A 57671-nucleotide genomic window follows, 5' to 3' on the forward strand; every position below is an offset into this window, starting at 1 on the left:
TCATGAAGTAAAACCTAATTTAAAAACAATTTCAGAAAGACACATTTCAAGATTTAATTTAGTAGAAGAGATTTTGAGTAATTACAACATTAAATTTAGGATTTATGACCAAAACAATCTTCTTTCAAAACAAGATAGTCTTTTTTTAAAAATAAGTTATCAACGGGCTAACTATCAAAATATAAATAAATCTGATTTAGATGAAGCTAAAAAATCATTAAAAATAATAAATTTAAGAATAGAGAAGATTTATATTATTTAATGAAGAATAATAATTTAGATCCAATCATTGCTGATTATTTTATTTTTTATAAAAAGATTTTAGGAGTTTAATTATGAAAAATAAATTTAACATAAATATTGGTGACCGAATTTTATACTTAAATGAGCAATTTGAAATATGTCATATAGATAATGATGTAATTCGCTATGCGAATTTCATTAATGGGAATATGTATATGATTACAAGAGAGGATTTAACCCAAAAAATCTTAAATGGAGATGTAAAATTAACAAGCTTGAGTATCCCACACGTTCACAAAAATAAAGCTCTGACAATAGAGGAAATTTTTAAGTATCTCAACTACGTTTTTTCTAACAAAATTCCATGTTCAATCAATCATTTAAATACTGCGATTATAAATTTAATCAATGAAAATCCCAATCTTAGAAAAATATCTGCAAGCACTTTGGCAAGGTATATAAAGACCTATCGAAATAACTCAGATTCATTTCATGGTTTTTATAACGTCACTGGTGGAAACAAAAGTTTAAGATTTCCGATTGAAGTAGAAAAAATTATTAACGAGGTCATTTCAGATTTCATCAAAGAAAGAGAAAGTTTCAGTCCAAAAGATGCACATTTAATTATTAAAAGTCGAATATTATCCATTAATCCAAATGCTAAAATACCAAGTGAACGAACGATATATCGGCGTTTTGAGAGAATCGACCCTTATATTTTAGCTAAGAATAAAAATGGATCAAAAGAAGCAAACAAACAATTCAAGGCATCAGGCCAGAGCTTAATATCTCCGGGTTTACTCGCAATTGTTGAAATTGATACGCATGAGATTGATTGCATCATCTTAGATCAAAATGGAAATGTACTTGGCAGACCAGAGCTATGCATTGCGATAGATGTCTATACACGAGCTATAGTAGGTTGGCACTTGTGTATGCTACCTCCATCAGCTACAAAAACATTGCTAACGCTTAAAAATATGTTGATGAGACCACATCTCGGAAAAACAGGAGGTCTTCCAACAGTAATAATTCCTGATAATGGTTGTGAGTTTAATAATAATGCTTTGGCTAATTTCTGTAATAACTTCAATATTACAAAATCAGAATCCCAGCCATACTGTCCTGATAATAAAGCTCATATTGAAAGTTTTTTTAGATCATTAAATCAAAGCATTATCCATAAACTTAAAGGTACTACGTACTCGTCACCAATCCATCGGGGAGATTATGATTCTGTAGGAAATGCCTGTTATACACTAGCTACAATAAGAGAATTAGTGAATGAATGGATCGAGAATATTTATCACAAAAGAGTTCACTCTGGCACACAACAGCGTCCGGAAAAAATGTGGGAAGATGCCTCAAGAATTTTTCCAGTACTAACAGTTCCTGAGCTAGAAATTGAAAGAAAATGTCGGACAGTATTTCGTTATAAAATAAACAAGGGGCAAATAAATTTAAAAGGTCTACGTTATAAATCTCATGCTCTTGCAACTTTAAATGATCGGTTTAAGGACAAAGTTACCATCTATGTTAACCAACTGGACCTAAGCTCAATTTATGTACAAGATCCATTTAATCAATATAATTTAATCCAAGCTGATTCAATATTTCCAAATGCAACTAAAGATTTAACTTTAGCCGAATGGCTAGAAGCAAAGGAAATATTACGGGAAAAGTATAAGTCTAATCCTGAGGAGATTAAAAATGAGGAGACATTATATCTTGCACGTTTAAATTTTTTACTAAAAATACAATCAGTTAACAGAAAAATAAAACGTTTTAGTCAAGTGAAAAATGACTTACCAACAATGATTGAAAGCTTTGAGAATCATTTAAATTTAGCAAGATTAAGAAATGAAGAAAAAGCTATCGGAGCGCAAAATAATTCAGAAATAACTTCTAATCTTACTTATGACAATTTACCTCCAGATTTAACAGAATTTTTTTATGAGGAGGTTAATTTCGATGAATAAAAATATTAAAACTCTCTCTAAATTACGAAAATTCGTTTGTCATCATTCTGATTTCTCAAATGCTTTAACTGGTATTAATGAATGTATGCAAATGAGTTACATGGATAATCAGCCAATTGGCTCCTTATTACTCGGTGCTGGAGGGGTAGGTAAATCTACAATATGTAAGCTTATTAAAAGCCGATACAAACCCTATAAATGTATTGAAGATAACTTTGAAAAGTTAATAGTACCTGCTTTTTACTTTCCTATACCGTCACCAATCACTATTAAAAGTCTAACAATTCGAATGCTTGAAGAGCTTGGATGTAAAGATCATAGAGGTACAAGTGAGCAGCTAAATTATCGATTACGTATTCTCTTAAAAGAATGCAAGACACAACTTATTATGCTTGATGAGTTTCATCATATTTATAGCTCTAGTGCCCAAAAGAATAAATCATCTGAAAATGTAGCTAACTGGATTAAGACATTAGCTGATGAAACAAAAATATCTATATGTTTAGTAGGGTTGCCTACTATTCAAGATAATTTGTTTATTGACAGTCAACTAGCACGTAGATTCTCTTGTGTTTTACAGCTCAACCCTTTGACTTTAAATATAAACGATCAATCTGGGACACTTATTCCCTTTTTGAAACAAACCTCTTTATATATATCAAAGAACTTTAACCTTACGTTTGATCCAGAAATTTTCTCAAGAGATATAGCCAAGCGCATATTTTTAGCTACTAGTGGATATCAAGCCTATGTTATGCAGCTTATACATCAAAGTTGCCTAAGTGCGATGAACAACAACCGTATAGTTGTTTCAATGAGCGACTTTCATACAGCTTATGCTTTAAAAAGTATCTTGTATAAACCTCAGACTAAGAAAGATATTTTCCGACTTAGCTCTTCTCAAATTACTGAAATCCTAATTTAAAATTATGAAAAAACTATCTCTTTCCCATACTCCAATTCAATTCTCTGATGAATTCATAGGTAGCTTTTTACTAAGAGCATCTTACGCTAATGGTTATGAATCACCTAAAAAAATGTTGAATAGTGCCGGCATTCCTGTTTATACGTCATCTTATGAATCAATATTTACGGATGAAACTAAATTTAAAAAAGTCATTGTGCATCTAGGGCTTTCAAATGACTTAGTAGATCTTGTATTAAGAAAGTCGCCTCCAACATTTCAAAATTTTTTCTGGACTAACACTCAAGTAATCCAAACTAGATTAGTTAAGATTAGTCTTAATAAATTTTGCTCGTCATGCTTAAAAGATAACGGCTATTGGAAGAAAAATTGGTTATTGAACCCCTTAACAGTATGTCTAGAACACAATATAGATTTGACAACTAATTGTCCGAAGTGCCTTGATCAACTAACCATTGATCGCAGATCATTATATGAATGTCCTAATTGCAATTTCGATCTTCGAACTCACACAAGTACTCCTGCTACCATTAATGATGTTAAAACTAATAATTGGTTTTTAGAAAATCTCACTTTGAATGATGAGGATTTTTTAACAATATTTTTTGATATATGGATTGCACTGCTAGAATATTTTTCAAATTTAGGTATTCAGATGAATAAATCTTATATTTTAAATTTATGCTATATTTTCTTCAATAATGAAGATTTTTTTATAACATCGCTTATTAAGGAAATAGAAAAAAATTTAGTTTATGCTCACCCCCGCATACAACTCCTCCCATTTCTTAAAAAAGCATCTAGATTTAAAGTCATATTAGATATAATTCTACCTAAATTTTATAAATATAAAAAAAGTTCATCAATTAAAATTAGTAAAATTTTTAATAAAAATGAAGTTATTAAAATATTAGATATTAGCTTCATATCATTTAACAAGAGACTAAAATCTGGAATTTTATTTAAAAATGAATTAATAAGAAATGATCAAGTTAATTTTAAATATGAAATCATAGAGGACTGGATAATAAATGATAAAAGCAACATAAATGAAACTTACAAATATTATCATCCACAATATCTCAAGGATGAATCAGAAAATTATTATGATGTTAATAAAATTTCTCAAATACTAGGTATTAATATCGCTACAACTCGCCAATTCCTAAAAATCCCAGATATTCCTACAACAAAAAAATATCTGAATTATCATACTAAATTATGTCTTGATAAAAATTTTTTGATTGACTTTAATAATAAGTATATTTTTTTAAGTGTACTAGCCTCAAACTTAGATGTTCCTTTAACCACACTTAAAGATAAACTTTCTAGCATAAAAATAAATCCTATTTTTAACGAAAAAATTTACCCTGCCTACTATTTAAGAAATGATATTGCTCATTTAAATAAATCAATGATTAACAATATAGTAAAATTCAAAAACAATCGTGGAAGAAAAAAGAAAGGAGAAAAATCATCTATCGTAAATAGTTTATTTTTAGGAATAAATGAAGCATCTAAAATTTTAAAAATATCACCACAGCAAGTTGCTCAATTAATTCTACATCAGTGGCTTAAAGTAAAAGATCAAAATGAACGCCCACACCAAATATATAAAAAAAGTATTGATAGTTTAATACAACAAATACTAGACCCTACATTTGTGGATCTAGACGAAGTGCTTCAAACCCTCAACTGCACATTCGATCAACTACAGAAAAATTGGATAATGACTGGTTATCTAGATGAAAGACATATTGGATATTGGCGTTCATTTCAGAGGAAGCAGTTCAACTACGTAATTGAAATTCGTAAAGAATTTTTTACTGCTGCTGAGGCTAATGATTTCCTTGGGATGCATCGCACACATATTACTAATTTAGTAACTCAAGGATTAATAAAGGCTTATTTATACGGTAATAAAAATTATTTCATTAGATTATTCAAAAAGTGTGATGTTGAAAAATTATTACAAGCAGGTTATGGTAATCAACATATTAATGACTTATAAGTAGTGCCAATAAACAGTTAACTTGTATTTCAAAGAAGCTGACTTAATTTTTTTAAAATCATAATTATGAATGTCATCGATCAACTATTTTTTTTCTTATCTTTACGAGGCTTTGTAAAGTCTCGTAAAGAATCACATCATCCTTCACCAATTTGGTCAAATAAAAATAATATTAGTTATGATGATGCTTTACGCTTAGATATCTTAAGTGATTTATCGACTAATAAAGATCCTAGAAACTTCTATCAATCTAACAACTTAAAAAGTGAAGATTTTATTACCCTACGACAGTCTTTAAAAGATTTATTTTTGTTTAAAACTATAAATGAATTTCTCGAAATTCAAGATATTACAGGTCTTTGTGCTAGTCGAAGCGACATCAAAAATCGTATTTCGATGGAAGATCTTGTTGAACAAGACTGTCTTGAATATTTCAAAATAGATGAAGAACATTTCCGGAAAAATTTAAACCACTCTGATATTAATATAATTCATGATCCTAATACTCTTGATCATTTTTTCTTATGCGGCTGGAATCCCACCCTCTACTTAGTGAATGGTCAAGGTGGATCTCATCATTTTGCATCAATGCGTTATATCGCTGCTAAGTTAAATATCCTATTCTATTTAACAGGTACTCTTAAGCTGATTTATCTTAATAAGTATGCTGTATCAAACTTTAATAATCACTACAAAGCTTACCTATTGAGTCCCAACGATCAATCTAAAATACGGGAAATTGTTGATATTTATAATCTTCCCTGCCTTTTTTTCTTTAATTCAAAAAATCTTCCTCAAAATTACTGCCTATTATTTTTCAAAAAAGTACATTGGAAATTATTCAGTTTTCAAGAAAATGCCCTAAATACTGTATTGAATAGTTTTAATACTGAGCTAGAAATGCATTTAGCTGCACAACAAAAAAATTATGTATTTCAAAATATTATAAAAGATAAACTAATTCAGGAGATTAATGATGCTCACGAAAATATTTGTACCAATTAATAATCACTATGGATACTTAAAGAAGCTTGAATGTTTCAAGTTGGAAACGCAATTTTCCCAAAACTATATCTCACCTCGTCCCTCAGAAATGGTATCAATTAATCACAAAAGAGCAGTCTGGAATATTAATTTGGGCAATACTAAAACATGTCGTATGCGTAATGAATTCGGATGTATTGATGATAAATTTTATATAGTTCATGTAGATGCATTGAAATTTTACTACTACTGGTTAGTTTCATCTATTTATCTAGATGATCAACATCGGTCCAATCATTGTATTTTAAGAAAGGATATGCCAAATGATTATAAATTCAAACATGCTATTGATGGTTTTTCTATAAGTGAACACAATCCTGTTCCTCTTGCATTTGTTTCGGCTCGATTCGAATGCGGTAATCCTTATATTGGTTTTATAAATGGGGTTACACGTACAATGTGGTTGTTAGCGAATGCTGCAAAGTCATTCCCTATTGAAGTTCATGATAAAGAATCTGCAACACATCTGTATGAATTTGCAGGAGTTGGAGAACCTCCAATAACTTATCAAGAATTAAGAAATAAATTCAATGTAAACGTACCTTATTAGGAAAGTAGTGGGTTTTTAAAGAACCTCTATCATGAAACTTGAATAGCTTTTTAGATTAATGTATCAAAAGATCTTAACTTATATCGCGAGGATTTAAGAATAGTCTTAACTTATGCGACAAAGTAAAGCTGAGATCTTGTGTCAATAAAATTTATAAACTATTGGTTTTATTTAATAATTAAATCTTAAATTATCCGTCATTTAACGTTAAAAAATCCCGCTCCTGTAGCGGGATTTTTTTATATACAATTCAGTGTAATTCAATGCATAAAAAAATCTGACCAATCATAGTAATAATCATATAAAAACAGGCATGCAAATATGCTATTATCCATATGAAATTAAAAATAATTTAAAAATTAAACACAAAGAAAGAGGACAAAAATGAAAGGGGTTATTTTAGATTATTCTATCCAGCATAATGCTGGTGTGATTAGTGGGGATGATCAAAATCGCTATAACTTTAAAGGTTCTGACTGGCGTGGTCAGCGTCCCCCGGCAAGCGGAGACAAAGTAGATTTTGCAATTGATACTGAAGGACAAGCGATTGATGTATATCTAGCAATTGGGAATGCAAACAGTACTATTCAAAATTTATCAGTTCACTTAGACAAGATTTCCAATCAAAATCAGTATGAAGAAAATTTCAATATAGTTGATTGGTTTGTAAAATGTCTAAAAAACTATGCAAATTTCACGGGTCGTGCACGTCGTAAAGAGTTTTGGTTCTTTGCCCTCACCCAATTTATTATATTAATTATTGCTCAAATTCTTGATGCAATACTTGGTTCTGAATTCTTATTTTATGTGCTAACTGTTCTTGCTTTATTTATACCAGCCCTTGCCGTATCTATACGCCGATTACATGATATTGGTAAATCTGGTTGGTGGTATTTAATTGGCTTAGTACCCTTAATTGGATTTATTCTACTGATTATTTGGTTTGCCACTGAAACAAAACAGAATAATAATGAATGGGGACAACCTGCTAAATAAAGCAGACAAAAAAAGGGCGATATCGCCCTTTTTCAATCATCATTTAGCCATATTTTCGGGCAAAATCTTCTTCTGAAGTACATAAATAAATAATAAACTCAATAAATGCGACAATCGCTGGGATAAATGTCCAGCAGAAAATCAGATAGACAATTCCCCAGCCTATACGACCTAAATAAAATTTATGAACACCAAATCCACCTAAGAAAAGTGCAAGCAGTGCCGCAACAATTCGATTTTTTTGCCCGACTTGATTGGTAAAGGGATTAGGAGCCGATACTAAATAAACGTCTTTGGCTTGTCCCTGCCCTAACACCTCAAAATCTACACGTTGTCCACGTGCTGGTAGCGCTTGGCCTCTCCATTCACTACCAGTAAATTGATAACGATTCTGATCATCCCCACTAATAATACCGGTATTATGCTGCACTGAATAATCTAAAATAGATCCTTGCATTATTATCTCTTTTTACGTGTTATTTACATGTTAAATTATAAGCATTCCACTATAGAAAAAATACTATATTTCAAATGACTATTGAAATAAAAAGATTTTCTACTTACTTCTTCTCTACTTTAATTAAATATTATGAATAAAAAAACCGCCATTAATGGCGGTTTTTTTATTGAATGATTATTAAATTATTTCATCTTTTCAACGATTTGTTCAGCTTTCTTCAAATGTGCAGCAACCGCAGTACGGGTTTGCGTCAGCATATTCTTTAACTCTATATTTTTAGCATTTGGAATCAACTGCTTGTCGAGCATTGTCACCACTTTACGATGGACTTCAACTTGACTCATCATATAGTCCTTATCTGTTACGGATGACTGACTCAGTTTGGCCACCACCTTATCACTATCATTTTGCAATCCAGTACTGAGAGTGCTGGTTTGTGGCGTTAAATTTAAACGATTTGCCAAGGCTTGAGCTTTTTTCTCATTTGCTGAATGATCATTAATCATCATTTGGGCATACTTGCGGGCTTCATCTGTCTTCAGTTTAGGCAGGGCTGTTTTTGCCTGCTTAATCTCACCGTTGTTCGCTGTACTTAATACCTTAATCACCTGACTGTCAGTTAAAGTCACACGACTGTCATTCGACACTTGGGAATGCTGTTGAGCAGTATTCTTAGATTGTTGATTCATTGCCATAGTTTGGCCTGCAGCAAAAACCAATACACCACTGACTGCAGCACACTGAATCATCTTCTTCATTAAAATAGCTTTCATAATGGCATCCTTTTAAGGTTTTATTGATTAATTTTGCCTTTATAAAATAGGTGAATTAGATTAAAAACAGTGTAATGTTTGAGTTGTTTTTTTAAGCAATATATAAAGCGTTTATTAAGTTAAGCAAAGACTGTTAGTGATTAGTTTATTTATTTCAGGTCAGTAAAAAATGGACTTATTAAAATAATCAATATGCGAATGGCAAGTTTTATATATTTTGACCCAGATTTCAAAATATACCAATCACCTGTCGTTTTTTTATTTTCTAGACACATAAAAATAAAGTAACTTTTAATGCTTTGAATTAAAATACTTTTGTCATACTCACCCCCGCACTCCAATGACGCCCTTCTGCCGGTTCATAGAAACGACCATTACTTTCATTGACGATGACTGAACCCGAATAGTCTTTATCCAACAGATTGTCCACCCGTGCAAAAGTATTCACTGCCCAATCCTGCATTTTCCAGTGATAGCCAACATTCGCACCTGTAACGCTATAGCTTGGCGCGTATCCGGCATTGGTATCATTGACATAAATCCGGTCTGAATAACGCACATCAAGGCCAGCCCTTAAACCATTTTCAGGCTTCCAGCCCAGACTTAAAAATGCCTGATTTTTGGCAATACCCGGAATATAATTTCCTTCCGCAATCGCAGCAACCGTACCAATAGCTGGAATATCTGCATCAAAAGTGGCATCAATATAGCTGTAGCTGGCTTGTGCAGTCAGATCTTGCCACAGGTTTTTGTTCCAGGAGAGCTCTACACCTTCTCTTAAGGTTTTATCTGCATTACGGAAGGTAGCGCGCCCACCCTCATTTCCCGCAGAAACAATATCATTTTCGGTTCTGGTCTGAAAGGCGGCTACGGTGAAATCCCCCCAAGCATTGGCAGATTTCAAACCCACTTCATAGCTTTCACTTTCTGCTGCTTTTAAACTCAAGCTGCGGTTCTCAGCAGTATTTGCCGGATAAGACATTTCGGTAAATGTGGGGGTTTCAAAACCTTGGGCATAACTAGCATAAGCCATCAATTCGGGTAAGAGCTGCCAGCTTAAAGCTAAAGAGGGCAATAACTTTTGATAATCGGTTTTACCGGAATTATCGCCATTGGAAAGGAATTTATCTTTAGATTTAAAATGCACATTGCTATAACGCAAACCAGCATCGAATGTCCCGTTTGGCAAGAATGTATAAGATGTTTGTAAATAAGGATCAAGATTCCACAAGCGATTGTCTTCATCTCGGCGTAGTTCACCTTTTACCCCCAAGGTATCACCGACAAAGTTTTGGTAGCCTTTGCGCTCTTCGCTCATGGCATCCACGGCAATACCAGCAATCAATTTAGTATTTGGCAAAATATCTTTACCTGTCCAGCGCAGGTCAGTGCCGTAGAAATGACGGTCAAAATCAATCACGCCACCGGCATGATTGACTCCACCTTGCGCTGTACGAGGAATCGACTGGTACTGGGTCACTGCCCGTTGTCCCCAATAGGCCATCCCGTAGAGTTCATGCTGATCATTGATCAGTTTATTCCAGGTTATCCCGGTTTGCAGCTGTTCAGTTTCCTTACGTGCATTATATAAAAGGACATTCTCAGCGACCTGTTTAGGATTGGCTTGCCACTGTTCGCGAGTTAAACCACCGGGATCATCCGCAGCAATTTTAACGTAATTATTAATCCAGTTAATTTTAGAGCCGTCCTCCAGATCCCAAGTCAGCTTGGCATTACTCAGGACTTTATGCGCACCGCTATGATCCCGAAAACCGTCAGTATCAAAATAGGATGAACTGATCATATAGCTCGGCTCATTGGCATTTTCTGAACCGCCCTGCAAAACCAGCTTGGTCTGACCTTTATGTTGACTGCCGGCAGAATGACCCAGTTCGATCGAATCAGCACCTTGCCCTTCCCGTGTGGTGGTTAAAATTGTCCCTCCGGAAGAATTACCATATAGCGATGAAAATGCACCGCCTAAAACTTCAATATGCTCCAGACTGTTCAAGTCAATATTCGAGGTTTGCCCCTGCCCATCCGGCATGGTCGCCGGAATTCCATCGACATATAAACGCACGCCGCGTACCCCAAAACTGGAACGTGCGCCAAAGCCACGCATTGAAATTTGCAAATCTTGGGCATAGTTTTCACGATTATTGAGCTGTAGCCCTGGAACACCCTTTAAGGTTTCCGAAAGATTCACATTCAGGCTGTTCTGTTGTTCCTGATTGAGATAATACACTGAAGCGGGTGTGCTTAAACGCTCCCGGTCAGTACGGGTCGCCTGCACAATAATCGGTGCAAGTTTTTGTACTTCTGTTACCGCATTTTCGGCATAAAGCATCTGAGTCAGACAAGCGATTAGACAGGATAATGCGATTTTTATAGGAAAATATTGAAGTCGATGCTGCATAATTTTTGGTTCCTGTTTTTCGATATGACTCAGAAAAATCTATATACTGCTGGAGCAAATCAGGTTATTTATTCTTTAAACCGGATTGATCTTTAATGACCCGTAAATTCAAATTTTCTTTATCAGAATATGAATAGAAATTTTCTTCTTAAGCCGCGTGATCAGGTGTTTTTTGACATCAAAGCAATTTATAAAAGTCTTTCTTTGAATTTTTCAATATTGTGCTGTATACATATTTCTCTAGCATTCTAGAGAGTTATAAAGATATTTATAAGCTTAGGAAACAAATCAACAGCATTTCTACAGAACCTTGTTCTGCTGTATTTTCTGAACAAACATAAATAACTTAGAATCTCAAATGAAGTGCAACAGAGATTAAATCATTGAAAGATGCAAGATGAGCTAGCATGCTGTTTCCGACTGACCAAAGTCAAAATTGCATCATGAATTACACTCATCTTACCAAAGAAGAAAAATATCAGATTTATATATTAGATCAGTTTATGTCTGCACCCTCGGGCAAATTCTTCGGTAAATGAAAAAGACAGGACTGAATCAGACAGTCTTCAGCATAACGTACAATTCCTGAGGCTCTGGGCTCTAAAATCCTATCATTCGTAGCAACGTGAAATAAAGTTTGGTATTCGCGCCAATAGTCAGACAAAAAATGACTTTATCTGAGTAGTCTACATCGAGTTAGAATGCGTTCCTTGCTGCTTAACCACTCGATGAAATCTCGCTAGCATTTACACTTTGGTTCCGAAAGCTTCTTGGAGTCGAGGTACTTCATCCGCAGATAATGCATGAATGCCAAGAAAATTAGAGTACAAATATCAATCAAAAAAGTAGTCGTTTTCTGGTTTATGAAAGCGATCTAGTTATTAACAAATTCAATTAAAAAACCCCTCAAAAAATAATTTTTTAAGGGGTTTAAAATAAATTTAACCACAAAAATAAATATTTATTTTAAATAATCTAACAAGTCATCAAAGTTTTCTATTTTATATTCAGGTTGTGCACGTTGTAATTCATTTGCACTGCCATAGCCATATGTAACTGCAATAGATTTGATTCCATTGCGGCGTGCACCCAAAATATCGTATTCACGGTCACCGACCATGATGCAGCCTTCGGCCTTTAAATGTTGCTGTTCTAAAATATACTGAATCAGCTCACCTTTATTGGTTCTATCACCATTGAGTTCGCTGCCATAAATTTCAGTAAAATACTGAGCCAGATCAAAATGCTCTAAAATCTGTTTGGCATAAACCGTCGGTTTTGCCGTAGCGACAAACAAACGATAACCACGGCGTTTCAGTTCTGCCAACGTTTCTGCCACACCCTCGAAAACGTGATTTTCATATAGGCCTTTCACTGCAAAACGTTCGCGATAAGCCATCAACGCCTGCTCAGCCAGAATATGATCGGTCTCGATATTTAAAAGTTTGGCCAGCGAGGCTTTTAAGGGAGGACCGATAATCCAGTCGATATTGATCTCATCGCTAATCGGATGACCCACCTTTTCCAGACCGTAACGCGCAGACGTGGTGATCCCCACTTTAGGATCAGTTAATGTCCCATCCAGATCAATTAAAATATTCTTAATCACAGCCCATCCCCTCTCATCAGCACCGATATAAATTAATATCGAGAGTTCATTCAAATTTGCCTATACTAATGTAATTTTAGTGAATGAAGGACATCATTTTGCGCCCTACCGTACTTTGCTTTTCCGGTTTAGACCCTTCAGGTGGAGCCGGTCTTCAGGCAGATATTGAAGCCATTGGTCAAAGTGGTGCACATGCAGCAATTGCCTGCACAGCCCTCACCATTCAAAATTCACAGCAGGTTTTTGGTTTTGAAGCGACATCTAAAGAGCTGCTGCTGGCTCAGGCCAATGCCGTGGTGAATGACCTGCCAATTCGCTGTATTAAATCTGGCATGTTAGGCACCACAGAGAATATCGCAGCACTGGCGGAGTTTTTGACTGCACATCCGGACTATCTGTATGTACTCGATCCGGTTCTGGTGGCAAATAGTGGCGGTTCATTGGGCAATCAGGCGACACTGGTCAAAGCATTTACCCAACTAATTCCATTGGCTACCCTTCTAACTCCGAATACGGTTGAACTGCGTGCTTTAACAGGTGAAGAAGACCTACAGCTGGCCACTCAAAAACTATTTGATATGGGTGCACAAGCAGTTCTGGTTAAAGGCGGTCATGAAGATACGCCGGATTATATTCAGAACAGTCTGTATATCGCGGGCAAGTTGATTAATGAGACCCGCTGTCCACGTCTGGAGGGTGAATATCATGGTTCGGGTTGTTCACTGGCCAGCTTTATCGCCGGGCGTCTGGCCATGGGTGATCAACTCAAAACGGCGGTACAGCATGCAGAAACCTGGTTGTTTGGGGTATTAAAAATTGCCGACATCCCTGTTCCGAATGGTCAGAGAATTCCAAAGCGCTTCTAAGATAATATTTTTTTAAATTAAAAAGCCTGAATGATTCAGGCTTTTTTTATAGCGTTTATTTTTATGCAGGATATGACTATTTAAGGGGAATGACTTTGCTCACATAAGTCGGCAAATTCCAGGCACCGCCAGCAAAGCCCTTGCATTGTACGGTTAGGCTACTGAAACTTTTGACAAATGCTTTATCATCCCATGCCCATTCGTCCTGACTCAGACAATCACCCAAACCACGTACTTTATGCCCGGAAAATATCTGGCCTTGGCTAAAGGTTTCTCCGGAGGTGGTCACCAGTTGTCTCGGTTGCTTGTTTTGATCTATCAGCCAAAAACCGCTGCCCATATTATAGGCTCCACGCCAGCAAGGGATCTGAATCAGCTGATTTTGAGCATTGATGGGATAAATCGTCATGACATCATCCGACATAAAATGTTGGCTAAACAGCAAATCACATTGATCTTCGTTAGTGGTTGCTTGCAGTTTCCGAATCATCTGCTGACCCGCCGCCGTATTCAGTTTCGCTTGAGTGATCTTGCCTGACTGATATTTGGGTATCACAATTTGCGGGATCGCTGCGGCTTTAAGCACCGCTTGACTGGATTTTTTTCTAGGCTTGATCAAGGCTGAGGGCGTAGAGAGGCGGCGCTGAAATTCATCCATCTTGAGCAAAACGGCACTGGCTCCGGCTGTTGACAAAGTCCAGCGTGATTGTGCATTCTTAAATATCACTGGATCCGTGCCTTGAACTGCTTTTAATAAGGCTTGTGTTTGTGTACGACTCAGTTGACCTATCCCTTGCTGATCTAAACGAATAACACCATAGGGCTTGCCCGCGATTTGTAACTGAAGCTGAGCTGTCGATGCTGCAGCTTGCAGGGGTAAAATTTGGACTTTTGCTTGTACCGCACTGGTCGTTCCTGCTGCGCGTGTTAATAAAACCGAAACTGGTCGATCAATCTCCTGATCCGACTGATAACCAGAAGCGCGGCAGGTACCGGTATTGTCGCAGGCCATTTCCCAATCTTTATGTGAAAAATGCAGCCCCTGAATAGCAGCAAGACTTAATGAGCTGATACTGGCCAGACCAAATGCGACACTCATTATTTTGATGCTGTATCTCCATTGTTGTTTCATCATTTAGTCCTTATTTAAAATGCTTGCCGAGGTGGCTGACTGCATCTCTTTACCATTCAGCAAAATCAGCACCATGAACAAAAACACAATCCCGATCATGGCCAGTGGATTCAGAATTGTATTCAGCTAATCCAGTGCGGCTTCTTCACTCGAAGGTTCCAGCCGACCACTTTGACATTCTGCACATTTGGATTCCTCGCTTCCTGCTTCGGGGTATCGATCGAATTTTCTAGCCTGTCAAAGGTCTGAATTGCACCGTCCCACATCCCGGCTCCCTGACGATAGTCTTTGAGTATATTCAGTTTTTGCTGAATGGTGTCCTGATAAAGCATGCCTGTAATCATTTACCAAGATATTGCACTTAATTTTTTAAGCTTATGACTTAACTGACGCTTTTGATCCTGCGCATCTTACGGGTTTCTAGCTGTACCGGTACTGAGGTATGTTGATGCAACAATTGCCATCGTCCCTGCTGCTTGCTGAGACACATACTGACCCGGCACCAACCCAACTGGAAAATTGGCTCAATTACCGCATAATTCACCCGAACATAGCCATCGACCAAGGCTAAATCAGTGCTCACATGAATATTGACATCTTGACGCTCTATCCGGATTCCTTCAGGGATAAAAGGCCGATATTGCAACCAGAGTGCCTGATAGGCATCTATGCCTTTTATTTCAGTACTGACATCGACCAGACGGATATCTGGCCGGCATAATTGAATAATATCCTGGATCTCCAGACTGCATATGGCATGGTCCCATTGCTGAAGAAATGCCATGACTTCCTGACTCAGTTGTTCATCCCCAAAAACCTGCATAAAGTCCCCCTCAATCAGGTATTCAGACCTGAAATCGGAATTAAAATTGTCCCCAATTTCTGGTCTTTTGCTTTTCTTATTTTGATTATGCTCAAGCACTATAATTGCTTGGCTATCCCCTTTGTGTTATTCACTGCAATTCATCTGAATATTATTTAAAACATTATTTTGATTTCAATCTTTAAGTTAAGTCCAAAACTTCATGCAATCTGCATAGACATACCACATTACAGCCCTATCAATCTTTATTTTTATTTAAATCAGGAATAGAGAGTTATCTGAACCCACTTTAAGACTTCTGCGGTATTATTGTAAATGATCAAAAATGTCATTTATAAAAAAAATATGTTTATATTTTAATAAGATGAAATGAATTTAGGAATAGTATTCATGTTCGTTCGTCTGATTTATTTTAGACTGAGCAATTGTAAAGAGTTTAAATACAACTCTTAAGCTGTCGCGATGCCACACAGCTAAAAGCCAGAATTTAAATCGTGACTTTGCTATAGGTCTGCTTTGGCATTTCAATAATTTCGACACAGAGCTGAATTTTTAATTCGGGCTGTGGAGCAATAGATTGCTGCATCACCTCAAGCACCAATGCAGAAATCGCCTGACGCACTTCGACACTACGTCCACTCAATAGTGAGACTTTGGCATGTGCATAGGCCTGATCTGTCTGTGGACTCAGTCCAATCACATAATCCTGCTGCATAATTGCACGACTTTTTAAATCATCGGGATCGGTGACATAGCCTGCATTGAACAATGCCTGATGCATGGCTAGCAAGAGCGGCTGAGTCTGGAGCAGATGTTGAAGATTGTCAGAATATTCCAGATGCAGATGTGGCATACGAGTGATCTCGAATCAAAAACGTGAGGATTGGGACTATATAAAAAATAAACGCTGAATTTTAGCAATGAGACGATTTATCCACCGTCTCATGTCCAGTTAAAATTCTAGTCTGATGCCAGATTTAAGCTTTCTTTACATATTCAGATTTTAGCTTCATCGGGCCCATTCCCTCGATTTTACAATCGATATCATGACCATCAGCAGCATCGGGCAATAGGCGGATACTTTTGACTTTAGTACCCACTTTCACCACTGAAGATGAACCTTTGATTTTCAGGTCTTTAATCACCGTCACGCTATCGCCGTCCGCCAGCACATTGCCATGAGCATCCTTAATGATCACTTGTTCTTCAGTAATTTCGCCTTCTTTCCACTCATGTGCACATTCAGGGCAGATCAGTAGATCGCCATCTGCATAGGTATATTCAGATTGGCATTTTGGACAGTTTGGCAGACCCATAAGAACCTCGAAAAAGAGAAAAATTAAATAAATGAAACAAATAAGATCACAGTATAGCATCTTTGCAGAGATGCGCTTTTGAACAGGAGTTTCGTTGAAGGTCAGCTCATAATCATCAAGCATTAATTATCCGGGATATGCGGATTCACCAGCAAGGAAAGTAGCTGGAATGATTCCTGCCAACTTAAGTGACATACCGCAGGCGGCACTAAATCCGGATAGCCAACCTGAATAATATGCAGGCCTGTACCGACTGAAACCTTTTCAAAGATCACAGTGACTTCTATTTCACCTTGCAGATCTGGCGTCGAAAACTGATCGGTATAACGCAGTAACTGATTGGGAATCACCTCATGATAAATCCCATGAAAATGGTGCTGGGTACCGGTGGAAAAATTGGTAAAGGTAGTTTTATAGCTGCCGCCGGGTTTGACTTCCGCATGTTCTACCTTGGCAATAAAACCATGTGGTGCCAACCATTTTGCCAGTGCATCCGGATGAACAAAAGCACGATACACCCGCTCCGGAGGTGCACTAAACACTCGATGCATTTTTAGGGTGTAACTCATTTTGCCTTGTCCCTTATTGTTATTATGTATTTTTATTGAGGGATATTGCCCTTCTCTTGTATAGACTGACCAGACCAAGCTGAGCATCCATAGAACTGATTTTACGCAATCCTCAATCTGGTATATATAATGACTATGTATCTGTATTAAAGTCCTGACATTCCGATATAACTAAATATAAAGGATAAAAAAACCCGGCAGCACCGGGGTTTTTTTATTTAAATACAGGCACAATCAGCTATTACGTAGACTGCTTTCTTCTTCATCCAGCTCATCATCATAGACATAGGCCATGCAGCCCCAACCATCATATTCACCCTGAAATTCTGCAGCGATTTTGCTGAACCACTGTTCCAGATCCACAATATCCTCGTAGGTTGGTTCCATATAGACATAAATCGTGATAATCCATTCCAGGGTCGCGCTTTCTTCATCCTGAAACAGGCTGATTTTTTGTTCTTCCTTTAAGAGATACAAGGCACAACGATCTGCCTGCTCTTCATCACTAAACACCAGCGAAAATTCGATTTCATGTGCTTCTTGCAGGTCGTCGCCATCCTGATGCATTTGCCACAGTACATTGCCATTTTCATCGTCAGGGAATTGATTGTAATCACGTGACATAGAAGTATCCTTATTATGATGCTGTTTTATTCTGCATCTAAGATTAGCTGATTTTTAGACAATTATCGAGATCCGGACAAAAAATATTATCTTTTAACCATAAATAAACATATGATTTTTATAAATATAAAAATTATCTGTCAAATGGGTATTTCTTAAATATTTACAGCCTATCACGTCCGGGAATATCGATCTTTCGCTAAAACCCTATTCGTTATCAGCTACCATCAAGACTTAGTGCGCTTGATGCCTATCAAAACTATACGGTCTCTGGATGCCGGCCTTCTTGCTTCATGTGCACAACCAGTGCAGCAAACTTGAATTCCTGCAAGCGTAGATTGAGATAGGATTCATGAATCATGGCCTGACTCAATTGTTGCCCGGTATGATTGAGCAGGACATACTCATCTCTTAAAGCTTGTAGCATCTGGCCAAGATTTTCTCTGTTTAATTGAGCAAGATATAAATCTGCCTTACTGTTAAAAGCCAGACTGAGCATGTCGATGGTACTTCTACGGCGCCTGTCGTCAATATAATTACAACTGGCGATCTGTTGTGTTGCTATAGCCTGCTGAATTTTTTCACGGACATCCAGCAAATGCCGAGCGGCATCTGTTTCGCTATAGCCTGCTATCAGCTGGTCTAATAATTGCGGCACAGGAAGATGCATCCCGTAGTGCCTGGTGTGTATTTTATGTTCTAAAGCCGTCAGCACTTCCTGCAAACGATGCTGTTGCCTGGCCTGTTCATAATAACCCTGCAAAGTTTTTCTGGCCTGCTGTTCAACTTCGACCAAGGCTTTTGCCTGAAACTGGGCGATATAATCTTTCACGCTTTTAATATAAGCCTTGAGATCGTCAATCATGATCGAAGCATCCAGCTTGGTGACTTCAACAAAGTTTTCGACCTGCAAGGTCCGGTTGATAATATATTGCTCGATATCACAGATATCCTGATATTTTTTAAATTTATTCAGTGCAATAGTTAAACCGCCATGCTGTACCCGCAATTGGGTCATGTCATAATTCAATTCATCGACCTGAGTTTCATAATCTGCCAATTTGCCGCGCGAATGATCCAGGTTTTCCTGTAAAGACCGGATATTGTGGCGTAATGAAGCCTGCACCTTCAAGCTCCAGAGCAATGCACATAATAAGATACTCGCGAGAACGAAGAGAGCCATACTAAGCATCGTTCTTTCCTTTAACCCCGGGCATTGCCCTAAAAAATAAAATTAAAAATTTATTATCAAGTAATGGTTGATTTTGCATCATTTTGACTAGCGAATCAAAGTCATTGATCGCTACCAAGCCATTCATTCATTTTATTTTTCTGTGAATTTTTTCTGTACATGCCACTAATGACCGAGTGATTTCCACTTCTAATCCAATCTATTCCAAAACAGGTGATCATCTTGTTTTTATATCAAAGGATATAATTTGACAGTTTCAACCCAGTCAAAGAGAAATTAAAAAATCATTAAAAATAAAGATATTAAGCTTAGAAGAAGAGATAAAAACAATAAAGATTATTTAAGCGGATTATTCAGACAGGCAACGAACATTAAAATCCATGTTCTACCGCGGCAGTGGATCAGGCCATGTATAAGCATCCGGATTCAACCAAAAACTATTGAAAAATCATTAACATTCAGCGTGTGAGTTGAAATAAATTCTCACACTTTCATTGGAACAGCTTGATTTAAGGCTCTGATCTGCATCATATTTATATTTTATAACAAGTATGCACTTAGTTGGATCTGACTATTAAACAAGATTCAATCAGAAAGGCACTGCGACTTCAATCGCAACCGGCACACCACTCAGCGGCTGGGTAAAAGCCAGATAACTGGCATGCAAGGCCATACGTTTTAAAGGACTGCGCTGTGGTTCTGGATGATAGATTTTGTCGCCAGTAATAGGATGACCCAGATGCAGCATGTGTACCCGCAACTGATGCGAACGTCCGGTAATTGGCGTGAGTAAAACCCGACTAATATCTTGCTGCGGCAAATACTCTATTGCCTGATATAAGGTTTTAGCAGCTTTGCCCAGTTCATAATGCACCATTTGACGCGGACGGTTTTCCCAGTCAGTTATCAAAGGCACTTCGACGCTGCCCTGGCCTTCAAGTTTGCCTTGTACCAGCGCCACATAATTTTTATGCACGCTGCGCGCCTGAAACATTTTACTCACTGCCACTTCTGCATCGCGGTGTTTGGCGAACATCAAGATACCCGAGGTGGCCATATCCAGACGATGGGTAATCTTAGCCTGCGGATATTGCTCTAAAACCCGTAAATAAGCACTGTCATGATGTTCAGGTAAACGCCCCGGCACCGACAATAATCCGGCCGGCTTTTCAATCACCAGCAGATCATCATCTTCATAAACAATCTGCAGCGGCTCTTGCGGCGGGCAATAAATAAAGTCGGGGTTAATCGGCATGTGGATGTAGGATCTGGGGCAATGCGCGCAAAATAACAAGCTGGATTTAGCCTGTCAATCACTGCGCAGAGCCAGATAAATTAATCTGCCAGATAATAATCGACCGTCGAGACCACGCGGACTTTCTTCAAATAAGGCGTATTGCTGTCACGATCTTCAATACTAAACAGGCCCTGATTGGCAGATTTGATTTTGCCCAGACTGCTTTTTGAATCGGCAGCAAATTTTTCTGCCACACTGCGGGCATTTTCGGTGGCTTGTTCAATCATCGCCGGCTTGATGTCATTCAGCTTGGTAAACAAATATTCGGTTCTTTGACCTGAATCATCTCCAGCAAAGGCAATGCCTTTTCTGCCCAAAGCCACCAGACGGCTTTGCGCCTTGCGGACTGCATCAATATTGTGGGTATAGACGGTAATGGTCTGGCTGGCGGTATAGCGCAGGGCGACATTGGCATCACCGCCATATTGCTGCGCGTATTTATCGGTAATACTCGGTGAGGCACTGGTGATCTCTTCGGCACTAAAGCCTTCATTTTTTAGAAAGTCTGAATTTCCTGGGTATTGCTTTGCATGGTGTCATACAACTCGGCCAGATCCTGACTACCAGCGTTAAAGCGGATCGGCCATACTGCTACATCAGCCTTGACTTCACGTTCCGACAAGCCTTTGACCGAAACAATACGTTCATACTGTTTAATTTTCAGGGCACTATTGCCTAGAATCCAGCCAGCAAGCATCATCCCTAAAGCAATCAAGGCACCCAAAATCAGTGCTGGTTTGACTTGATTCATCTGCATCCACTCCTTTGAAATCCTGTTTTAATTGTTATTTAACTGGACTAATCCAAAGCTATTTTTGTCATTGAAAGATTCAGTTCAGGATCGCGCTTAACTTTGTTTGATCAAATAGATTGCAATGAAAGGCGCCAGGTTAAACAGCAAAATTCCAATTTTATACAGCGCCATACCCGAATAATGAATCACATCGAAACTGGCTTCAGACAGCCGGAACCATTTTCCGTGTACTTGTTTCATCCAGTTTCGGGCAAATACAAAAACCGTGAACCAGAGCATAAGAATGACGTAATTGATGAGCAAGGAAAATAGCAAAAAACGACACCAAATATCGAGATTCATCACGATTCCCCACCGGGCAGCTGATGCTTTAAAAATAACAGTTTTGATCTGGGAAAATGAGAACTGATTTGTATCCTGCTCGAATAAATATTTTTCTTAAGTTTTTGATTTATTATTATTTTAATGCTTTCTTATGTTGCATTGCCGGAGAATTTTTTAGGGTGTTGGGAAAACGTTTAATGGTTTACTTCAACTATCAATCTTTGTAAGACTTGATCTTATAGCCTATAAACTTGTGGTCTATAGCGTCCTAAGCCGGATCGAGACCTTTTGGGTTCGTACTGCACTCGCGTTTTGCGCCGCTCACAGCATGCTACTCTTTCCGATCCCATCACACCCTTGAAAGCTATATTAGGCAAAAATGAACGGGATTAATTTCCTATGTTTTTTTAATTTTTAGATTTTTTGAAAATTTATTTCATTATTAATCTAATTTAAGGGAAATAAACCCTATCCTTCAATTTTTACGCTTTTTTCTTCGATAAAAATGGACTTTATTGCAATTTATCTTCAAGACATGATGACTATTTATTAAAACAAAGCAGCCTGAATCCATTGTGCACTAAACCACCAGATACTGATCGCCGACATCCCGCACAGCAGATTAGCCAGAACCTTATTGAGTCTCGTCAGTTGAGAATTATAGATTTTCAGATTTACCAAATATGCCATCACGCCGTAGAGCAAGCCAATCGCGCCCCCAAACAGGATCAGAATTAATGGCCATGCAGAATAAAAATGGGCTTTTTTGCTTAATTTGCCTGATTCTGGTGCGTAGTCTCTGATTTCCATATGCGCTTGCCCTCTTTCCAATATGTGCACATGCACTATTTCAAGGCAGATATTTAGCTGTTATTAAATATTTGCCGTCTCAGACTTGGATTGAAGCAAGAAGCAGACCAATTTTAGTGTACAAAGAGCTGACGGGTATGCTGGTTAATATAGGCATTTAGCCCATCGCCATATCGGGCAAGCTGTTTCATGTTCTCGACATGCTGATAACCGGCACTACTATAGCTGTAAGTATAGACTTTCGAGGTTTTCTTAAATTGCACACGAATAAACTCGTTACCAATCTCGTAATTGGCGACACCTGAGTCATGATTAAGATCAAGATAATGTTGCAATTAAGCTGCCCTAAACACTGTGAATCTAGGGTTTTAGATGGGGTTGTAATGGTTAGTTTTCAATTAATCTTAAACTATAAATAGTGATGTTTGGATAACAAAAAGCCCTATCGAGTAATAGGGCTTTCGTTCAAAACAGAGGGTAACTGTTTGAGTTGTTTTGCTTAGGCATTCTTATTGTTAAATTGATTGCCTTGGCATTTGGTACACGGTGGTAAACGATCAGTACCAATTTCTAAGTAGGTGCGGTGTCCGCATTGAACACAAAAATAGAAGCCTGTTCCGGGTTTTTCTCCAGCAGTAACCATCTTTGTTCTCCATGGTTTTAGAAATGGTCTGTCTAGTATAACCCTCTGGTGATGAATGTCTATTGTCCATTTTTGTAAATGATGATGTCGTTTGGGCTAACCCAAATTTTATGAAATTTGGGTTCTGACAAATTCCTGTAATGATTCCTTTACCTTGATACCTCCATGTAAATAACAACATTTTTTATATTTTTTACCTGATAAACAAGTACATGGATCATTAGGCTTAACTTTTTGGCTTATATTCCTAATCGGCTGCTTTTTGTTTTTATTTGCAGCTTTATCCAAGGCATCTGCAAAGGCTTTAAGCCCTGAAGCTAAGAAACCTTTTAAATCATTAAACTCAATCATGTAATAATTTCGCCCTAAAGCACTTCCTAAATGTATTGATTCTTTTAAATACCGTTCTGCCTTTTCATCATCTTTAGTCAATAAAATGCCTTTATGATATTCCATACCTAATGTTGCTAATGAATCTGGACATCCTAAATCAATTGCCTTTTCTAAGTAGTCTATGGCCAATTCCTTGTCAAAGACACCTGTATCAACATCAGAGTAGTAATAAAATAAAAACCTTAAAGCCATAACATCATCTTTTGCTTGGGCTTCAATCAAATATTTAAGAGAATCCTCATACTTTTTCAATTTGTATAAATAAGCTCCATATAATCCTTGGGCAGGTGAATAGCCTCTAAAAGCAGCAGCTTCCAATCTTTTCCAAGCGATTGAATTGGGGTTTTCTTCTATATCTTGTGTAGTTAAAAGACTATTTGCATATCTATATAGAGCCTCTAAGGCTGCACATTTATTAATAGCTTTTTCTTTATCACCTTTAAAAATATAAATATTTTTATCTAAATCTGCAGAAATTTTACATGCTGCATCATAAAAGTTAATTGCAATTTCATTTAATGAATCAGTATGTGCACTAAATGCTGAACTTACGACTAAACCTTTATCAAATGACTGTTCCTTTATAATTGTTTCACAAGCAACACCTGCTATTAACTTCTTTTTATAATCCAACTCTGTAGTTGCTTGGAACAAAATATCTTTAAATTCTAGCTGCTTAATATTTGTAAGTTGAATATCTTTAATACTTATATAGAGACAACGTTTTAAAATATTTAGAGTATCCACAAAAATTACTATCAGTTTCTGCCTAACCTCATGTGATTTTTGAATAAGCAATTCCTTACTTTTTTCATAAAAATCATTTTCATCTTTATCATATTTGCTATTGCTATTTTTATGCACTCCGCTATTACATAATTTTCTTACTAAATGTAGATTATCTCTCAAATCTTTATTAATAATTTGAATATCATATAATTCTTCAATTTGGTTAAAAATAATTTCTGTATCAAACTCAATTTTTTTACTCTTAGCTATTTCATTGATAGTATTTTCTATAATGAGCCTAAATTTAAGAAGACTATAATCTGGATTATGATTAAGAAATTCTAAAGCTACACAATAATCTTCATATATTTCCTCTGTGAATTCACTCGCTAATTTTAGATCACTAATTTTATGAGACATTTTATAAATTTTAAAATAAAAAAACTTACCCTAAAGTAAGTTTTTTCATAATATATTTCAATAAGTTTTCACTTAAACCATCAATGTACTAGGCCTTCCAAAAAATCCTGTGCAAAGCGTTGCAACACCCCACCCGCTTCATACACATGCACTTCTTCTTCAGTATCCAGACGGCAAGTCACAGGCACTTCAATAATCTGGTTCTTACCATCATCGGTTGAACGCTCAATCACCAAAGTCAAAGTCGAACGTGGTGCGATATTACCAATCACGCTATACAGCTCAGTACCATCAAGACCTAAAGTCTTACGATCTGTACCCGGCTTAAACTCAAGCGGCAATACCCCCATACCGACCAAGTTGGTACGGTGGATACGCTCAAAACCTTCCGCTACAATCGCTTCCACACCAGCCAGACGTACACCTTTCGCTGCCCAGTCACGGCTAGAACCCTGACCATAATCCTTACCGGCAATAATGATCAACGGCTGTTTACGGTTCATGTAGGTTTCAATCGCTTCCCACATCCGCATCACTTCGCCTTCAGGCTCCACACGTGCTTTCGAACCCTGCTTGATGCTGCCATCAGAACGCACCACCATTTCATTAAACAGTTTCGGGTTGGCAAAAGTTGCACGTTGCGTAGTCAGGTGATCACCACGATGCGTTGCATAAGAGTTAAAGTCTTCCTCAGGCACGCCCATTTTTTTCAGGTATTCGCCTGAAGCACTGTCGAGTACAATTGCATTGGATGGTGACAAATGGTCGGTGGTGATGTTATCGCCCAAAATCGCCAGTGGACGCATATTGGCTAAGGTACGCGGTGCAGCAAGTGCACCTTCCCAATACGGCGGACGGCGGATATAAGTACTTTGCGGACGCCAGTCGTAGAGAGGACTTGCCGCCTTTTCATTCACACCCAAATCAAACATCGGAATATAGATTTGACGGAACTGTTCCGGCTTCACTGCCTCTTTCACCAGTGCATCAATTTCTTCATCCGATGGCCAGATGTCTTTTAGATAAATCGGGTTGCCATCTTTGTCATTACCAAGTGAATCCGTTTCGATATCAAAACGAATCGTACCGGCAATCGCATACGCTACGACCAACGGCGGGGAAGCCAAGAAGGCCTGCTTCGCATAAGGATGGATACGGCCATCGAAATTACGGTTGCCCGACAATACCGCTGTGGCATACAGGTCACGGTCAATAATTTCTTGCTGAATTTTTGGATCTAGCGCGCCCGACATGCCGTTACAGGTAGTACAGGCATAAGCCACGATACCAAAGCCCAGTTTTTCTAAATCTTTGAGTACGCCAGCTTCTTCAAGATATAACGCCGCAGCTTTAGAACCCGGTGCAAAAGATGATTTCACCCAAGGTTTACGGATCAAGCCCAATTCATTGGCCTTACGCGCCAGCAAACCTGCCGCCACGGTATTTCGCGGGTTTGAGGTATTGGTACAAGACGTAATCGCCGCGATAATCACCGCGCCATCTGGCATTAAACCTTCAGCTTCTTGCGCACGTGCAGCCTCTAGATTACCTGCAATGCCTTTTTCTTTTAAGTCAGATGTCGATACACGAGCATGCGGATTGGATGGGCCAGCAATGTTACGGGTTACTGTTGAAAGATCAAAACGCAATACACGTGGATATTCTGCCTGAGTCATATCCGATGCCCACAGACCAATCTCTTTGGCATAAGTTTCAACCAGTTTGACTTGCTCTGCTTCACGACCGGTCAAAGTCAGATAATCAATGGTGTTCTGATCGATATAGAACATCGCAGCGGTTGCACCGTATTCCGGAGTCATGTTGGAAATCGTGGCACGATCACCCACTGACATGCTGTCGGCACCTTCACCGAAGAATTCTAAGTATGCCCCGACCACACGTTCTTTACGCAGGAATTCTGTCAGTGCGAGCACAATATCGGTTGCGGTAATGCCCGGCTGACGCTGACCAACAAACTCCACCCCAATAATATCCGGCAGACGCATCCAAGACGCACGCCCCAGCATCACGTTTTCGGCTTCGAGTCCACCAACACCAATCGAGATCACGCCAAGCGCATCAGTATGTGGGGTATGTGAATCTGTACCGACACAGGTGTCCGGGAATGCCAGGCCATCACGGTTTTGAATCACCGGAGACATTTTCTCCAGGTTGATCTGGTGCATGATGCCATTACCGGCAGGAATCACATCGACATTTTCAAAGGCAGTTTTGGTCCATTCAATAAAATGGAAACGATCTTCATTACGACGGTCTTCAATGGCACGGTTTTTCTCAAAAGCATCCGGATCAAAACCGCCAAATTCCACTGCGAGCGAGTGATCGACAATCAGCTGGGTCGGTACCACTGGATTGACTTTAGCCGGGTCACCGCCCTGTTCTGCAATTGCATCACGTAAGCCGGCAAGATCGACCAAAGCTGTTTGTCCCAAGATGTCGTGACAGACCACACGTGCCGGATACCATGGAAAATCATGTTCCTGTTTACGCTCAATCAGCTGGCGCAAAGACTGTTCTAAAATGGCAGGATCACAACGACGAACCAGCTGCTCAGCAAGCACTTTGGAGGTATAAGGAAGTTTGGCATATGCGCCTGGCTGAATATCTTCTACGGCCTGACGCACGTCATAATATTCCAGCTGGGTGGATTGCAGCGGTTTACGGTAGTTGTTGTTCATAGCTTGCCTGCCCTCGTTTATTACTCTTTTTTGCACATCAAAATTTATTGATGACTTGTTTTTTAATCAAGGCATTGTACGCTGCCGAAAGTCCATTTCCCAAATCTTATAATTTTCAATAGTTTAAATATATAAATCGGCTTATTTTAATCAATTTGTTATCTGGCCTTTAGAATTTTGGCTCTAAACTTCTATTTTTTTGAAAAATCGTAGAAAATTCATCTCATTCTTTAGTATGAGACACTCACAACAGCATAAAAAACAATCAACATATAGGCGCAATAAACAGGCTTTATTTCATATTCATGCAACTTTTATGAGCTGTATTTTAAGCAGCGAATAGACCCTATAACCGATTAAAAGCCAACTATTAAAAGCCAAATAAATTTCTTCTCTTAAATTTAGGTCTTTATATGCAAGCGGCTTGTTGATAAAAACTGGCTATTAAGCATATCTTCAAAACATCCTTATACAATAATTCCGAAAATCATCGTATTTCAGCGATAGAACCATTTAAAAGCTGTGTCCTGATTCAATTCCATAAATTCCGTAAGACTTTCTTACAAATTTTATAACTATTTTAATATGTATAAATATTATCGAATAATTAAAGATTTACATACAAATTAGCAATTTCAACACCAAAGAAAGAATACTTTAGACATACCGTTTATCTCCTTCCCCCTAATTTGGTGATAACAGTTCTTCTCTCAATTAAGTAAATCTAAACAGTAATTACTTCACAACAACAATACTCATCACAAAAGTAGATAAAGGTGATTACGATGTTACAGCTTGCGATTATCGGTGTCATAGCAGCGGTCATAGCCGTACTGGCGTCAAACTGGAATGGAGCTAAAAACCCTCCTAACCCCTATAACCCTTCAAATCCAAATAATCCGTCAAATCCAAGTAACCCGAACAACCCGACTCAGCCACCACCCGTTCCAACAACTTCGGATTCTCTGATCAGTAATCCGCCATTGCTACAGAAAAATGCCAAAGGCAAATACGAACTGATCATCGCGTATAAAACGGATAAGTTGTATAACCCCAGAAAAGGAACATGGGATCAACTGGTGCTCCGTGGCTATGTGACCAAGCCAAGTGTATTTAATAAGAAAAAAGCAGGTGAATATGTCGAAGACCGGCTGGTCGGGCCCCAGATTCGGGTCAAACAGGGAGAAACCTTTTCTGTGCATTTGAATAACCAACTGCCCACGGAGTCCACAGCAACCTGCCCAGAACATATTCTCGATGCGAATGACCCACATTGTTTTAATACCACCAATCTGCACACTCATGGCCTCTGGGTCAGCCCGCAAGGCAATAGCGACAATGTTTTCCTGAAGTTCAAACCACAGGAAAAATTTGACTATCAATTCAAAATGGAACCAAATCATCCTGCGGGTACTTACTGGTATCACGCTCATCTACATGGTTCAACGGCTATTCAGGTCTCTAGCGGCATGGCTGGCCCATTAATCGTAGAAGGCAGCCGTATTCCTCAAGTCAGGAATGGCAAAATCACATCGACGGGAGACATGGATATTCTGTGGAAAGATAAAGGCAAGAACAGCTATTCTAATGAAAATATCCTCCTGTTTCAGCAAATTCAGTATCGATGCACTCACCCGGCAGGTACAACCAATCTCAATAATTGTGATGCTGGTGAAGTCGGTATGCTGGAAGATTATCAAGGCCTGAATGCCTTTAATTCATGGGGAGCAAATCATTATTACACCTCGATTAATGGCAAAGTACATGGCGAGATTCAAGTTGAGCAAAACCAGTTTAAGCGCTGGCGTATGATTCATGGTGGTGTTCGCGACACCCTTGGTCTTATTATTAAGGAACTGCCAAAATCACAAAAATTTACCGCTGAACAAACCATTAAAGCTTGTTCTGAATTTCAGGAAGAAGACAAAAAAGCAGATTTTGATCAGCTCACCAGCTTGCCGGTCTATACCATTGCTCAGGATGGTTTAACCATGGATCATGTGCAGACACGTAGAATCTCGATATTTCAACCCGGTTACCGTCACGATGCGATGGTCGCCTTCCCAAGCACGAATAGATACTGTATTTTTGACACCAACTTGAACATTGATGATGAAATCAATGCCATCCCTACATCCGGACAAATTACCCCTCAACTCGCTCCGGGTAATACGTTAAATGCCCAACTACTGGGATGGGTGAATGTCAAAGCGAGTAAATTAAAAGCGCAAACGCCAGCCCAGTTTTTACAAGCTCAGGCACAGAAAATTGGCTTAAACAAAGAAATTCAGACCCAGCTCTCACAGTTAAAACTTTCTGCCTTTATCGACCATCCATCGCTGATGACCACTGAAATTGAAAATCGCTTAAAGAACCGTCCACCACAACGCTCAACCTTCGATGCCAGCTTTGGTCCAAATGGTAAGTTTGGCTACCGTTACAGTGATATTGAGGGAATCTATAGTTTTGGTGACCTCTTTACCGGCGCGGATGCAGTAGAAGGTGCATATGTACGGAAACTGGAATTTGGGCAAATTGATGAATGGATTCTTAGCAGTAATAACCTGAATCATCCTTATCATATCCATGTGAACCCCTTCCAGATTGTAAAAGTACTGGATCCAACGGGTAAGGATGTCAGCGATATTCCGCTGGCAGTAGATCCAAATCCTAATCTGGAAGATATTCAATACCGCGGCTTAAAAGGACAGTTTAAAGATACAATCTTTGTTAAACAGGGATATCAGGTAATTGTCCGCAGCCATTACAAGAAATTTGAAGGTGATTTTGTGCAGCATTGTCATATTCTCGATCATGAAGATCAGGGCATGATGGAATATGTTCGGATTTGTGGCGGTAAATTCCCTTGTGATTCGCCATTACCGGCTAGCCATCACCACTAAATATTATCATTCCATAAAAGCCGATGATTTAGATTGTTGGCTTTTTTGTTTGCCTCTATTTGATGCTTGCTGCACAATAACTGCATTGATTTATAGTATTCAAACTGGGGCTTATCATGGCAACGTCTCCTGCTTTTACATTGTTTAGTCTGAATGGTGTTGATGCACAAAAATTCCTTCAAGGTCAGGTGACTTTGAATACTGAAACATTGGCTGAAAACCAGACACGTTATACCGCGATCTGTAGCTTGAAAGGCCGTATTCAATTTGGCTTATGGCTTAAAAAGCTCAGTCCGGAAAGCTTTGAAATTGTAAGTACTGACGATCAGGCCACTGAACTGGCGAATCATATTAAAAAATTTGGTGCCTTTTCAAAAATGAAACTGGAACTGGTCGGTGCGGTTTATCCTGTGATCAATGATATTCATACTGACTTTGTTGCAACTGAAACCGATGTGGCGACCTGGGAGCAGCAAGCCATTGAATCAGGTCAGGCCTGGATTCAGGCGGCCACTGCGACCCTGTTTCAACCACAGGAATTGCGCTTACATCAACGTGAAAGCATTCACTATGACAAAGGTTGTTATTTAGGTCAGGAAGTCATTGCACGCTTATGGTTTAAAGCCAAGCCAAAACATTGGCTGCATCTGATTCAAGCGACGGGTGAAGCACCTGTAGTCGGCACTCAGCTCAACAACAATGTTGAAGTCGTGAATAGCATCAGTCTGAAGGATGGCTATAAAGCCTTGGTCGTAGCCAAACCTGAAGCATTGGCCGAGTTGGGTCTAGAGGTTCTGGAACTTCCTGAAGCTTTGAGCGGTGATGTAGCACGTCCGCAATAATTCCGGTTTAGGCCCTAAAAAAGCCAAGACTTAACTCTTGGCTTTTTTTGTTTTAGAAACCATGAAACAGCTTATTCATATCTTTCACCACATAATCTTTGAAGTGATAAGCACGAGCATGTTTGGCATCAAATTTTGTGGTTAATTCACCTTTTTGAAAGGTGTAAACCCGGTCTTCCTGACTAATCAAAAATTCTGCACCGAGCTTCATCAGCAGTACATCAATCTTGTCTTCATCCGCAATCGTTTCATCTACGTTAATTCTGTCATAGTGGCGTTTAATCGTTTTGACAAACATGGTTCAATCCTGGGAGGCTGATTTAAACCGAGATTTAACCAGAGAAGTTCCTTTAAGCAAAGTAATCCTTTCAATACCTGAATGATTGATAGGAAAGTTATCCAGATCAGTGATCTGATTAAATCGGTATATCCTGCTTTGATGATTTATTTTGAGTAAATCCCTTTCCTAACTCAAGAAATGATAACTTTATTCATATTTAAATAGATGTAGATGTTGAACGCCCCCTTCTCCCTTCGGGATGAGGAGCATGCTGCGCAAGTCTCCGACAAGAAGATAGAATTTCATTTATAATAATTAAAAAATGATTTATGAAAGAACTCTAATGACAAATTGTATATTTACAAAGCACAAAATCCTTTTATGATGTAAGTGAAAATGATTAAAACCGCACCAAGGACTTAGGTGCCAGCAATAATAAGGTTATAGGAACCATGAAAAAGTTAATACTCGCTACCGTTCTTGCAGTTTCTGCGCAATTCACTCTGGCAAATACTGTAAAAGATCAGGCTGACCCCCAGTTTGTAAAAATTGAAGCCATGGTGAAAGCCAATAATTTCAAAGGCGCCTATGACGCTTTAAATCAATTGGCTAGTCAGGGAAATGCCCAAGCCATATATAACTTAGGCTATTTAACCCAGACCGGCCAGGGCACTGCCAAAGACGAGAAAAAAGCCATCCAGCTCTATGAACAGGCAGCCAGCAAAGGTTACCCTGTGGCCAATTATGTACTGAGCAAAAATTATGCGGCGGGTACATTAGGACTAAAGCAGGATTTAAGCAAAGCCAAACAGTATCTGGAACGTGCCTCAGCAGCCAACTTTGATGATGCCAGTGTAGATCTGGCTGTGCTGTTATTTGCTGAAAATACCCCTGCCTCAAATAAAATCGGACTACAAAAGCTGCAACCATTAATCACAAAAGGTAATATGCAAGCGATTCACGCCAAAGCCTTATATGACATCAGCTCTGGTTTTAAAAACAAAGATGAAAAACCGATTCAGCAAGGTTTAAGCAGTATTCAGGATCTGGCGAAAAAAGGCTATATCCCTGCCCTGATGGCTGTCGGCAATATGTTTGCCAATGGCAGTATCGTGCAGCAAAACTTGCCTGAAGCGAAAAAAATCTTTGCTGCATTGGCACAGCAAAATATTCCGCAGGCTAAAGAGTCTTTGGCAGCAGTAGACAAAATGATGGCGGAGCAGAAAAAAATACCTGCCAAAAAGAGTTAATTTGGTTTCGCCCCAATGAAAAGCGGAGCTTCGCAAGAAAAGTATCTTGCGGAGCCATACTCTCATCGCAAAACTCGTCAGCCAGCATCCACTGGTAAATTTGTCGCAAAAACAATCATTTTTAATCTTGCGGTACAATACACCGTATGCCTCAAACAGTTGCGGCTGACTTTTCTACCTGTAAAATATAATCATAAATTTAAAAAAGAAAATGCCAATATGGGGCTTTTTATAAGGAGAGAATCAATCCTGGAATGAGCTATCCCCACCACAAGGCAATTAGGCCGCTGGTCACGATAAAACCAGCGATGGTGCTCATCAGCAGTGGTGTTAAGGCTCGATCATTTAAACCATAGGCCTGTCCCAACATACCGAAGATTGTTGGCATCGGTAAGGCAGCAATCAAAGTACCCGCATGAACCATTTCCTGACTTAAACTGGTCAATTGACTGAGGCCAAGATACATCAGCAGCGGCATCATAATGTTGTTAGAAAACACCAGATAGAAACTTTGCAGATTAACGTATTTCAGGCTCATTCCCACAATACCGCCACCAATTGCAAACAAGGCCAATGGCGATGCTGTCTGCCCGATCAAGGCAAAAACCTGATCGATATAGAGCGGAATTTTAATCTGGAAAATCGCACAGGCCATACCCAGTACGACCCCCATAAATAAGGGGTTTGTTACTAAAGTCAGCACCACACTTTTAAAAATGGAGCCAAGATTTGCCTGATGCTGTGTTCCCAGCGCAGCCATGACCAGTACCAAAGGAATCAGCAACATACTTTCAATGATGACCACCAGAGAAGTATAAGTCATGGCCTGCTGCCCGATTAACAGACTAAGCACGGCCGTACCAATAAGTCCGGTATTCGACATCGCGGCGCCCAGCGACAATACTGCACTCTGCGAATGCGTATTCTGAAAATAACGGCGCATCATCCAGAAACCGCTACCATAGAGCAGTAAAGTTACGCTGCTATACACCGCAAAGTATTCAAAATACCAGATTTCATGCAGGTCTTTAGAGGCGAGAGACTGGAAAAACAGCAGAGGCAACGCCACTTTAATGACAAAAGCACCGACTGTACCCACTTGTTCTTTGTCTAACACTTGACTTTTTACAGTCAGATAACCCAGTGCCAACAATAAAAAAATGGGCACAATGACCGCAAAAATCATAATGCAGCGTCCTCATTTGCAATGAGTGACTATTATACGACCTTCCTGCTTAGAAAAGATTGTTAAAAAGGCTCAAACAAATGGTTTAGACCATGCGGAGCACTGCGAAGATATTGGGGTGAAATTTTTAGTTTTTCTTCAAGTGCCGCAGCTGCATGCCAAGGCCAATGTGGATCGTAGAGAATCGCGCGTGCAATAGCGATGGCATCGGCCTGCCCTTTTTGCAGAATATGTTCTGCCTGTTCTGCTTCGGTAATTAAACCTACAGCAATTACCGGAATATTGACGGCTTTTTTGATGGTATCTGCAAAAGGTACTTGATAGTTCGGTTTCACATCAATGTTCTGTTTGACATGTAAACCGGCACTGGAAATATGAATATAAGCTGCGCCCATCGCTTCGAGGGCTTTAGAGAGTTCAACCGAAGAATCAATATTCCAGCTATCCTCATGCTCCATCCAGTCACTCGCTGAAATACGCACTCCGATTGGATAATCTTCCGGAACTGCTGCCTTCATCGCTTGCAATACTTCCAGCGTCAGGCGAATCCGGTTTTCCAGTGAACCGCCATATTTATCCTCACGCTTATTGGAAAGTGGCGACATAAACTGATGTAACAGATAACCATGTGCTGCATGTAGTTCAATCAGGTCAAAGCCTGCATCAACTGCGCGTTTGGCACTTTCTGCAAAGTCTGCAATGACCTGATCAATCTCTGCCTGATTCAGCGCTTTAGGAGGATGTTCGTCTGCCTGAAAAGGAAGATCACTGGCAGAAACAGTTTGCCAGCCATGTGCCTCATCCGGTTTAAACTGGCCTCTACCTGCCCATGGTTTATCTGTAGAGGCTTTACGTCCGGCATGTGCAAGCTGGATAGCAAATGGCATTGGCGATATAGATTTAACTTTGGCCAATAATGCTTTGATCTGGGCAGCTTGCTGATCATTCCACAATCCCAGGTCTGCATAACTGATACGACCTTCTGGTTGTACAGCAGTCGCCTCGACAATACAGAGTCCGGCGCCAGAGAGCGCATAATTCGCCCATTGCTGCTCATGCCAATACGTGATTTCACCCTCATCTGTGGCTGAATATTGACACATGGGTGCAATAATAATTTTATTGCTGAGTGATAATGAACCAAACTTTAGCGGTTGAAATAATAATGTCACGTGGCAATCCCTCTTTATTCATGTGAAGTATGATCGGGCAATAAAAAACAGGCTTTAAAAAGCCTGTTTAGTTATAACGTGAACGATCACTTTTTAGAAGATGATGCGGCTGGTTAAACCAAGTAGCAGTGCATTATCTACGTTGTTGGTTGCCCCTGGATTGACTACATATTGCAGGTTTGGACGTAGCATCAGCCACTTTGTTGCATTATAGCTATAGTTAAGTTCGATATTGTATTCTGCATCGGTATTGAAAGCTGGACGCGACTCTGCAAAGCGATTATTCACGTGCACACGGTTAACTGCCAGACCCAAAATATCATTCGGTTGACTGTCGAGCAGGCCAATATATTTCACCCCAAGCTGTTGTGAATGATCGACTTTATTGGTTACACGGTCATGCCAGGTGAAATTGGCAAATGAATGCAGGCCCTGACGCCCCTGACCTGTTGAAGTTAATTGCTGTTCGATGGCCAACCAGCCTGCAAAGGTACGATCTTCAGCTTGGCCAGTGACAATATCTTTTTGATTGATTGGATCATCCGCAGTATTGTACATCCCACCCACACGGTAGCTACCCGGCAAGTTATTGATGAGTGATTTGGGTGTCCATACAATTTCTGCTGGAATGGTCACGCCATCGGCATGCGTAGTATCCAAACTCCAGCCTTGACCTTCTTTAGCACCATTGCCATTGTCCGGATTAAACTCATAAACACCGACTTGTACTGCAAGTTCAGGGTTTAGTTGCTGCTTTATACGTGCACCCCATTGTGATACTGGCGTATTCATCCAGATATTGCCTTGCCATTTACCCATCTGCGCAGCACAAAATGCTGTACTGGCAAAGTCACAGGCCATCACATTAAAGTCCATGCCCAGACCCAAACGGCCAGCCTTAATACTCAGTCCTTGCTCTTTATAATTCTTTTCAATCGAAAGTTCACTCAGACGGCTATCCTGATTGCCACGCCCAAACGTACCTTGTGCATTGGCCATCTGTGGCGCTGATGGATCTTGCAAATCACGGATAGACGTACTTTGGCCTTGGCGCGCACTCATTGCAGCACGTACCGTGACACCGTTCCATCCCGCCAGTTTTTCTAGGTCCAGTTGAGTTCCCACCCATAACTGGGCAGAAGTTAATGGATCTGCGCCTGCATTCCGGCCACCATCCGCAAGATAGGCTGTATCAGTTAGCAGATTGGCTTCAAATTTAATCCCTTGCTGAGCCAGTTCTGTACGTTGACCATTCCAACCCCCTAGTAAATATTGACCTTGCGGATCAAATGCAGATTCTGCCTGCGCGGTTGTCATGGCAGCCATTAATGGCAATAAAGCGAAACCTAAATATTTCATGTAAAACCTAAACATTCGGAGAGAAAAACAAGCAAGGTTTTTAAAATTGCTATTAGGTGCATGAATTTACATAACTTTTCCTATAAATTCTTATTATTTTTTTTATTATTGATTAAACTTTTAGTTATGCCTTAATACAAAAAATATAATTTTATTTCAAAATAGTTAAATTATTTATATGTTTTTCAAAAACTTAGGATTTATTTATTTTTTCATTCCTTTTATTTCTTTAATTTTTGGTCTAAACATGCAAAAAAACAGCTTATTCTTTAAGCTCTTACACCTCCAATAAACATGAAATCCCCAGTCATTTTCTAATGGTTGCATCCCCATTAAGACTTGTAATCTCCGTAAATTCGCCCAATATTAGCTGCATCTCCCTCGCCTCTGATGTGTTATGCCTGAATTACCAGAAGTAGAAACCACCAAAACCAGTTTATTACCCTTGTTAGAACAACGTGTAAAACGGGTTGAAATCCGTCAGTCAAGTTTGCGCTGGCCCATTCCCGAAAATATACAAAAGCTGGTCGGGCAGAAATTACTCAACCTGTCGCGCCGTTCCAAATATATTCTGGCTGAGTTTGAGCACGACACCATGCTCTGGCATTTAGGCATGTCTGGCAGCTTTCGTTTGTGTGAAACAACTGAAGAATTACGCAAACATGATCATCTGATTATTCAGTTTGATGATATTGAATTGCGTTATCATGATCCGCGTCGTTTTGGCTGTATTTTATGGCTGGATGCGCAGTCACAAAGCAAACTGATTGATACGCTGGGACCAGAACCCCTGAGTGAAAATTTTAATTCTCAGTATTTATTTGAAAAATTGAAAAATAAAAATGTTGGCACCAAAGTTGCGATTATGGATAACCATGTGGTGGTAGGTGTCGGCAATATTTATGCAACCGAAAGTCTGTTCAATATGGGCATTCATCCAGCACAACCCGCCTCGACTTTAAGCTTGGCACAGATCGAAAAATTAGTGCTGGAAATCAAGCGCATATTAAAACAGGCCATTGATTTAGGCGGGTCGACATTACGGGATTACACCAACGCCATGGGGGAAAATGGCTATTTTCAGCAAACGCTGCTGGCCTATGGTCGTGCCGGGGAAATGTGCGTGAACTGTGAGACCACGCTTGAAAATATTAAACTGGGACAACGTGCTTCTGTGTTCTGTCCAGAATGTCAGCCTTTGAAAAAGATGCAACTCCCTGTCAAAAAACTGGCAACTGTACGAGGGGAAAAGTCATGAAAACAGCCATTGTGCGTCATATTCTGGTTAAAGATAAAGAAACTGCCGAGCAGCTTAAAAAGAAGATTTTGAGTGGCGCTGACTTTAATAAAATCGCCAAACAATATTCAACCTGTAATTCTGCCAAGCGTGGCGGAGAACTGGGCGAAGTAAAAAAAGGCCAACTGGTGCCTGTCATTGATAAGCTGGTGTTTACGGCTGCTGAACGGGTCTTACATGGTCCGGTCAAAAGCCAGTTTGGTTTTCATTTGGTAGAAATTAAGTTCCGGATGGATTTTTAATCTTATAAATCTCTCCCCACCTCCCTTTAACAAAAGGGGGGATTTAGGAGGATTAAAAAAACGGCACAAGAGGCGCCGTTTTTTATTTGTGTCAGAACGCTTATGCTTCAGGACGTTTTTTCAATTCATCACGAATTTCACGCAATAATTCGATATCTTCAGGGGTGGCTTCAGGTGCAGGTGCTTCTTCTGCCTGTTTACGACGAAGTTTATTCATCATTTTCACCAGTAAGAATACCACCCATGCCAACAACAGGAAATTAATCAGAATCGTTAGGAAGTTACCATAAGCAAATACATTCAGGCCTTCAGCCTGTGCATTTGTCAAAGAAGTGACATTATTAGGATTATCACCCAGTACCAGGAACCAGTTAGAATAGTCAACATCCCCACCTAAAATCCAGCTAACGATTGGCATGATGATATCTTTTACAAAAGAATCAATAATTTTACCAAATGCTCCACCAATAATGACACCGACCGCGAGGTCCATCACATTGCCTTTGACAGCAAACTCTTTAAATTCTTGAATAATACTCATTTTTTCTCCAATAATTCATTTTAAAGTTTGTGATGAATTATACATTAATTATAAGTGATTGCATTTTCATATAAGGTGATGTTTTTTATAAGTTTTATGGTTCTCGTTAAAATTTTAATACAAAAAAACCGCAACCTTTGAAAAGATTGCGGCTTAGAAATCTTAGATCAATAATCTACAGATTATTTACCTGAACGGTTACGTTTACGTTCGTTTTCAGTCAAATAACGCTTACGGATACGGATTGACTTCGGTGTTACTTCAACTAGTTCGTCATCTTCAATGAATTCAAGCGCTTGTTCAAGCGTATATTCAACTGCAGGAACAAGTGTTAATGCTTCATCAGTACCAGATGCACGTACGTTGGTTAACTGTTTTGCCTTAGTCGGGTTCACAGTCATGTCGTCAGAACGTGAGTTAATACCAATAATCATACCTTCGTAAACTTCTAACTGAGGCTTAGCGAATAGACGACCACGGTCTTGTAATGTGAACAATGCATAGCCCAGGCAAGTACCTTGAACCATAGAGATCAACACACCGTTTTGACGTTTCGCAACTTGGCCTTGTTTCATTGGACCATAATGCGAGAAGCTTGATGTCATGATACCCGTACCTGAAGTCATCGTCATGAATTCAGAACGGAAACCGATCAAGCCACGTGAAGGAACAGTTGCTTCAATACGGATACGGCCTTTACCGTCAACTTCCATATTGGTCATCTCGCCTTTACGGCTGCCCATTTGCTCCATTACAGAACCTTGGTGCTGTTCTTCAACGTCAAACGTCACGTTTTCGTACGGTTCTTGCATTTGACCGTCAATTTCTTTCAAGATGACTTGCGGACGAGATACACCCATCTCGAAGCCTTCACGGCGCATGTTCTCAATTAAAACTGAAAGGTGAAGTTCACCACGGCCAGACACTTTGAAACGGTCAGGACTGTCAGTGTCTTCAACACGTAATGCGACGTTGTGGATCAATTCGCGATCTAGACGCTCACGAATGTTACGTGAAGTTACGAATTTACCTTCTTTACCAGCAAACGGTGAGTTGTTTACCTGGAATGTCATTGTGACTGTAGGTTCATCTACAGAAAGCGGTGGAAGCGCTTCAACAGCTTTCGGATCACAAATCGTGTCAGAAATGTTCAATGCATCGATACCTGTTACGCAAACGATATCACCTGCATTGGCTTCTTCGATGTCCACACGATCTAAACCATGATAACCCATGATTTTTAAGATACGGCCGTTACGTGTCTTGCCTTCTTTGTCGATTACAGTCACTTGCGTGTTCAATTTAACTGAACCACGTTGAATACGACCAACACCGATAACGCCTACGAAGCTGTTATAGTCAAGTGAAGACACTTGCATTTGGAATGGACCATCAACGTCAACTGCTGGCGGTTCAACGATGTCTACAATTGTTTGGAACAATGGTGTCATGTCGTCAGCAAGTTCTTCTGGAGAAGGACCCGCCACACCACGAAGACCAGATGCATAAACGACCGGGAAGTCTAACTGTTCGTCAGAACCACCTAAGTTATCGAACAAATCGAATACCTGGTCAATCACCCAGTCTGGACGTGCGCTTGGCTTATCAACTTTGTTAATAATTACGATTGGCTTCAAACCACGTGCGAACGCTTTTTGCGTTACGAAACGTGTTTGTGGCATCGGGCCTTCTTGTGAATCGACAAGAAGAAGTACGCAGTCAACCATCGACATTACACGTTCAACTTCACCACCGAAGTCGGCGTGTCCCGGGGTGTCCACGATGTTAATGCGATATTCAGTATTGGTACGTGCATCCGTCCATTTAATTGCAGTGTTTTTTGCAAGAATGGTAATACCACGTTCACTTTCGATAGCGCCAGAATCCATGACACGCTCAATCTCACCCGCGCGATCACCGAGAGCACCTGATTGTTGCAAAAGTTTGTCTACAAGAGTGGTTTTACCATGATCGACGTGCGCAATAATGGCGATGTTACGGAGAGTTTTAATATCTGACATGTAAATTCAATGCGTATGTAATTTGAGGGCAAATTATACAGAAAAATACAAAACTTTTATAGTCACTGTTACCACACTCCTCAACTTTTTTTAAGGAGATGGGCTTTTTTTGATTTTGTAAAGGCGTGTAACTCGATTAGAATAGCGCCACCCTGCCCTAATTTGCATTGACACATGTCTGATTTTAATCAATCTCCTCCTCCTAAAGATCAACTCGACCTGGTATATGGTCTGGATGATCGTCCAAAACCATTTATTGCTTTTTTAGCTGCATTCCAACATTTATTGGCAATTATTGTCCCGATCGTGACCCCTGGCTTGCTAATTTGTCTGGCACTTGGGGTATCCAAAGAAGACACCAACATGATTTTGTCCATGTCCCTGGTGATCTCAGGTATCGCGACTTTTTTACAGTCTAAAAAAGTCGGACCTTTTGGTGCCGGTCTGTTGATTGTTCAGGGAACCAGCTTTAACTTTATCGGCCCAATTATTGGTATTGGTTCAGCCATGGTTGCTGCCGGTACGCCAGTTGAGTCAGTCATGGCAGCAATTTTTGGTGTGGTGATTGCAGGTGCATTTATTGAAATGGGCGTGTCCCAGATTCTGCCTTGGATAAAAAAACTGATTACCCCTTTGGTGACCGGGATTGTCGTCCTTCTGATTGGTTTAACCTTAATTAAAGAAGGTCTAATCAGTATGGGCGGTGGTTATCAGGCCATGAGCGATAAAACTTTTGCCAATGCAGACAACCTAATCATGTCCTGCACAGTCTTGGCGCTGATCATTATCCTGAACCGTATCCGGATTACCTGGGTAAAAAGTTCTGCCATTTTGATTGCTTTGGTTTGTGGTTATATCCTGGCCGGCTTTATGGGCCATCTGGATTTTTCCGGCTTAAAAGATGCCCCACTGGTACAGATTCCAACTCCAATGCATTTCGGTTTAAGCTTCTCCTGGAGCCTGTTTATTCCGATGGCATTCATTTATCTGGTGACCTCTTTAGAAGCGATTGGCGATATCACGGCGACCTCAAAGCTTTCTAACCAGCCAGTCGATGGGCCAAAATGGATGCAGCGCATTAAAGGCGGTGTATTGGTTAACGGTGCCAATTCATTCCTTGCCGGTATTTTTAACACCTTCCCAAGTTCGGTATTTGCACAAAATAACGGTGTGATTCAGTTGACGGGTGTAGCGAGCCGTTATGTCGGCATCTGGATTGCTGCTTTACTGATCATTCTGGGTTTGCTGCCTGCGGTTGCCGGGATTATCCAGGCGGTTCCGCAAGCGGTACTGGGTGGTGCAGTGATGGTGATGTTTGGTGCAGTAGCAGCTTCCGGCATTAATATTCTGTCTGGCGTACATCTGGATCGCCGTGCCCTGCTGATTATTGCGATTTCACTGGCACTGGGTTTAGGTGTTGCACAAGTTCCACAAATTCTTGAGCATCTTCCTGAGTTATTCCGTAATATCTTTAGCTCAGGCGTTGCCACTGGCGGTATTGCTGCCCTTATTCTGAATGTTGTACTTCCTGAAACAAAGAAGTAATTTCATGTCCAAAGAACACTGTCTAGGTCAGACTTAGGCAGTGTTCTTTATATTGGAGAGATACCTATGGATCCTAAAAGCGAAGTTTTATTAAGACAATATGATTTTTTGTCGGGTCGCATCTTACTCATTAATGCACCGACAGATGATCTACTCGCTGAATTCGATGCCTCTATCAATCCCGCTGTCTGGACATGGAATTTTAATGATTTTCAATATTTCCAGTTGCAACAAGCAGATGTCCACTTTGGCGCAGAGATGCCTGAAGCTGAGTTTGATCAGGCGGTTATTTTTGTACCCAAGTCTAAAGAACTGCTCAATTATTTACTGCATAATGTGGCAGCACAACTTAAACCGGGCAGCAGTATTTTCCTGGTTGGTGAAAAGAAAGGCGGGATAGAGCGTGCAGCCAAACAGTTGCAGCCTTATGGTAAAACCCTCAAACTGGATAGCGCACGTCATTGCCAGCTTTGGCAACTGGTTCTAGACCACACGGTCGAGAAAAAATCACTTGCAGACTGGGCACAGCGTTATAGCGTCTCGACCCCGAATGGTGACCTGAATATTTGTGCCCTGCCGGGCGTGTTTAGTCAAAACCGTTTAGATATTGGGACTGCCACCTTATTACCTTATTTGTCACAAGTTACCTCGGGTAAAATCGCTGACTTTGGTTGTGGCGCAGGTGTGATTAGTGCGTATCTGGCAAAGTTGAATCCGAAAAACCGGATTTTTGCCATGGATGTTGATGCCTTTGCGCTGGCCTCCACCCAAATGACCTTTGATGAAAACCAGCTTAGCCCTGAACAGATCGAAATTAAAGCGGTCACTGGCATTGCTGATGCACCCTTGTTCTTGCATGCCATTGTCAGTAATCCGCCTTTTCATATGGGAATCGAGACCGATTACACGGCCAGCGAAACCTTGTGTAAAACTTCGCGTCGTCATTTAAAATCAGGTGGCGAGCTTTGGATCGTGGCCAACCGTTTCTTAAACTACCCGACCCTGATTGAACAAAACTTTGGTCGCTGCACAGTGAAAGCGGATCAACAAGGCTTTAAAGTGCTGTTCGCTAGCACACAAAAAAATGTTAAGGAATCATGATGAGCGAAACGCAAAATACGATGCAGCTGCAGCGTAAGCTGGGTGCTCGTCATCTGAATATGATCGCCATTGGCGGATCCATCGGTACAGGTCTATTCCTGGCCTCGGGTGCGACCATTGCCAATGCCGGGCCAGGCGGAGCACTACTTGCTTATGCACTGATTGGTGTCATGATTTATTTCTTGATGACCAGTTTGGGCGAACTCGCCACGCATAATCCCACCTCGGGTGCATTTTTCACTTATGGCACTAAATATGTCGAGGGCGGTTTTGGTTTCGCCTTGGGCTGGAACTACTGGTACAACTGGGCCATTACCGTAGCTTTTGAGCTGGTTGCCGTTCAGTTCATCATGAAATTCTGGTTTCCCGATATTCCTGGTGTTTATTGGAGTGCAATTTTCCTGGCCATTATTTTTGGGATTAATGCCCTGACAGTTAAAGGCTTTGGTGAATCTGAATTCTTCTTCTCTCTGGTGAAAGTTGTCGCGATTATTGCCTTTATCATTATCGGTATCTGGATGATCGTGAAGATTATGCTGACCCCAGGCGCAGAAGCATTTGCCAACTGGAGTATTGGTGACGCACCTTTTGTCGGTGGTTTCCAAGCCTTAATTGGCGTGGCGATGATTGCCGGATTCTCCTTTCAAGGAACCGAAATGGTCGGGGTGGCTGCGGGCGAATCGAAAGATCCAAAGAAAACCATTCCGGTGGCAATCAAGCAGATTTTCTGGCGTATCCTGTTATTTTATATCGTGTGTATTTTCATTATCGGCACATTAATTGCCTACAATGACCCACGCTTATTACAGGCGGCTGCGACCGACAATATTGCGCTTTCTCCTTTTACCCTGCTCTATGAAAAGGCCGGCTTTGCCTTTGCTGCGAGCATTATGAATGCGGTGATTTTGACAGCCATTCTGTCTGCGGGTAACTCAGGCATGTATTCATCTACACGCATGCTATTTGATATGGCACGTAAAGGTAGTGCGCCAAAACTGTTTGGCCGTCTGGATCCACGTGGTGTACCGATGAATGCCCTGTATGCCACCACTGCGATCGCAGCACTGTGTTTCCTGACCACCTTCTTCGGTGAACAGGAAGTCTTTAACTGGCTACTCAATATGTCGGGCATGTGCGGCTTTATTGTCTGGCTCGGGATTGCGATTTCACACTATCGCTTCCGCAAAGGTTACTTGGCTCAAGGCTACAAACTGGAAGATCTGGCTTATCGCGCCAAGTTCTTCCCCTTTGCTCCTTGGTTTGCTTTTATTCTCTGTGCGATTGTCGTCCTTGGTCAAAACTATCAGGATGTTCTGGCAGGTCAATGGATGGGGGTTCTCTCGACCTATATCAGTATTCCATTGTTCTTGGCAATCTGGTTCGGATACAAATGGAAGAAAAAATCCAAACTGGTGTCTTATCAAGAGATGGATGTACAACCTATGAAACTTGATCAGGAATAAACCATCATAAATTAAAAAATCAGTCTACGGGCTGATTTTTTAATTTCTTAGATTAGTTATGCCGCATGACAAAATTACGGTCATCAATCACAATCACTTGCTGACAGATCCCCTCTGCCTGACGCTGCTGCTCGAATACATCTGCCGGCATCGCATCAAAACTGTCAAAGAAACTGATCTCATGTTCATCTATTGCATAGATCAATGAATGATTACCGACCCCTTCTAAGGTATCGTAGAAAACAATCACGAAACGGCCTGCTTCCACCTGCTGCTGGATTTCTGTATAAGAGATCACACGCTCTTCAACAGGTATTTTAAGTGTCTGTGCTTGTTGATAAAAATCAAGCTCGACTGGCTGTTTATCTGCATCATATTCGCTAAAAAAAGCAACATGCAGTCCCAGCGTCTGCAAAGCCACTGCAAGGCCAATAGTTGAGGCTCCCATCTCGGGATCATGGCGACAGAGCTGAACCAAGTCCGGAATATGCAGATCAATCCCATAATGATGAAAAATCATCCAGATCGAGAAAATTCCGCTATTGGCTTCCAGATTTTGTAAATCTTCCGGAATTTCTATACTCACGCTTTTACTCAACTACATTTTCAGTGCCTAGGTAGTGTAGTCAAAATTCAGATATAAAAAAAGCGGCTCATAGGAGCCGCTTTTTTAACAATTCAATAATTAATTATTGAGCTTGTTGTTGACCTTCAACTAGTACAGTACGGCTACCAGTGATCGTCGCGAATACACGACGGTTCATAGCACGACCTTCTTTAGTGTTGTTGTCAGCAATCGGTTGATCCCAAGCGAAACCTTGAGTAGACAAACGAGATGCATCTACGTTGTATTCGTTCACAAGTGAAGATTTAACAGAGTTAGCACGAGCCAGAGACAAACGTTCGTTTAGTGCACGTGGACCAGTGTTATCAGTATGACCTTCGATGCGAGCAGTAGCGTTTGGATATTCAACTAACTTCTCAGCAACTTTCGCGATTTCAGGTTTGTATTGATCTTTGATGTTTGATTTGTTGGTATCAAAGAACACACGAAGTTCCATGTTCAGGTCTTCAGTCAACTCTTGTGGAGCTGGAGCAACCGGAGTTACAGGCTCAACTGGAGCAACTTCTACTACTGGAGCAGCTGGTTTCAGACGGCCACCTAGAACTACGTTAAGACCAGCAAGCGCTGTATAGTTCCAGAACTGTTCGTCGAAGTGATAAGTACCACGAGCTTCTGTACGGAGCGCCAATGCATCGTTAATGTGCCAGAATGCACCGATACCTGCATTACCTAGAGTACCTTCTTCAGTGTTACCACGGTCAATCGCATTTGCTGCATTTACAGAGTTCTCACGACCTACGCCATCAAATTTGTATTTGTAGTGACCGGCACCCGCTAATAGATAAGGCTTCACTTTGCTGTCATAGTTGCCAGTGATTAAATCAGAAGTAACATAGAAGTTACCATTGATTTGAGTTGATTTGTACTCAGCACCAGGTAGAACTTGTGTATCAGGACGTTGTTCACGATTACGCGAACCATTCATTTGGCTAACATCGCCTTTCACTTGGTTATATTCAGCTTCAAAACCTAACCATGGAGTCAATTCAACACCAAGCGCTGCACCAACGAACAAGTCGTCTTTCATTTCGCCTTGACCAAGTTGTGATGATAACAACTGTGACTGACCATTGTTGTGTTTAGTGTCTTGCCAAGTATAACCCAGCATTAATGGAGTAACAGTTACGCCTGCATTTGCAGCAGCAAAAGGTGCAGCTACAAGCATAGCTAAAGCAATACGACTCATTTTCATGGATTTATCCTCCAGAGATAACAATTGTTGTTCAAGCTCAAGCCCGTAATAGGCCATCCTGAGATAGGCTTTTTATTACCCCAGTTTTATTCTTAAGCTATTCACATGGCATCATACAAACACTTTATTATTTTTCCAAGTGCTTGATTAATTTAATCAAGTAAATTATTGACAAAATTACTTACAATTTCCGTTGTAATTCAGTAATTTTTTACTCAATTTTTTATTCTGAATGGCCTATTGTGATTGCCAATTATTTTTTAATAGCTTTCTTGAATTTTGAGTAACAGCTAAATTACACGCTCAACAAAGCATAAAAAACGCATAATTAATAACATGTTTCCTATAAAAATAATATATAAATCAGGTAACTCTATGTATAGAAAAATAACAAGAGCGTTCACTATTGTTGAATTGATTATCTGTATTGCAGTGCTTGCAATTTTGGCCAGTATTGCCCTGCCTTACTTTCATGAATATCAGTCCAGACAGGAAGCCAAACAGATTCCTATCAAATTATCTGCGGTTAACCGTTATGCACGTAGTCAGGCTGCCGTGTTTCACCAGAATATTGTGATCTGTCCCAGTCAGGATTCACTCAGCTGTCACCCCAATCAATGGAATAAAAATATACTGGTCTTTATTGATAAAAATAAAAACCGGCAAGTCGATGCAGGTGAACAAATTTTACACATTGATGCACTGAATCTTAAATATGGCAACCTGAGCTGGCGGGGTGCTTTAAGCTCACCGAGTGTCACTTATCAGGCACATACAGCCCTTCCGATTGGTTCAAATGGCAGTTTCTATTATTGTTCCACTCAGCTTTCGAGCCAACAGCGCATCGTGTTGAGTAAAATGGGGCATATCCGGGTAGAAAGCCTCTCCTCATGCTAACAGAACTATCCAGTTTAAGATTAACTGCGATTAACCCTTCAATCCTGGGTTTTTTTCAATATACTGCTTATGTTTGAAAAATTGATTAAAACTTATACGGAGATATAACAATGACCGACATCGTGATTGTCAATGGTGCACGTACAGCCATGGGTGGCTTTCAAGGTAGCCTTGCCAGTGTAACGGCTCCTGAACTTGGTGCCGCTTCAATTAAAGAAGCAATTGCTCGTTCAGGTTTACAACCCGCAGATATTGAAGAAGTCATTATGGGTTGTGTTCTTCCTGCAGGTTTAAAACAGGGACCTGCACGTCAAGCGATGCGTCAAGCCGGCCTTCCGGATTCAACGGGTGCTGTGACCATTAACAAACTCTGTGGTTCTGGCATGAAAGCGGTGATGCAAGCAGCCGATATGATTAAAGCCGGTTCTGCAAATATTGTGGTTGCAGGGGGGATGGAATCAATGACCAACGCGCCTTATGTATTGCCAAAAGCGCGCGGCGGCTTCCGCATGGGACATGGCGAAATTAAAGATCATATGTTCCTAGATGGTCTTGAAGATGCTGAGACAGGTCGTTTGATGGGTTCATTTGCCCAAGATATGGCAAATACCAAAGGCTATACTCGCGAACAGATGGATGATTTCGCCATTCGCTCATTGAAACGTGCACAAACTGCTGTGAATGAAGGCTATTTTTCTGATGAAATCGTAGCTGTGACGGTAAAAACACGTAAAGGTGATGTGGTTGTTGATAAAGATGAACAACCCTTCAATGCCAATATTGATAAAATTCCAACCCTGCGTCCAGCCTTTGCCAAAGACGGCACCATTACCGCTGCCAATGCCAGCTCAATTTCTGATGGTGCATCAGCTCTGGTGATTAGCTCAGCGGATCATGCCGCAGCAAAAGGTTTAAATCCTTTGGCCAAAATTGTTGCCTATGCTTCAAATTCACAGCATCCTTCTGAATTTACCATAGCGCCAGTGGGTGCAATTCAAAAGGTTCTCGATAAAGCAGGTTGGAATGCTCAAGATGTCGACCTCTGGGAAATCAATGAAGCCTTTGCCATGGTGACCATGTGTCCAATGGATGAGTTCAAGCTTGATCCTGAAAAAGTCAATATTAATGGCGGTGCCTGTGCCCTCGGTCATCCTGTCGGTTCAACCGGTTCACGTATTATCCTGACTTTGATTCATGCGCTGAAACGTACCGCTGGTAAACGTGGTATTGCTGCACTTTGTATCGGTGGCGGTGAAGCGACTGCTGTGGCGATTGAGTTGCTTTAATTAAAAGCCTCCCCTTTAAAAGAGAGATTTAGAGGGATTTTAGAAATCCTCCTCTCTTGCGGAACATCGTTCCTCATCCTTTAATAAAGGAGGGGGAATTTTAGAAATCAAAAAGCCTCCGATTGGATAATACCAGTCAGTTAAGAAATTGACTGGCATTTTCTTGGATATTTTTGTGCTTTAATTTTCACTACTCGCGGACATTGCCTTTGCCTTTTTTCAGGTAATACAAATATTTTAGATTGTTCAAATAATTGTGCTAAATGTTTGGGCAGGTTTCCTGCTGATTCTAAAGGTGTATGCCTTAAAATATTGATAATACTCATGGATGCAATATGGAAACTGATCCTTAAAGGACTCACCTTTGCATGTTCAGCGATAAACCTCATCTGTCTTCTTAAGATATTATAAGCAATAAATACTCCCCACAATTCTTGATAGACCAAATCAGGTTGTTTGCTTCTTAAAATCCTTGCATCCTGTAAATCACTTTTAATTTCCCGATAACACATTTCTATTTCCCAACGCTGGATATAAAGCATTGCAAGGTCTTTGAATGGATAAACTTTAGAATCTGTTAATGATGTAATGTAACGTCTTATTTTCCCTGCATATTCAACTTCAATTAAACGTGCTTCCCAATAGTCACCCAATGACGGATTTATCTTTTTTGCTCTTGCTGAAACAGGCATTTTGATCTGAAAGTCATGGGCCGCATTATGATGAATCACTTCATAACGCAGGTTGTCCTTTGCTCGCATCAACCAATGACTCTCTTCTGCCTGAGATTGCCAGCTCACTAAAAAATCAGCAGAGAAGTAAGCACGATCAAATAGGGTAATACTGCGAACTGGTGCTTTTAATTGACTGGCTAAGGTGCAGCTGCTGTTTTGCCTTTGGATGAACCAAAGTGCTTAAAGTTTTCTTCTGTATGAGGCATAGACCAAACCACACCATCTACAGCACAAACGCATAGACCGTGAAAGTTGCTATATTGTTGTTGTGAGTCTTTAAACCATGCCTGACTTAATGTCGCAAATAAAGCACTCATGAGTTCTAAGCCTAAGCACTGTCTTGCTTGTACGGATGCACTCGGTACACAGTATTCTGCCGTACCGAAAACAAGTCGCAATTGTTGAACCACATACCAAATCGGCTGATTTCGAAATAGAGCAAGTCCGATTACCAGCCAAACAACATGTTCAGCAGGCAGTTTTCTTTTTCGAATTGATGCTTTACCTGTTTGGTTTAAACAATCTTCAATCCAGTTTAAATCAATCAATTCACTGAATTGTGAAAGTGAAGGTAGGGTTTGTTTTAATGTTAAATCTAAATTCTGAGATAAATTCATAAAAAAAGAGCGTATTTACATACGCTCTTTTTACAGCATTTTAACTTTTTTTGCTTAACTGACTGGCATTACTCCGATTGGAGGCTTTTTATCGTCAAATATTCAAAGCTGTACTTTAAATGATAAGACTTAAAGAATTTCTTTACGAAGTTGCTCAGGTGATTTCATTGACAACAAGCCCGGTGCCACATCAAATGCTGTTTTTGCACCATACTGCTGCATTTGATTTAAACGATAAGTTGCACGTGCATAAGCAACTAAAACGCTGGCTGTAAATTCTGGATTACTTTCTAGTTTTAATGAAAACTCAAGCACTTGTTTATGTGCATCACTGGTGTTTCCACTACGAATCACAAAACCACCATGCGGCATACGCTGGTGATCTTGTGCTAAAGTTACTTCATCAATGAAATTCACAGTCGTGTCATAGTCGGCAAAATAATCCGGCATGGTCACAATCGCTTGCTTCACTGCTTCTGCATCTGCACCCTCTGCAAGCACCACATAACACTCACGGGTATGTTTTTCTTTGGTCGTTAATACTGGACGAACACCACTACGTACTTTCTCAATTGCTTCTGTTGAAGGAATGGTATATTGCACCCCTGCTTTCACACCTTCTACACGACGAATGGCATCTGAATGACCCTGGCTTAAGCCTTTGCCCCAGAAAGTATAGGTTTCACCGTCTGGCAGTAAAGCTTCACCAAATAAGCGATTGATCGAGAACATGCCTGGATCCCAACCAATGGAGATCATCGCAGTTTTCTTGCTGGCTGTTGCAGGTGCATCGACCGCTGCATAATATTCAGGAATACGTGCGTGGGTGTCAAAACTATCGACAATATTAAACTGGCTGGCCAAGATCGGACCTTGTTGCGGTAAGTCGTCTTTTGAACCGCCACATAAAATCAGCACATCAATTTTATCTTGGAAATCTGTCAGTGAGTCCATATGGAACACTTGGGTTGCTGCGAAACAAGGAGATACCGTTTCAGGCGCACGACGGGTAAAAATACCCACAAGTTGTAAATCTGGATTCTTTTGAATGGCGGTTTCAACGCCACGACCCAAGTTGCCATAACCAGCAATACCAATACGGATAGAATTTTGCATAAAGACAAGTCACTTCATCATGAAAAAATTAAAAAAATAAATCAGATGACGATCCCATTAAAATCGCCCTCTTGATTGATTTTGCATACTCGAAAATTAGCGCTCTGCTCGCGTTACTCTCAGCATAAAGATACTTATGCTACAGCAATTCGCAGCAATTTAAAGCATTCAGGATAGTATAGAAACAATCATATCTATCGTCTAAAGCAAACAAAAAGCCTGCATTGCAGGCTTTTTGTTTATAAGAAAAATAGACTTATTTACAGACAAGCTTTTTAACTCTCAGGTTAGGCACCTGTTTGATAATTTGCCTGATTCACCGCGGTCGATGCCTGGTACGGATTTTTAAAATCATTTAAACCGGCAGCCGCCTCCTGAATGTCTTTACCTTCTTTAATCACGAAAGTATCGAAACCAGAACGCTTCATGTAGTTCAACACATCTTTGAATACATCACCAGTGGCACGAAGTTCGCCTTGGAAACCTTGACGGCGTAAAAGTGCTGCAAATGAATAGCCACGGCCATCATTAAAACCGGCGAATTCAATAAAGATTGCATCTAATTGAGCTAGCGGAAATTCATTGCTTTCAGGTGAAGCATCAACGGTTAAGTACAATGCTTTTTTACCTGAAACATGGCGAAGTTGATCTAACTGATCTACCGTCAGAACCACATCACCTTGTGGTAAAACACCCTCTTCACCGATGAGCTGGTAAGTATTTTCTGTCACTGTGCCATCTTTAGAGAGCACTGCGAGTGCGGTATTAAGCATATGCACGCTCCTTGAATGGTTGGATGCCAACACGGCGATAAGTATCGATAAACTCTTCAGCATCCTGACGTAGATCAAGATAGGTATTAAGAATTTCTTCTACAATATCCGGCACTACATCTGCTGCAAATGACGGCCCAAGAATGTCGCCAATTGAGGCATCATGGTCTGCATTACCGCCAAGCGTGATCTGGTAGAATTCAGCGCCTTTTTTATCAACACCCAAGATCCCGATATTACCGACATGGTGATGACCACAGGCATTCATACAACCAGAGATGTTCAAGTCCAGTTTACCCAAGTTGTAAATGGTATCCAGATCATCAAAACGGCGTGAAATCGCTTCAGAAATCGGAATCGATTTTGCATTGGCCAATGAACAGAAATCACCGCCCGGGCAGCAGATGATGTCGGTCAAGAAACCGATATGGGCACGTGCCAGGTTGTTTTGTTCAAGAGTTTGCCATACAGCGAACAAATCTTTTTGCGGCACATCGACCAGCGAGATATTTTGTTCATGCGTGGTACGTAATTCACCGAAAGTGTACTGATCGGCAAGGTCTGCAATCAGGTTCATTTCTTCGGTGCTGACATCACCCGGTGCAATGCCGGCACGTTTCAGTGAAATCGTCACAATACGATAACCTTTCACTTTATGGGCATTGGTATTGATATTGAACCACTGTTTGAATTTTGGATATTGCGCAAACAATTCAGTAAAATCTTCATCTGCATAATCTTGATAATCAAATGGGGTGAAGTTCTCATCCATTTTTGCCAAGGTGTCTGCATCGATTTTCAAAGTCTTAACAGTATGCGCAAATTCAGCTTCAACTTTCTCAGCAAATACCGCTGGCGTTAAAGCTTTGACCAAAATTTTGATACGGGCTTTATATTTGTTGTCGCGACGACCATGCAAGTTATACACACGAAGCACTGCTTCAAGATAAGCAATCAGGTCTTCACGTGGCAGGAACTCACGGATAAAGCTGCCAATCACTGGCGTACGGCCGAGACCACCACCCACTTTGATTTTATAGCCCATTTCGCCGGCTTCATTACGCACAATATATACACCGATATCGTGGAATGCAGTGGCGGCACGATCGGTTTCTTCAAGCGCAGAGACTGCAATCTTGAACTTACGTGGCAAGAAGGCAAATTCCGGATGGAAAGTTGACCATTGACGGATCAATTCACAGGTCGGACGCGGATCGGCAATTTCACCAGCCACTACACCGGCATACTGATCCGTCGTGGTATTACGGATACAGTTGCCTGAAGTCTGAATCGCATGCATTTGCACGGTCGCCAGTTCAGCCAGCATATCTGGCACGTTTTCCAGTGCCGGCCAGTTAAACTGGATGTTTTGACGGGTCGAAATATGCGCGTAACCACGGTCATATTCTTTAGCCAAATCAGCCACTTTACGCAGTTGCTTTGAGTTCATCAAACCATAAGGCACTGCAATACGTAACATCGGCGCATAACGCTGTACATACAGACCATTTTGCAGACGAAGCGGACGATACTCATCTTCGGTGAGTTTACCGGCTAAATAACGTTCCGTTTGGTCACGGAACTGTGCAACACGTTCATTAATCAGTTGCTGATCGAAATCAGTATATAAATACATGGCGTACAGCTGCTAGTAGTTTCTATTATATCGAGCGTAAGGATAGCGAGATTAAACCTATCAATAAAATGCTTTTTATACATATTTCATAGCTGTTTTATTGATAAGCCTGCCAAAGTTTCACTGATATCACGGTTTAGCGCATTTAGTGTAGTTTTAAAGCAATAATGCTTTAATTCATCAATCATTAGCAGTTATTTTCATATAGTGATATTTCTATATTTTTATCCTTTTTTGTCTTTTAAATAATTAAAAATATTACCATTTTTCACTCTCACCCAAAAACTGACCGACAAAATCATAACGTATCTTTGAACGTGAAAATTTAATCGGACAGGCCAGTTGTGCTTCGGTCTGCTGACTATCGGGTTTTAATGGAACCTGAACTAGCCATTCTCGCTGTTGCGCTAAATCAGAATGCAAAGCTTCTTCAAGTTTTAGCACCGGCTCAACACAGACATCCAGCGCTGCGAATAGTGTTTGCCATTCCGCTAATGATTTTGACTTTATTCTATTTTGAATTGCCTGTTTCACCGCAGCACGATCTTCTGGAGCAAAAGAATTGCCTTTTTCTAGAATAATCGGCAGCTCTAAAGCCTGTGCCAATCCCTGCATAAATTGAGGTTCCAGACTGCCAATCGACAGATAACGTCCATCCTGTGTTGCATAATAGTCATAGAAAGTCCCGCCATTCAGATAGCCAGACTCAGGTCGTTGATGCTGATTGCCGGCCAGACTAGCAGATGCGGCCAGATTATTCATGGTGACCACACAATCGGTCATGGAAATATCAATATATTGACCTTTACCGCTGCGCTGGCGTTCGATCACCGCTGCCAGAATTGCAATCACGGCATGCATGGAACCACCGGCTACATCGGCAACCTGAATGCCTAAAGCAGGTGGCCCACTTTCGATCCGGCCACTGTGTCCAGCAATACCGGACAAGGCCAGATAGTTAATATCATGTCCTGCTTTCGCTTTATAAGTACCGGTTTGGCCATAACCAGTGATAGAACAGTAAATTAATTTGGGGTTAATTTCGCTTAAGATTGAGTAGTCCAGTCCAAGCCGTTGCATCACGCCGGGACGGAATTGCTCAATCACAATGTCATAATCTGCAATCTTGGATTTGACCAGTTCGATATTGGCCGGATCTTTCAAATCCAGTGCTACCGATTGCTTGTTTCGGTTCAGATAACTCTGTGAGGTGGCCTGTCCATTGGCAAAGGGGGGCATTAATCGCAACAGGTCCGGGCGGGTCGGTGATTCAATATGCACAACCTCGGCGCCGAGATCAGCCAGATATAATGTCGCGAATGGGCCTGGTAATAATGTAGAAAAGTCTAGAATTTTCAATCCTTTTAAGGTATATGACATTGGAGTATTTGCTCTACTTATATTGCTTTTTTCAGCATCATAGAAACATAAATGCATAAAAACAATGTCATGTTCAGCCATTTACCTTGATAGTTTCGGCAATCTAATATGTAAGAAAATGGCAAAGGTGTTCTTGTAAATTGCCATTGCTTTATTATTTTTCGTCATTTAGGTCAAATATTAGTGAACATTAAAGAGACTGAAGGATTAAACATGAGTCGTGATACGATCAGTATCCATTTCGTCAATGCAGCCTTATCTGGCGTCAAGCGTCTAGGCATGGATGTCGATACTTTATTGTCTCACGTCGGAATTGAAGCAGAACTGCTGCATCAACCTAAAGCCCGTATTTCACCTGAACAATATACCCGCTTTATTAAAATGTTATGGATGGTGACCCAGGACGAGCATGTTGGCTTTGACAAACAGCAACGCCGATTGGGCACTTTTGCCATCATGTGTCAGCTCATCATTCATGCCAAAACCCTCGGTGATGCACTGGAACTTTCCTCACAGTTCTATAAACTCTTCGGTGATGACTGGTCGGTGACCCTGGAACGTGACAAACACGAAGCACGTCTGGTGCCCCTCATTCCAAATGCAATGGATCCGGATCATTTTATTACCGAAAGTATGCTGATGATCTGGCATGGTCTGGCATCTTGGCTGATTGAACGTCGTTTACCGCTGGAACGTGTGCATTTTAGCTATCCACGTCCAGCCCATGCCGATGAATATGATGCCCTGTTCTTTGCGCCGGTAATGCAGTTCGACATGCCACGCACCGAAATCACCTTTGCTGCGGACTATCTGGACCTGCCGATCCGTCAGAATGAAGAAACCTTAGAGGAATTCTTGAAAGCTGCGCCTGCTCAGCTCTTGGTGAAGTTTAAAAATACCAACTCGCTGACCTCAAGAATCCGTGATGTATTGAAGAGCCAGATTGGCGAAGAAATGCCGACATTAAACGATGTCGCGTCAATGCTGTATTTATCTCCTCAAACCTTGCGCCGCCGTCTGGCAGCCGAAGGTAAAAGCTATCAAGGTGTGAAAGATGCCTTGCGCCGTGATGCCGCGATTCATCTGTTATTGAATCCAGATCTAACCCTCGAAGATGTCGCGCAGCAGGTCGGTTTCAGTGAAACCAGTACCTTCCATCGTGCCTTCAAGAAATGGACCGGTGTAACCCCAGGTCTATATCGCCAGTTGCATGGTTATCATTAATTAAAATTCTGGATATCCTCTTCTCCAGCCCAGGTTTCCAGACCTGGGCTTTTTTTATTGGCAAAAATCATCAAATGATCTGGTCCGTTCTCGTCATTGCACTTCAAAATTTAAGTATTACACTCGAGTCATTAGAATAATTTTCAGCAAATTAATAAAAGGGACATGCTATGAGCGAGGCATATATTATCGACGCCATTCGCACGCCACGCGGAAAAGGTAAAAAAGATGGATCTTTACATCAAGTCAAACCCATTTCATTACTGACTGGCTTGCTTAACGAACTTCAGGCACGTCATCAATTTGATACATCAAAAGTCGATGATATTGTGCTGGGTTGTGTCACTCCGATTGGTGATCAAGGCGCCGATATTGCCAAAACCGCGGCGATCGCAGCGGGTTGGGACAATGATGTCGCCGGTGTACAAATCAACCGTTTCTGTGCTTCCGGTCTGGAAGCTGTCAATCTGGCTGCACAAAAAATCCGTTCTGGCTGGGAAGATCTGGTCGTTGCAGGCGGCGTCGAATCCATGTCCCGCGTGCCGATGGGTTCCGATGGCGGCCCTTGGGCACTGGATCCCGAAACCAATATGGCCTGTGATTTTATTCCGCAAGGTATTGGCGCGGACTTGATTGCCACGATTGACGGTTATAGCCGCACCGACGTAGACCAGTTTGCCGAGCAATCCCAGAAGAAAGCCGCTGCCGCACAAGCCAATGGTTATTTCAACGCTTCTGTTATCCCGGTCAAAGACAAGGCCGGTGTGGTGATTCTGGACAAAGACGAATTTATCAAACCGACCACAACTGCTGAAGGCTTAGGCAAACTCAATCCTAGTTTCGCGACCATGGGACAGATGGGCTTTGATGCCATCGCCCTACAAAAATATCCTGAAGTTGGCACGGTGAATCATGTGCATCATGCCGGGAATTCTTCCGGAATCGTCGATGGTGCAGCCGTGGTTCTCATCGCATCGGAACAAGCGGTCAAAGAACAAGGTTTAAAACCGCGTGCCAAAGTACTGGCCACGGCGCTGGTCGGGGCTGATCCTACCATTATGCTGACCGGCCCTGCCCCGGCAGCACGTAAAGCTTTGGCTAAAGCTGGCTTGACGATTGATGATATTGACCTGTTTGAAGTCAATGAAGCTTTTGCTGCGGTGGTGATGCGATTTATTAGCGAACTCAATGTTGATCCAGCGAAAGTGAATGTGAATGGTGGTGCAATCGCTATGGGTCATCCATTGGGCGCAACAGGCGCGATGATTCTGGGAACTTTACTGGATGAGTTAGAACGCCAAGGCAAAAAACGTGGACTAGCCACACTGTGTGTCGGTGGCGGTATGGGCATCGCCACCATTATTGAATTGGTTTAACTCAAATATTTAAAGT

At 40.6% G+C, this 57671-nt stretch carries 51 protein-coding genes and 3 pseudogenes; 21 read left to right on the top strand and 33 right to left on the bottom strand.

Annotation, left to right across the window (positions count from 1 at the left end):
* From KT990_RS06335 to KT990_RS06365, 7 genes and pseudogenes are all read left to right on the top strand, one after another.
* A pseudogene (locus KT990_RS06335) lies at nucleotides 1-262 on the top strand (hypothetical protein); the annotation flags it as partial.
* Nucleotides 263-335: 73 nt separating this feature from the next.
* Nucleotides 336-2222 (top strand): Mu transposase C-terminal domain-containing protein, encoded by a 1887-nt coding sequence (locus KT990_RS06340; protein WP_218209327.1) that lies wholly within the window; start codon nucleotides 336-338, stop codon nucleotides 2220-2222.
* On the top strand, nucleotides 2215-3147 hold the full coding sequence (locus KT990_RS06345; protein WP_228730820.1) for a TniB family NTP-binding protein: 933 nt from the start codon (nucleotides 2215-2217) through the stop codon (nucleotides 3145-3147). The genes KT990_RS06340 and KT990_RS06345 overlap by 8 nt, the downstream gene beginning before the upstream one ends.
* 4 nt (nucleotides 3148-3151) lie before the next feature.
* Nucleotides 3152-5158, top strand: a complete 2007-nt coding sequence (locus tag KT990_RS06350; RefSeq protein ID WP_218209328.1) for a TniQ family protein — start codon at nucleotides 3152-3154, stop codon at nucleotides 5156-5158.
* 66 nt (nucleotides 5159-5224) lie between these two features.
* Entirely contained in the window at nucleotides 5225-6163 is a 939-nt protein-coding gene (locus KT990_RS06355; RefSeq protein WP_218209329.1) for a DUF6685 family protein, read from the top strand.
* The gene (locus tag KT990_RS06360; protein WP_218209330.1) at nucleotides 6135-6752 is read left to right on the top strand and encodes a plasmid fertility inhibition factor family protein; all 618 of its coding nucleotides are present in this window, start codon (nucleotides 6135-6137) and stop codon (nucleotides 6750-6752) included. Before KT990_RS06355 ends, KT990_RS06360 begins: the two co-directional genes overlap by 29 nt.
* Before the next feature lie 384 nt (nucleotides 6753-7136).
* Entirely contained in the window at nucleotides 7137-7748 is a 612-nt protein-coding gene (locus KT990_RS06365; RefSeq protein WP_218209331.1) for a DUF805 domain-containing protein, read from the top strand.
* A 43-nt stretch (nucleotides 7749-7791) separates the two neighbouring features.
* Here KT990_RS06365 and KT990_RS06370 read toward each other — a convergent pair whose 3' ends face one another.
* The 4 genes from KT990_RS06370 to KT990_RS06385 form a co-directional block, all read right to left on the bottom strand.
* A complete protein-coding gene (locus KT990_RS06370; RefSeq protein ID WP_218209332.1) occupies nucleotides 7792-8205 on the bottom strand; it encodes a TM2 domain-containing protein in 414 nt (137 codons plus the stop codon).
* Nucleotides 8206-8390: 185 nt separating this feature from the next.
* Nucleotides 8391-8981: a DUF4142 domain-containing protein gene (locus KT990_RS06375; protein ID WP_005169595.1), complete on the bottom strand. Its 591-nt coding sequence runs from the start codon at nucleotides 8979-8981 to the stop codon at nucleotides 8391-8393.
* Nucleotides 8982-9285: 304 nt separating this feature from the next.
* The gene (locus KT990_RS06380) at nucleotides 9286-11397 is read right to left on the bottom strand and encodes a TonB-dependent receptor (protein ID WP_218209333.1); all 2112 of its coding nucleotides are present in this window, start codon (nucleotides 11395-11397) and stop codon (nucleotides 9286-9288) included.
* 961 nt (nucleotides 11398-12358) lie between these two features.
* Entirely contained in the window at nucleotides 12359-13006 is a 648-nt protein-coding gene (locus KT990_RS06385) for an HAD family hydrolase (RefSeq protein ID WP_005169586.1), read from the bottom strand.
* 98 nt (nucleotides 13007-13104) lie between these two features.
* Here KT990_RS06385 and KT990_RS06390 point away from each other — a divergent pair, with 98 nt between their 5' ends.
* Complete coding sequence (locus KT990_RS06390) at nucleotides 13105-13872, top strand: hydroxymethylpyrimidine/phosphomethylpyrimidine kinase (protein WP_100355901.1); 768 nt, start codon at nucleotides 13105-13107, stop codon at nucleotides 13870-13872.
* Between the two features lie 76 nt (nucleotides 13873-13948).
* Here KT990_RS06390 and KT990_RS06395 read toward each other — a convergent pair whose 3' ends face one another.
* The 16 genes and pseudogenes from KT990_RS06395 to acnD all read right to left on the bottom strand — a co-directional run bounded on the left by KT990_RS06395 (nucleotide 13949) and on the right by acnD (nucleotide 27597).
* Nucleotides 13949-15004, bottom strand: a complete 1056-nt coding sequence (locus KT990_RS06395) for a DUF1176 domain-containing protein (RefSeq protein WP_218209334.1) — start codon at nucleotides 15002-15004, stop codon at nucleotides 13949-13951.
* 122 nt (nucleotides 15005-15126) lie between these two features.
* A complete protein-coding gene (locus tag KT990_RS06400) occupies nucleotides 15127-15336 on the bottom strand; it encodes a hypothetical protein (RefSeq protein ID WP_227523645.1) in 210 nt (69 codons plus the stop codon).
* 50 nt (nucleotides 15337-15386) lie between these two features.
* Nucleotides 15387-15827 carry a YybH family protein gene (locus KT990_RS06405; RefSeq protein ID WP_159138664.1) on the bottom strand — a complete coding sequence of 147 codons (441 nt, stop codon included), beginning with the start codon at nucleotides 15825-15827 and terminating at the stop codon, nucleotides 15387-15389.
* A 487-nt stretch (nucleotides 15828-16314) separates the two neighbouring features.
* Nucleotides 16315-16680 (bottom strand): 5-carboxymethyl-2-hydroxymuconate Delta-isomerase, encoded by a 366-nt coding sequence (locus tag KT990_RS06410; protein ID WP_005097963.1) that lies wholly within the window; start codon nucleotides 16678-16680, stop codon nucleotides 16315-16317.
* A 124-nt stretch (nucleotides 16681-16804) separates the two neighbouring features.
* Nucleotides 16805-17143, bottom strand: coding sequence for a zinc ribbon domain-containing protein YjdM (locus tag KT990_RS06415; RefSeq protein ID WP_005097964.1), 339 nt, complete (start codon nucleotides 17141-17143; stop codon nucleotides 16805-16807).
* A gap of 122 nt (nucleotides 17144-17265) precedes the next feature.
* Nucleotides 17266-17712: an SRPBCC domain-containing protein gene (locus tag KT990_RS06420; RefSeq protein ID WP_005169565.1), complete on the bottom strand. Its 447-nt coding sequence runs from the start codon at nucleotides 17710-17712 to the stop codon at nucleotides 17266-17268.
* A gap of 234 nt (nucleotides 17713-17946) precedes the next feature.
* Nucleotides 17947-18336, bottom strand: coding sequence for a ribonuclease E inhibitor RraB (locus KT990_RS06425; protein ID WP_005097967.1), 390 nt, complete (start codon nucleotides 18334-18336; stop codon nucleotides 17947-17949).
* Nucleotides 18337-18595: 259 nt separating this feature from the next.
* Nucleotides 18596-19528 (bottom strand): DUF4041 domain-containing protein, encoded by a 933-nt coding sequence (locus KT990_RS06430; protein WP_218209335.1) that lies wholly within the window; start codon nucleotides 19526-19528, stop codon nucleotides 18596-18598.
* A 589-nt stretch (nucleotides 19529-20117) separates the two neighbouring features.
* Nucleotides 20118-20783 (bottom strand): pseudouridine synthase, encoded by a 666-nt coding sequence (locus tag KT990_RS06435; protein ID WP_218209336.1) that lies wholly within the window; start codon nucleotides 20781-20783, stop codon nucleotides 20118-20120.
* An 80-nt stretch (nucleotides 20784-20863) separates the two neighbouring features.
* Nucleotides 20864-21576 (bottom strand): annotated as a pseudogene (locus KT990_RS06440) (SIMPL domain-containing protein).
* A gap of 96 nt (nucleotides 21577-21672) precedes the next feature.
* Nucleotides 21673-21921: a DUF6868 family protein gene (locus KT990_RS06445; protein ID WP_218209337.1), complete on the bottom strand. Its 249-nt coding sequence runs from the start codon at nucleotides 21919-21921 to the stop codon at nucleotides 21673-21675.
* Between the two features lie 531 nt (nucleotides 21922-22452).
* On the bottom strand, nucleotides 22453-22713 hold the full coding sequence (locus tag KT990_RS06450) for a hypothetical protein (protein ID WP_218209338.1): 261 nt from the start codon (nucleotides 22711-22713) through the stop codon (nucleotides 22453-22455).
* 113 nt (nucleotides 22714-22826) lie between these two features.
* On the bottom strand, nucleotides 22827-23048 hold the full coding sequence (locus tag KT990_RS06455; RefSeq protein WP_005104128.1) for a hypothetical protein: 222 nt from the start codon (nucleotides 23046-23048) through the stop codon (nucleotides 22827-22829).
* Between the two features lie 164 nt (nucleotides 23049-23212).
* Nucleotides 23213-23356, bottom strand: coding sequence for a zinc ribbon-containing protein (locus KT990_RS06460; protein ID WP_004645925.1), 144 nt, complete (start codon nucleotides 23354-23356; stop codon nucleotides 23213-23215).
* A 108-nt stretch (nucleotides 23357-23464) separates the two neighbouring features.
* Nucleotides 23465-24898 (bottom strand): tetratricopeptide repeat protein, encoded by a 1434-nt coding sequence (locus tag KT990_RS06465; RefSeq protein ID WP_218209339.1) that lies wholly within the window; start codon nucleotides 24896-24898, stop codon nucleotides 23465-23467.
* Nucleotides 24899-24978: 80 nt separating this feature from the next.
* The gene (acnD, locus tag KT990_RS06470; RefSeq protein ID WP_218209340.1) at nucleotides 24979-27597 is read right to left on the bottom strand and encodes a Fe/S-dependent 2-methylisocitrate dehydratase AcnD; all 2619 of its coding nucleotides are present in this window, start codon (nucleotides 27595-27597) and stop codon (nucleotides 24979-24981) included.
* Between the two features lie 785 nt (nucleotides 27598-28382).
* Here acnD and KT990_RS06475 point away from each other — a divergent pair.
* Nucleotides 28383-30500: a multicopper oxidase family protein gene (locus KT990_RS06475; protein ID WP_218209341.1), complete on the top strand. Its 2118-nt coding sequence runs from the start codon at nucleotides 28383-28385 to the stop codon at nucleotides 30498-30500.
* A 116-nt stretch (nucleotides 30501-30616) separates the two neighbouring features.
* Nucleotides 30617-31342 (top strand): YgfZ/GcvT domain-containing protein, encoded by a 726-nt coding sequence (locus tag KT990_RS06480; protein ID WP_180049534.1) that lies wholly within the window; start codon nucleotides 30617-30619, stop codon nucleotides 31340-31342.
* Nucleotides 31343-31394: 52 nt separating this feature from the next.
* On the opposite strand, the gene KT990_RS06485 is transcribed toward KT990_RS06480, so the two are convergent.
* Entirely contained in the window at nucleotides 31395-31640 is a 246-nt protein-coding gene (locus tag KT990_RS06485; protein WP_005169535.1) for a hypothetical protein, read from the bottom strand.
* A gap of 434 nt (nucleotides 31641-32074) precedes the next feature.
* Between KT990_RS06485 and KT990_RS06490 the strand changes: the two genes are divergently transcribed.
* On the top strand, nucleotides 32075-32872 hold the full coding sequence (locus KT990_RS06490) for a tetratricopeptide repeat protein (RefSeq protein ID WP_218209342.1): 798 nt from the start codon (nucleotides 32075-32077) through the stop codon (nucleotides 32870-32872).
* A 15-nt stretch (nucleotides 32873-32887) separates the two neighbouring features.
* Nucleotides 32888-33130, top strand: coding sequence for a hypothetical protein (locus tag KT990_RS06495; RefSeq protein ID WP_180049532.1), 243 nt, complete (start codon nucleotides 32888-32890; stop codon nucleotides 33128-33130).
* A 1-nt stretch (nucleotide 33131) separates the two neighbouring features.
* On the opposite strand, the gene KT990_RS06500 is transcribed toward KT990_RS06495, so the two are convergent.
* The 3 genes from KT990_RS06500 to KT990_RS06510 form a co-directional block, all read right to left on the bottom strand.
* Complete coding sequence (locus tag KT990_RS06500; protein ID WP_005097988.1) at nucleotides 33132-34058, bottom strand: AEC family transporter; 927 nt, start codon at nucleotides 34056-34058, stop codon at nucleotides 33132-33134.
* Between the two features lie 62 nt (nucleotides 34059-34120).
* Nucleotides 34121-35230, bottom strand: coding sequence for an NADH:flavin oxidoreductase/NADH oxidase (locus tag KT990_RS06505; RefSeq protein WP_218209343.1), 1110 nt, complete (start codon nucleotides 35228-35230; stop codon nucleotides 34121-34123).
* 93 nt (nucleotides 35231-35323) lie between these two features.
* Nucleotides 35324-36589: a carbohydrate porin gene (locus tag KT990_RS06510; RefSeq protein WP_218209344.1), complete on the bottom strand. Its 1266-nt coding sequence runs from the start codon at nucleotides 36587-36589 to the stop codon at nucleotides 35324-35326.
* Nucleotides 36590-36986: 397 nt separating this feature from the next.
* Here KT990_RS06510 and mutM point away from each other — a divergent pair, with 397 nt between their 5' ends.
* Nucleotides 36987-37847 carry a bifunctional DNA-formamidopyrimidine glycosylase/DNA-(apurinic or apyrimidinic site) lyase gene (mutM, locus tag KT990_RS06515; protein ID WP_159516689.1) on the top strand — a complete coding sequence of 287 codons (861 nt, stop codon included), beginning with the start codon at nucleotides 36987-36989 and terminating at the stop codon, nucleotides 37845-37847.
* Nucleotides 37844-38128, top strand: coding sequence for a peptidylprolyl isomerase (locus KT990_RS06520; RefSeq protein ID WP_004281718.1), 285 nt, complete (start codon nucleotides 37844-37846; stop codon nucleotides 38126-38128). Before mutM ends, KT990_RS06520 begins: the two co-directional genes overlap by 4 nt.
* A 100-nt stretch (nucleotides 38129-38228) precedes the next feature.
* Here KT990_RS06520 and mscL read toward each other — a convergent pair whose 3' ends face one another.
* Nucleotides 38229-38669, bottom strand: a complete 441-nt coding sequence (mscL, locus tag KT990_RS06525; RefSeq protein ID WP_074383487.1) for a large conductance mechanosensitive channel protein MscL — start codon at nucleotides 38667-38669, stop codon at nucleotides 38229-38231.
* Nucleotides 38670-38851: 182 nt separating this feature from the next.
* A complete protein-coding gene (gene typA / locus KT990_RS06530) occupies nucleotides 38852-40690 on the bottom strand; it encodes a translational GTPase TypA (protein WP_005097994.1) in 1839 nt (612 codons plus the stop codon).
* A 174-nt stretch (nucleotides 40691-40864) separates the two neighbouring features.
* On the opposite strand from typA, the gene KT990_RS06535 reads away from it, so the two are divergent.
* The 3 genes from KT990_RS06535 to KT990_RS06545 all read left to right on the top strand — a co-directional run bounded on the left by KT990_RS06535 (nucleotide 40865) and on the right by KT990_RS06545 (nucleotide 44799).
* Nucleotides 40865-42235 carry a uracil-xanthine permease family protein gene (locus KT990_RS06535; protein ID WP_005097996.1) on the top strand — a complete coding sequence of 457 codons (1371 nt, stop codon included), beginning with the start codon at nucleotides 40865-40867 and terminating at the stop codon, nucleotides 42233-42235.
* Nucleotides 42236-42301: 66 nt separating this feature from the next.
* Nucleotides 42302-43336: a methyltransferase gene (locus tag KT990_RS06540; RefSeq protein WP_218209345.1), complete on the top strand. Its 1035-nt coding sequence runs from the start codon at nucleotides 42302-42304 to the stop codon at nucleotides 43334-43336.
* Nucleotides 43336-44799 carry an amino acid permease gene (locus KT990_RS06545; protein WP_005097999.1) on the top strand — a complete coding sequence of 488 codons (1464 nt, stop codon included), beginning with the start codon at nucleotides 43336-43338 and terminating at the stop codon, nucleotides 44797-44799. Before KT990_RS06540 ends, KT990_RS06545 begins: the two co-directional genes overlap by 1 nt.
* Before the next feature lie 52 nt (nucleotides 44800-44851).
* Here KT990_RS06545 and KT990_RS06550 read toward each other — a convergent pair whose 3' ends face one another.
* Both KT990_RS06550 and omp38 read right to left on the bottom strand, forming a co-directional pair.
* Nucleotides 44852-45385: a peptidase C39 gene (locus tag KT990_RS06550; protein ID WP_218209346.1), complete on the bottom strand. Its 534-nt coding sequence runs from the start codon at nucleotides 45383-45385 to the stop codon at nucleotides 44852-44854.
* Nucleotides 45386-45488: 103 nt separating this feature from the next.
* Nucleotides 45489-46616, bottom strand: coding sequence for an outer membrane protein Omp38 (omp38, locus tag KT990_RS06555; protein WP_218209347.1), 1128 nt, complete (start codon nucleotides 46614-46616; stop codon nucleotides 45489-45491).
* A gap of 375 nt (nucleotides 46617-46991) precedes the next feature.
* On the opposite strand from omp38, the gene KT990_RS06560 reads away from it, so the two are divergent.
* Entirely contained in the window at nucleotides 46992-47513 is a 522-nt protein-coding gene (locus KT990_RS06560) for a GspH/FimT family pseudopilin (RefSeq protein WP_218209348.1), read from the top strand.
* A 110-nt stretch (nucleotides 47514-47623) separates the two neighbouring features.
* Nucleotides 47624-48799 carry a thiolase family protein gene (locus tag KT990_RS06565; RefSeq protein WP_218209349.1) on the top strand — a complete coding sequence of 392 codons (1176 nt, stop codon included), beginning with the start codon at nucleotides 47624-47626 and terminating at the stop codon, nucleotides 48797-48799.
* A 140-nt stretch (nucleotides 48800-48939) separates the two neighbouring features.
* Here the strand turns inward: KT990_RS06565 and KT990_RS06570 are convergent.
* The 5 genes and pseudogenes from KT990_RS06570 to KT990_RS06590 all read right to left on the bottom strand — a co-directional run bounded on the left by KT990_RS06570 (nucleotide 48940) and on the right by KT990_RS06590 (nucleotide 55055).
* Nucleotides 48940-50150 (bottom strand): annotated as a pseudogene (locus KT990_RS06570) (IS4 family transposase).
* A 129-nt stretch (nucleotides 50151-50279) separates the two neighbouring features.
* Nucleotides 50280-51266, bottom strand: coding sequence for a diaminopimelate dehydrogenase (locus KT990_RS06575; RefSeq protein WP_100535384.1), 987 nt, complete (start codon nucleotides 51264-51266; stop codon nucleotides 50280-50282).
* A gap of 287 nt (nucleotides 51267-51553) precedes the next feature.
* Nucleotides 51554-52039, bottom strand: a complete 486-nt coding sequence (locus tag KT990_RS06580) for a DUF934 domain-containing protein (protein ID WP_005098005.1) — start codon at nucleotides 52037-52039, stop codon at nucleotides 51554-51556.
* Nucleotides 52032-53675, bottom strand: coding sequence for a nitrite/sulfite reductase (locus KT990_RS06585; RefSeq protein ID WP_005098006.1), 1644 nt, complete (start codon nucleotides 53673-53675; stop codon nucleotides 52032-52034). The genes KT990_RS06580 and KT990_RS06585 overlap by 8 nt, the downstream gene beginning before the upstream one ends.
* 258 nt (nucleotides 53676-53933) lie before the next feature.
* Entirely contained in the window at nucleotides 53934-55055 is a 1122-nt protein-coding gene (locus tag KT990_RS06590; RefSeq protein ID WP_218209350.1) for a CaiB/BaiF CoA transferase family protein, read from the bottom strand.
* A gap of 213 nt (nucleotides 55056-55268) precedes the next feature.
* On the opposite strand from KT990_RS06590, the gene KT990_RS06595 reads away from it, so the two are divergent.
* Both KT990_RS06595 and KT990_RS06600 read left to right on the top strand, forming a co-directional pair.
* Complete coding sequence (locus tag KT990_RS06595; RefSeq protein ID WP_005169495.1) at nucleotides 55269-56279, top strand: AraC family transcriptional regulator; 1011 nt, start codon at nucleotides 55269-55271, stop codon at nucleotides 56277-56279.
* A gap of 170 nt (nucleotides 56280-56449) precedes the next feature.
* Nucleotides 56450-57655 (top strand): acetyl-CoA C-acetyltransferase, encoded by a 1206-nt coding sequence (locus tag KT990_RS06600; RefSeq protein WP_218209351.1) that lies wholly within the window; start codon nucleotides 56450-56452, stop codon nucleotides 57653-57655.
* Nucleotides 57656-57671 lie beyond the last annotated feature (16 nt).

Source organism: Acinetobacter sp. F9, from assembly GCF_019195275.1.
Taxonomy (GTDB): Bacteria; Pseudomonadota; Gammaproteobacteria; order Pseudomonadales; family Moraxellaceae; genus Acinetobacter; species Acinetobacter pseudolwoffii.

Coding starts and splice junctions, on each gene's coding strand:
- KT990_RS06520 (WP_004281718.1), top strand. CDS start 37,844: ATGAAAACAGCCATTGTGCGTCATATTCTGGTTAAAGATAAAGAAACT.
- KT990_RS06560 (WP_218209348.1), top strand. CDS start 46,992: ATGTATAGAAAAATAACAAGAGCGTTCACTATTGTTGAATTGATTATC.
- KT990_RS06345 (WP_228730820.1), top strand. CDS start 2,215: ATGAATAAAAATATTAAAACTCTCTCTAAATTACGAAAATTCGTTTGT.
- KT990_RS06490 (WP_218209342.1), top strand. CDS start 32,075: ATGAAAAAGTTAATACTCGCTACCGTTCTTGCAGTTTCTGCGCAATTC.
- KT990_RS06500 (WP_005097988.1), bottom strand. CDS start 34,058: ATGATTTTTGCGGTCATTGTGCCCATTTTTTTATTGTTGGCACTGGGT.
- KT990_RS06435 (WP_218209336.1), bottom strand. CDS start 20,783: ATGCCGATTAACCCCGACTTTATTTATTGCCCGCCGCAAGAGCCGCTG.
- KT990_RS06535 (WP_005097996.1), top strand. CDS start 40,865: ATGTCTGATTTTAATCAATCTCCTCCTCCTAAAGATCAACTCGACCTG.
- KT990_RS06445 (WP_218209337.1), bottom strand. CDS start 21,921: ATGAATCTCGATATTTGGTGTCGTTTTTTGCTATTTTCCTTGCTCATC.
- KT990_RS06375 (WP_005169595.1), bottom strand. CDS start 8,981: ATGAAAGCTATTTTAATGAAGAAGATGATTCAGTGTGCTGCAGTCAGT.
- typA (WP_005097994.1), bottom strand. CDS start 40,690: ATGTCAGATATTAAAACTCTCCGTAACATCGCCATTATTGCGCACGTC.
- KT990_RS06415 (WP_005097964.1), bottom strand. CDS start 17,143: ATGGGTCTGCCAAACTGTCCAAAATGCCAATCTGAATATACCTATGCA.
- KT990_RS06395 (WP_218209334.1), bottom strand. CDS start 15,004: ATGAAACAACAATGGAGATACAGCATCAAAATAATGAGTGTCGCATTT.
- mutM (WP_159516689.1), top strand. CDS start 36,987: ATGCCTGAATTACCAGAAGTAGAAACCACCAAAACCAGTTTATTACCC.
- KT990_RS06510 (WP_218209344.1), bottom strand. CDS start 36,589: ATGAAATATTTAGGTTTCGCTTTATTGCCATTAATGGCTGCCATGACA.
- KT990_RS06600 (WP_218209351.1), top strand. CDS start 56,450: ATGAGCGAGGCATATATTATCGACGCCATTCGCACGCCACGCGGAAAA.
- KT990_RS06585 (WP_005098006.1), bottom strand. CDS start 53,675: ATGTATTTATATACTGATTTCGATCAGCAACTGATTAATGAACGTGTT.
- mscL (WP_074383487.1), bottom strand. CDS start 38,669: ATGAGTATTATTCAAGAATTTAAAGAGTTTGCTGTCAAAGGCAATGTG.
- KT990_RS06545 (WP_005097999.1), top strand. CDS start 43,336: ATGAGCGAAACGCAAAATACGATGCAGCTGCAGCGTAAGCTGGGTGCT.
- KT990_RS06365 (WP_218209331.1), top strand. CDS start 7,137: ATGAAAGGGGTTATTTTAGATTATTCTATCCAGCATAATGCTGGTGTG.
- KT990_RS06420 (WP_005169565.1), bottom strand. CDS start 17,712: ATGAGTTACACCCTAAAAATGCATCGAGTGTTTAGTGCACCTCCGGAG.
- acnD (WP_218209340.1), bottom strand. CDS start 27,597: ATGAACAACAACTACCGTAAACCGCTGCAATCCACCCAGCTGGAATAT.
- KT990_RS06565 (WP_218209349.1), top strand. CDS start 47,624: ATGACCGACATCGTGATTGTCAATGGTGCACGTACAGCCATGGGTGGC.
- KT990_RS06410 (WP_005097963.1), bottom strand. CDS start 16,680: ATGCCACATCTGCATCTGGAATATTCTGACAATCTTCAACATCTGCTC.
- KT990_RS06495 (WP_180049532.1), top strand. CDS start 32,888: ATGAAAAGCGGAGCTTCGCAAGAAAAGTATCTTGCGGAGCCATACTCT.
- KT990_RS06465 (WP_218209339.1), bottom strand. CDS start 24,898: ATGTCTCATAAAATTAGTGATCTAAAATTAGCGAGTGAATTCACAGAG.
- KT990_RS06355 (WP_218209329.1), top strand. CDS start 5,225: ATGAATGTCATCGATCAACTATTTTTTTTCTTATCTTTACGAGGCTTT.
- KT990_RS06370 (WP_218209332.1), bottom strand. CDS start 8,205: ATGCAAGGATCTATTTTAGATTATTCAGTGCAGCATAATACCGGTATT.
- KT990_RS06595 (WP_005169495.1), top strand. CDS start 55,269: ATGAGTCGTGATACGATCAGTATCCATTTCGTCAATGCAGCCTTATCT.
- KT990_RS06430 (WP_218209335.1), bottom strand. CDS start 19,528: ATGCTTAGTATGGCTCTCTTCGTTCTCGCGAGTATCTTATTATGTGCA.
- KT990_RS06425 (WP_005097967.1), bottom strand. CDS start 18,336: ATGTCACGTGATTACAATCAATTCCCTGACGATGAAAATGGCAATGTA.
- KT990_RS06540 (WP_218209345.1), top strand. CDS start 42,302: ATGGATCCTAAAAGCGAAGTTTTATTAAGACAATATGATTTTTTGTCG.
- KT990_RS06590 (WP_218209350.1), bottom strand. CDS start 55,055: ATGTCATATACCTTAAAAGGATTGAAAATTCTAGACTTTTCTACATTA.
- KT990_RS06580 (WP_005098005.1), bottom strand. CDS start 52,039: ATGCTTAATACCGCACTCGCAGTGCTCTCTAAAGATGGCACAGTGACA.
- KT990_RS06450 (WP_218209338.1), bottom strand. CDS start 22,713: ATGGAAATCAGAGACTACGCACCAGAATCAGGCAAATTAAGCAAAAAA.
- omp38 (WP_218209347.1), bottom strand. CDS start 46,616: ATGAAAATGAGTCGTATTGCTTTAGCTATGCTTGTAGCTGCACCTTTT.
- KT990_RS06360 (WP_218209330.1), top strand. CDS start 6,135: ATGCTCACGAAAATATTTGTACCAATTAATAATCACTATGGATACTTA.
- KT990_RS06475 (WP_218209341.1), top strand. CDS start 28,383: ATGTTACAGCTTGCGATTATCGGTGTCATAGCAGCGGTCATAGCCGTA.
- KT990_RS06485 (WP_005169535.1), bottom strand. CDS start 31,640: ATGTTTGTCAAAACGATTAAACGCCACTATGACAGAATTAACGTAGAT.
- KT990_RS06400 (WP_227523645.1), bottom strand. CDS start 15,336: ATGCTTTATCAGGACACCATTCAGCAAAAACTGAATATACTCAAAGAC.
- KT990_RS06405 (WP_159138664.1), bottom strand. CDS start 15,827: ATGCAGGTTTTTGGGGATGAACAACTGAGTCAGGAAGTCATGGCATTT.
- KT990_RS06575 (WP_100535384.1), bottom strand. CDS start 51,266: ATGCAAAATTCTATCCGTATTGGTATTGCTGGTTATGGCAACTTGGGT.
- KT990_RS06350 (WP_218209328.1), top strand. CDS start 3,152: ATGAAAAAACTATCTCTTTCCCATACTCCAATTCAATTCTCTGATGAA.
- KT990_RS06380 (WP_218209333.1), bottom strand. CDS start 11,397: ATGCAGCATCGACTTCAATATTTTCCTATAAAAATCGCATTATCCTGT.
- KT990_RS06460 (WP_004645925.1), bottom strand. CDS start 23,356: ATGGTTACTGCTGGAGAAAAACCCGGAACAGGCTTCTATTTTTGTGTT.
- KT990_RS06480 (WP_180049534.1), top strand. CDS start 30,617: ATGGCAACGTCTCCTGCTTTTACATTGTTTAGTCTGAATGGTGTTGAT.
- KT990_RS06340 (WP_218209327.1), top strand. CDS start 336: ATGAAAAATAAATTTAACATAAATATTGGTGACCGAATTTTATACTTA.